Source organism: Phycisphaerales bacterium (genome assembly GCA_020852515.1).
GTDB lineage: Bacteria > Planctomycetota > Phycisphaerae > Phycisphaerales > UBA5793 > UBA5793.
Genome location: JADZAS010000039.1, coordinates 1 through 49,346, shown reverse-complemented (window position 1 = coordinate 49,346; position 49,346 = coordinate 1). Strand labels below are relative to the sequence as shown.

Below are 49,346 nucleotides of genomic sequence, written 5' to 3'. Positions count from 1 at the left end.
GTTCCACGCGTTCCCGAGGTAGTAGTCGAAGAGGGTCTGATCCATCTCGGTCGCCGCTGACCTCTGGATCGTGTCAGCCAAGGATACGATGTGGCGAAGTGCGTCTACGCGCTGCGCGATCCATGCGCTATCGACCCATGTCCCTAGGGTGTCGATCGCTGTCGTCGCAGGTTGATCGGAAAGGGATTTCGTGCGAAGGCAGATCTCAATGACAGAGTCGAAGTCTGACATGTTGTCTCCGGACTCACGGTTTGGGATGTGCATACATCCATTTGCCATTCATCTTGGGTAGACGGTTTGTCGCGAGCGCCCAAGAGAAGCCGTCACGGGAAAGGGGGCCCAACGATCGAATCAGACGAGTCTATCGGTGTAACGTTATCGCCCCCACCCTCCCCACCCGCAATCCCTGGGCCTTTCATCCGTCGGTACCTGGCGGATGGACCAGGTGCTTCTATCTACGGATGACCTTGCCGACTCGTGATCGAGTTGCGCTTTGTCCCAGCGCCCAAGCTGGATGATGCGGTGCAGGAGGCGTGGATGGCGCACTTGGAGATGCGGCCGGCCGCGCCTGCTGCCATTGCGGCCGGCGAATCGTGACGCGCGGACGCTGAGTACGGATCCGTACCGATTCGCTCAAACTCGACCAAGTTTGCGGCGAATCAGCGCTGCTGTCGTGCACATCCACTGTGGACGCACGAGATCGTCGCAGCCTCCCATCGAATCCCCAGGAGATTTTCATGCCCACCAGCCAGCGGAGGGACCGCGCCACGGGCATCTTCGAGTCTGATCGAAGCCGACTTGAGGCGCTCATCGAGAACGCGCGAGGCATCATCGCCTTCGGCCAGACCTCGGTTGACCTGCCGGAGAACCCCGGCGACGTGAACGCCCTCCCGGAGAACATCCGCCGCTAAGGCGCTCCACCCCCCATGGCTGAGACTCCGCTCGACGACGCGATCCGCGACAACGCCGGGGGCCCCAAGCGGGCCTCCGGCGACGCGGGGAGCGTGGAACAGCACTCGCTCACGGACCAGATCGAGGCGGATCGCTACCTGAACTCCAAGGCCGCCGCCAAGAACAAGAACCTCGGAGTCAAGATCACCAAGCTCGTCCCGCCCGGGACGACTGAATGACGCATGCTCAGTTTCCTGCGGACATTTTGGCGCACGGATGCGCCCGCTCGGGCCCAGTCGCACCAGCGGCGATCGATGATCGCCGTTCCCCTCAGCCGACTCGTGCCGCTTTCCGCGATCCGCGGGCGCTACGACGCGGCGGTGACCACGGACGGGAATCGCCGCCACTGGGCCAACGCCGACGGGCTGAGTGCTGACGCCGCCGCCAGTCCGGAAGTGCGGCGTGTCCTGCGCAATCGCGCTCGCTACGAAGTGGCCAACAACTCCTACGCCCGCGGCATTGTCAGTACTCTGGCCAACGATGTGGTCGGCACGGGGCCGCGACTGCAGATGCTGACCAACGATCCGGAGGCGAACACGCGCATCGAGCGGGTCTTCATGGCGTGGTCCAAGGCTGTCGGATTGGCGGCCAAGCTCCGTACCATGCGCTCCGCTCGCGCCGAATCCGGCGAGTCATTTGCCCTGCTCGCGCGGAATACGCGGCTTTCGACCCCGATTCAGCTCGACGTCCGCCTCATCGAAGCCGATCAGGTCGCGACGCCCGATCTGGCGCTGAGCGATTCCAACGCCGTGGACGGAATCGTCTTCGACGAGTTCGGCAATCCCGTCGAGTATCACGTTCTCAAGCAACATCCGGGTGACGTCCGCTGGGGCGCTGGCCTGCAGTACGACCGTGTGCCTGCGGCGTCGATGATCCACTACTTCCGCGCCGATCGGCCGGGCCAGAGTCGCGGCATTCCCGACATCACGCCGGCGATCCCGCTCTTTGCCCAGCTGCGCCGCTTCACACTGGCGGTCCTCGCCGCGGCCGAGACGGCCGCGGAGTTCGCCGGGGTCCTGCAGACCGATGCACCGCCCAACGGTGAGGCGGAAGACATCGAGCCGATGGACACCATCGAGATCGAGAAGCGCATGCTTCTCACGCTGCCCGGCGGCTGGAAAATGGCCCAGATGAAGGCCGAGCAGCCGGCGACGACCTACGGCGAGTTCAAGCGCGAGATCCTCAACGAGATCGTCCGCTGCCTGAACATGCCTTTCAACGTCGCGGCGGGCAACTCCTCCGGGTACAACTACGCCAGCGGGCGACTCGATCACCAGACCTACTTCAAATCCAACCGCATCGAGCAGGCGCACCTCGAGTGCACGGTCCTCGATCGCATCTTCGACGCCTGGCTCGATGAGGCCGTGCTCGTCGAAGACCTGCTGCCCCAGTCGATGCGCATGACCGATGCGCCTCGCAGCCACCAGTGGTTCTGGGATGGCAACGAGCACGTCGATCCCGCCAAGGAAGCCAACGCCCAAGCGACGCGGCTGACCAGTCGCACGACGTCGCTGGCCCGCGAGTACGCCAAGCAGGGACTCGACTGGGAGATGGAATTGCGGCAGATTGCCAAGGAACGGGCGCTGCTGCGCGAACTGGGGATCGAAGATGCGACTGAAGCCGCACCCGTTGGCGTTCCTTCACCAGTCACGGAAGACGATGATGAGCAAGACGAACCAGAAAACGCCTGAGACACTCGCGCTGGGCTGCGAGGTCGTCATCGAAGCCGAGGCAACCGGTGACGGAGCCGCGGCCGAGGCGCGCCTCCCCCGCTTCAGCATGGTGGCCTACACCGGCGGCGCCATACGCACCATGGGCTTCGCGTTTCCCGTCGTGGTGAATCTCGACGGGCTGACGATTCCCACACAGCAGCGGCCCGTGCGTTTCCAGCACTCGGCGCTCGAAGGCGTCGGGCATACGGAGCGCATCGCCATTGAAAACGGCAAGCTGATCGCCGAGGGCGTCGTGTCACGTGATACCCCTGCGGCCCGCGAAATTGTGGCCAGCGGCAAGAAGGGATTTCCCTGGCAGGCGTCGATTGGCGCCTCGGTCGAGGAACTCGAATTCATCAAGCGCGGCGTCTTGGTGCAGGTCAACGCCCGGAAATTCTCCGGCCCGATCTACGTCGCGCACAAGACGGTTCTGAACGAGATCAGCTTTGTCGACCTCGGCGCGGACCAGCGCACCAAGGCGCGTATCGCCGCCGGGCACCAGCACACCAAGGAGCACGCTTCCATGTCCGATGAGAATGCCACCGCCCCCGAGGAGTCGAGCAGCGCCGAGGAAACGCAGAACGCCGGTGATGATTCGACGCAGCGCGGCCGACCCACGCGCCTGAATGCCTCATACCCGGGCAGTGATCCCCTCGCCGAAATTGATCAGATGACGGCGCGGGCCCGCGCCGAGACTGAGCGGCGCATCCGCATCCAGGAAATGACGGCCGAAGTTCTGGCCCAGCGGCCCGAACTTGCCGACGAACTCGGCAAACTCGCCCACGCGGCGCTCGAGGCGGGCTGGAAGCCCGACAAGTACCAGCTCGAAGTGATGCGCCTGGGCCGCTCCTTCGGCGGAATTGGCGGCCCGCGCCGCCATGAAGCCGTGGTGAACGGCCAGATCATTGAGGCGGCGCTGTGCATCGCCGGCGGCCTCGACACCGAGACTCTCGAAGCGGGTTTCACCGAGGAAGTCCTCGGCACCGCGACGCGGACTTATCGCCACGGGCTCGGTCTCGTCGAGACGCTGCTGCTCTTCGCGCAGGCCAACGGGTACCGCGGCTACGGGCGCAGCGACCTCAAGGGCCTGCTCCAATTCGCCTTCGCGGATGTACAGGGCTCGGCGATGAGCACCATCAGTCTGCCGGGCATCCTGAGCAATGTCGCCAACAAGTTCCTGCGCTCGGGCTTCGAAGCCGTCGAGTCCACCTGGCGTGAGATTGCCGCGATTCGGTCGGTGCGCGACTTCAAGCAGGTGTCGAGTTACTCGCTCACCGGCGGGTTCGTCTATGAAGAAATCCCGCCCGGGGGCGAACTCAAGCATGCCACCGCCGGCGAAACGGCGTACACCAACCAGGCCAAGACCTACGGCCGCATGTTCGGCATCGATCGCCGAGACCTTATTAATGATGATCTCGATGCCCTGACCGCCGTACCGCGCCGCCTTGGTCGCGGCGGTGCGCTCAAACTCAACGAGGTATTCTGGAAGGAGTTCCTCGACAACGCGCTCTTCTTCGTCGCCGGCAACAACAACTACGCCGAGGGCGTGGACACGGCGCTGGGAATCGACTCGCTTACCCAGGCCGAGCAGCTCTTCCTCGACCAGACCGACCCCGACGGCCACCCGCTGGCGGTGGCGCCGGTGATCCTGCTCGTGCCCAACGGTCTGTACGTGCCGGCGACGCAGATCATGAACAGCACCGAGCTGCGCGACCCGGCCTCGACGAAGAAAACGCCGGTGGCCAACCCGCATGCGGGCAAGTTCCGCCCGGTTCGTTCGAGTTACCTGAGCAACGCGCAGTACACGGGCAACTCGACCAAGGCGTGGTACCTGCTCGCCGATCCCAACGACATGCCCGTCATCGAGGTCGCGTTCCTCAACGGCCAGCAGATGCCCACCGTGGAGAGCGCGGATGCGGACTTCAACACGCTGGGTATCCAGATGCGCGGCTACCACGACTTCGGCGTCGCCAAGCAGGAGCCGCGCGGGGGAATCCGGATGAAGGGCGAAGCGTAATCACCGGCGCCGATTCCCCCTGACTGTGCATTCATCTGAAAGGACCAGAACGTGCAGGCCGTATTCATTCAGGAAGGCAGCTCAATCGACTACACCCCCGGCACCGATATCGGCGCCGGCGATGTAGTGATCAACGGCGACATGGTCGGAATCGCCAAGCGGGACATCCCCGCCAACACCGCCGGTCCCCTGGCGACCGAGGGTGTGTTCGACATTGCCAAGGCGAACGAAGCACTGAGTTTCGGCGATGATGTCTTCTGGGATGCCGACGGCGACCCCGTCGGTGGAACGGCGGGGTCGGGCGCCGCGACGGCCACGGCCTCGGGGAACACGTTCCTCGGCCGCGTCATCAGGGCCGCGGTAGCGGGGGACCAGACCGTGCGCGTCCTCGTGGTGCGCAACCGGGTGCCCGCGGACCAGATCGCCCTCATCACCATTGAGGACCTCGCCGCCGCGGGTGATATCGCAGCGCGCCCGATCTTCGCGCACCCGGGCGGAGCCGAACTCGTCTCGGCGGGCATCCTCACGCAGGGCGCTCCCGCAGGCGTCGACGATGCGAACACGGTGGTCATCGCGCTCAAGGACGACGCGGGCAACACGATCGTCACGAAGACTTTCGACACCGCCAACCAGCCGCCCTCGAGTGACTTGGGCGACCTGGGGGCGCTCAGCGCCACGCACAAGATCCTCGTCGGCGATGAGCATGTCACCCTGGACGTCACCCAGGGCGGCACGACTTCGGACATGCCCGCGTTCGTGCTGGTGATCAGGTACCGACCCGCCGCGTAACGGCTGACGCGGGTGATGCAGGGGTAGCAGTTGGCGGATCTCCTCGAACAAGGCATGAGCTTTCTGGACCGCAGGCGGCACGAGCACATGACACGAACGATCACGTACCACCGCGGCAATTCGTCTGTTCAACTCCAGGCCACACTGGGGCAGACGAGTTTCGAGCAGAGTGATGAATACGGCATCGTGCAGAAGGTCGAGTCGCGCGACTTCCTCGTACGCACCGGCGATCTCATCCTCGAGGGACAGATGGTGCTGCCCAGCGCAGGAGATCTCATCCGAGACATGGAGGCTGGCAGCGTCTTCGTCTGCGAAGTCAGCGCCCCCGGTCACGAGCCGCCGTTCCGCTACAGCGATCCGTACAGGAAGGCCCTGCGCATCCACACCAAGCACATCGCCACGGAGATCGTCTGACATGGCCGACGCAACCACGAGGAACGGAAGTGTCTGGTCACGGTGGGCCGGCGTGGTACTCACGGCGGTGATCGCCCTCTCGGCGTTCACCGTCCAGTGGGGCGTGGTCACGACCAAGCTCGATCATCTCGAGCGCCGCCTCGATGAACTCATCGTCGAGGCCCGCTCACTGCGAAACGAGTACCAATCGGTCGAGCGGCGGGTGTCCTATCTCGAGGGTCGGCTCAATGGGAGGGAGCACCCATGAGCACGCTCACCGCCCTGGCCGACGCCGTCACCGAATCGCTCAACGGCGCCTCGTTCTCGATGCCCTTCACCGCAGAGCGCCTGCACCAGCCTTCGTTTAACCTGGCGGGACTGGCGACACTGCGCGTGAGCGTGGTCCCCAAGTCCGAGACGATTGCAACGGCCTCGCGGGCGAACTCGTTCTTCGACTGCGCCGTGGACGTAGGAGTCCAGAAGAAGGTCGCGGATGACACCGAGATCGATGTACTGCTCGATCTGGTCGAGGAGATCGCCGACCACCTGCGCCTCAAGCGCCTTGATGAGTACCCCAGCGCCGCCTGGCTGTCCATCGAGCACGATCCCGTGGTGGCGGCCGAGCATCTCGATCAGAATCGCCAGCTCACGAGTGTCCTGACGGTGACTTACCGCGTGAAGCGCTGATCGCGCTGTCGATGGCGACACATGAATTGATCTTTCCGCGCGGATGCGCAGACGCAGGAGCAGATGATGGCCATTCGGCTGGGCATGGAAGCGACGCTGAACTTCAAGGTCGGCGGCCAGGCGGGGGGAGGCGCCTGGACGGAACTGACCAACACCAAGGACGTCACGCTCTCACTCGAAGCGGGCGAAGCGGATGTGACCACCCGCGCCAACAACGGGTGGCGGGCCATCGTCGCCACGCTCAAGGACGCCAGCGTCGAGTTCGAGATGGTGTGGGATACCGGCGATGCGGGCTTCGCCGCCGTGCGCGATGCCTATCTCAACAACGCCGTCCTAGGACTGCAGATTCTCGACGGCGACAGCGGCGAGGGTTTGCAGGCGGACTTCATGATCACCGCCTTCTCGCGCAGCGAGGCGCTCGAAGAAGCGATCACCGTCTCGGTCACCGCCAAGGTGACCTACTCGGCGACACCGCCGAGCTGGCTCACGCCCTGATACGACTGACATGATGCGCGAAACGATCGGAGCAGTACACACATGGACAGCAGATTGACCATCTCGGGCGAGATCGCCGGAGCTCCACTCAATTCGAGCCTTTCTCGCTCGGCCGACGGCGCCATCCGTCACGGGCCGATTACGTTGCCCGCCGCGGAAGCCGGCGATCTCTCAACGCGCACCACCGACACCACGGGCGTGCTCACCGTTGCCGGCACGACACTCCAGATTGGCGACACGATCGACATCTACTGGGACGGCGGTCGCCGCTATGACGTCGATGTCGACAACGTGGTCTCCGATGACGTTACGTTCTCAGGCGGCGCCGGGGACATTCTGCCCGCGGTGAGCACCGCGATCACCGCCGCCAAACAGGTTGCCATCGCCACCGACTTCGACGGCGCCAATCTGGTGGCGGTGGGCGCCCTGTGCACAGCGCTTGGGCACCTGAGCTTCCAGGAAAGCGGGGCGACGGAACTCTCCGTCGATCTGAGCACCCGCGAGGCGTGGTTCTGGCTCAACGGCTCCACCGCCCCGAATCCGCTCGTCTCCACCGTCGTCGACTCGATCAGGGGCTCGCAGTCCGGCTCTGTCGCGGCAGCGACGCTCGATCTGGGTGTGCTTTACGACTCGACGCCGTAACTGAACCCGAGTTCATCTCACTGACACTCCTCGGACCCACTGCGCGCATGAAGACATTCATCGACAACGCCAAACGCTCCTGGAACGTCGAGATCAACGTCGCGGCCATCAAGCGCGTGCGTGACCTGGCCCAGGTCGACCTCCTCGAAATCGTCGAGGGCAAGCTCATCGAGCGGCTGATTCGCGACCCCATCCTCCTGTGCGACGTCGTGTACGCCGTGTGCAAGCCGCAGGCCGACGAGCGCCAGGTGAGCGATGAAGACTTTGGCCGCGCCATGGCCGGCGACGCGATCGAGCACGCCACAGCGGCGCTGCTGGAGGAGCTGGTGTCTTTCTGCCCGAGCCCGAGGGACCGCAGGAACCTCGGGCGGGTGCTGGAAGCGACGAATCGCGTCATGGACCGGGCGCGGGATCTCATCGAACAGCGCCTGCAAAGCGGTCAGCTCGATCGAATGGTGGACCAGGCGCTCGCCAGTGCCACCGCATCATCTGGCAGTGCGCCGGCATCCTCGGAATCGACCCGGGCTCCCTGACCCTCAGAGAGCTGCTCATCATGGCCGAGGCCCGGCGGCGTGAGCAGTGGGGGCGCACCAGCGCCGTCATGGCGCTCATCGCCAATACCCACCGCGACCGCAGAAAGGGCCGGCCATTGCGGCCCACTGACTTCGATCCGTTCGCACGACAGACGCCTTCTGTCAAGGCGGATGTGCGTGTGCTCAAACAAGTGTTCATCGACAACCGTGTTCCAGAGGGGATCCCATGAATCGCAGTTCCGTCATGTATGTCTTCGCGGCCGTCATGTTCTCACTCGTGCTCGCCGCCTGCGCGGGCTTTGATCTTGGCGACGTCGTCAAGGTCAGGACGCCCAACACCATCCAGCAGACGACCGGCCTCTCGTCGCGCATCACGCTCAACGAGGCCGAAGCCGAGTACCGGGCGTGGTTCGAGAACACCCAGCGTACGGGTTCTCAGTGGAAGGCCTCGATCGAACGAGCCGGTGAGATCCGGGGCATGCTCAGTCAGCTGACACTCTCGGCGCTCGACTCGGTGGGTCCGACACTGGCCGGCGTACCGATCGTCGGCCCCGCATTGCCGGCGCTGACGGGCATCGTCGGTCTCTTCATCGGGTCGGGTCGCCTGCGCAAGGAGAAGGAAGCGTCCTTCAACAAGGGTCTCAAGCAGGGCAAGACCCTCGGCGGGGACGCAGCTTCAACGTGATCGACCTGCGCCTCAAGCAGATGTTCTTCGACCGCCCGCGGGTGCAGCGGGCGGTCGATCGGGGCAGGCGGCAGGCGCTCTCGAAGGCCGGCGCCTTCATCCGTCAGCGAGCCCGCAGCTCGATCCGCAAGCGGAAGCGATCGAGCCGGCCGGGTCAACCGCCTTCCAGCCACACCGGACTGCTGCGCCGCTTCATCCTCTTCGGCTATGACCGGCAGCGCGACTCGGTCGTCGTCGGACCCGTGGGATTCCGGCAATCGACGGCGCCCAGTGTCCTCGAGTTCGGCGGTCGCGCATCCGTCGAGTCCAGACGTCGCGAGCGACGGCGAGGCAAACGGGTCGTGCGCATCGCAGCGCGGCCATACATGCGCCCGGCGCTGGAGAAGGAGAAATCGAATCTGCCCGCGGTATGGCGCAACAGTGTGCGCTCCGCGGGCTGAGGCGGTACTTCCATGGCCGAGACGCGAGGCATCCGGGCAGGGCGGGCGTTTGTTGAACTGGGCGTGAGCGACAAACTCACGGCGGGCCTGAAGGCGGCTCAGCGCCGTCTGCAGGCGTTCGGCAGCGGCGTCCGCTCCATCGGTCAGCGTCTCATCACTGCTGCGGCCACCGCCGCGGCGCCCCTGGCGATCAGCGCGCCGGTCTTCGCCAGCTTCGAACAGAGCATGGCGCGAGTGCGGGCGCTCACCAACGCCAGTGAGAAGGACTTTCTGCGCCTCTCGTCGGAGGCCAAGCGCCTCGGCGAAACGACGGTCTTCTCGGCGAGCCAGGCAGCGGATGCCATGGGCTTCTTCGCCCTGGCCGGCTTCAGCGTCGAGCAGATCCTCAGATCCATCGGCCCGACACTCAATCTCGCCGCCGCGGGCCAGCTCGAGATCGCCCAGGCCGCGGACATCGCCGCCAAGATCATGGCCGGCATGGGGATCGAGGCAGACCGTCTCGGCGAAGCGGTGGATGTCCTCACCAAGGCGATGACCACCGCCAACACCGATCTGCTTCAACTCGGCGACGCCATGAAGTTCGTCGGGCCGATCGCCAAGAGCGCCGGCATCGCCTTCGAGGAAATCGTCGCGGCCATTCAACTGCTCTCGAATGCCGGCATCCAGGGTGAGATGGCGGGGACGAGCCTCAGAGGCGCGATCCTGGCGCTCACCAGCCCGAGCCAGGAAGCGGCGGACAAACTCAAGGAACTCGGCGTCCGAGTGCTCGACGCCGAGGGCAACGTGCGGCCGCTGGCCGACATCATTGACGATCTCAATCGTGCGATGGAAGCGATGGGCTCAGGGGAGCGCCTCGAAGTGCTCGGGCGCATCTTCCCCGCGCGCCAGGCGGCGGGCATGGCGGAACTGCTCTCCCAGGGCGCGGACAAACTCCGGGAATACACCCGCGCGCTTGGCGACGCCGGCGGAACGGCCTCGCGCATCGCTGGTGTGCAGCTCAACACGCTCAAGGGACAGGCAACCATTTTCAAGAGTGCCCTCGAAGGCCTGGCAATCGCCGTCGGCGAGTCACTTGTCGGGGCGCTGCGCGCGGTCGCACACTCCATCACGCGCGCCACCGCGGCGATGGCGCAGTGGGTGCGTGAGAACCGCTCTGTGGTCGTCATCGCTGCGGCCTCGATACTGCTGGTGGGCGCGCTCGGCGTGACGTTGGTCGCAGTCGGTGTCGCGGCGCAGGCGGCGGCGTTCGTGCTCGGAGGTCTGAGAACCATCCTGCTCACCGCCAAGGCGGCGCTGCTTGCGGTCGGCGCCGCCGCGGGCGCGATTCTGTCGCCCATCGGCGTTGTGATCACCGCCGTCGCCGCACTGGGTGTCGCCGTTCTGGTTTCGAGCGGCGCCGCCGGTGCGGCGATCGGTTGGCTCGGCAAGCAGTTCGCGCAGTTGCGCGACGGCGTCACTCGAGTCATGCAGGGCATCTCCGATGCTCTCGCTGCGGGTGATGTGGCGCTGGCGGCCAAAATCCTCTGGCTGTCGCTCAAACTCGTGTGGCAGCAGGGTGTGGCGGCGCTCAACTCCGCCTGGCTCACGGCCCGGGACTTCTTCATCACCACCGCCCAGAAGATGTGGTTCGGGGCGCTGGCGGCGGCGCAGACGGGATTCCACGCCCTCGAGGTCGCATGGATCGAGACGACCTCATTCCTGTCAAAGACCTGGACGAAGTTCACAACGGGATTCCAGAAGATCTGGGAATCGGAGACGTCCTTTGTGGCCAAGCGGATGCTCGAGATCCAGGGGCTGTTCGATTCGTCTCTGAACGTCGATGCCGCCAAGCAGCTCGTCGATGAGCAGCTCGAATCCCGACTGTCCGAACTGGAGAGTCAGGCGCAGCAGCAGCTCGACGAACGTGAGCGCAAGCGGCAAGAGCAGCGCCGCCATGCCGCGGAAACCAACGAGGCGACGCTCGCGGAGATCGGCCGGCAGTTCGAGGAAGCGCAGGAATCACTTCGATCCGGCACCGACTCCCGCCTCGCCGAAACCCAGCGGCAACTTGATGAAGCGCGGCAGCGCCTGGAGGAAGCGATCGCCCAGGCCAGGCGCAGCCGCGAGGAGGCGCAGGCGGACGAATCTGGTGGGCCTCGATCGCCGGGGCAGCTTGTCGCGGCGCTCGAAGATCAACTCGCCGGGCTTGGCGAGGCGTTCAGCCGCGGCATCGAGGTGCGGGGTACGTTCAGCGCCGAGGCCGTGCGCGGCCTCGCCGCCGGCGATGACAGCGCTGAAAGAACCGCCCGCGCCACCGAGCAGACGGCACGACACACCAAGCGCCTCGTGGAGGCATCCACGAAGGGATTGGCCTTCGGATGAGCACGGAAGTTCAGGAACGCGGGATCAGTCGAACGACCAGCAGCGGCCGGAGTCCATCGACCGAGCGCCTGTACTGGGTGCGCGGCACGAGCGATGACCTCGAGGCGCTGGCCGCGCTCGAAGCCGAGGTGCCATCCTTCTATGGCGGTCTGCCGCTCTACCAGGTGCGTGTCGAAGAGGCCGGGCCTGATCTCTACGACGGGACTGTCACCTACCAGGTCGATTCATCGACCGACCCGCCCGACACCGGCGAGAGCACCTTCACCTTCGAAACCGGCGGCGGCAGCGAGCACATCACTCAATCCTCGGCCACCATCGCTTCGTACGCCCCGCCCGGCAAGACCGCTCCGGACTTCAAGGGGGCCATCGGCGTTACGGCCGACAGCGTCGAGGGTGTGGACATCGTCGTGCCGGTCTACCAGTTCACCGAGACGCACTACCTCGACGACAGTTCGGTGACGCCTGCTTATAAAGGTACGCTCTTCGCCCTCACCGGCCGTGTGAACGATGCCGCGTTCAAGGGCTTCGCCGCCGGCGAGTGCCTCTTCCTCGGCGTGAGCGGCTCCAAACGCGGCCAGGGCGACTGGGAATTGACTTTCCGCTTCGCCTCGCGACCCAATCGAACAGGCCTGAGCATCGGCGACATCACCGGCATCGACAAAAAGGGTTGGGAGTACCTCTGGGTGAGGTATGCCGAGGCCGAGGACGCGACCGCCGGCGCGCTGGTGAAACGGCCCGTGGCGGTCTACGTCGAGCGTGTGTACGACAGCAGCGACTTCACCGGGCTGGGGATCGGAACATGAGTTCCCTGCGCAAGGTGAAATCCGGCGACCCACTCAAGATCCCCGCCGCGGCCTACAACGCCTTCGTCGATGCCGCCGTCGATCTGCGCCAGCGCCAGCATGAGGAATCCCGCGAGCCCCAGCGCCTGCGGCGGGACAACGACGTGATCCTCGTGCTCAACTCGACCGCTTCAACGGTCAACCGATTCGGCGTCCTCGCGATCACCGATCCGATCATCGCCCCCACTGACGCTCTTGAACTCGAACGTGTCGCGTTCACTGGCGTGGTGCCGGCGGCCGAGCACGCGGGCAAGTTCGCAATCCTGCTTGAGACTGCAGCGCCCGGCGCCATCGTCGGCGCCGCGATGGGCGGAATCGTTCCCGTGAAGATCGGCATGGCCAATCCGAACCACGAGTTCGCGGACGTGTCGCCGGGGTTCACCGACCGATTGCTTAGCGGCAACAGCGGCGCTGCGCAGATCCTCTGGGTCGAGAGTTCGATCAGTACGACGCGCCAGGCCATTGTCCGTTTGCCCGCCGGTGGCGCGGCCGTCTGCCTCGCGAGCGCGAGCGGCCTGGCCTTCGATGCCAACGGCTGTCTCAAGATCGACACCACCGTGAACAGCACCGTGCAACTCACACTCGTCACCGGCGTGACCCACGCGATCGTCGGCAACGTCCTGCGCATCACGGCTCAGCGATCAATCATCACGCTTTCGCGCAACGTGGCCGGCGTGGTCATCGGAGTCGGCGCCACGCCAACTTCCAGCACGACGAGTGACGTCAATCTGGAGAGTTGTCCCTGACTCGTGGTGAGCACCCGAAGGGAATCGAACCATGCCCCTCATCCTTGGACCATCGGGCAACTCGCTCCTGCTCGGCCCGACCGGCCTTCCCGCGTCCAGCACGAAATGCTGCTGCTGCAAGGAAGGCATCGAGTGCCCCCACTGCCTGTGCTGCGAGTGCTGGGTGTGCGGCGACGGCATCAAACACGCGCTGCCCACAGCCGGCTGCCACAACGCCAGCGGCAAGGCATGCCTGACGGTCACGCTCAGCGGCCTGACGTTCGTGACCAACTGCCGCACATTCCGCAACAACAACTGCGTGGCCGCGCCGGGAACGTGGGCTTCGTACAAGTACCTCTCCGCGGCGATGCCCGATCTGGTGCTCCCTTTCAACTGGAACGATGGCGCGCACACACCCATCCGCGATCCCGACCTGCCCTGTGCTGAGATCGTGCCCGGCAACGTCTGCCGCCAGTGGCACATGTGCGTCGTGCTGCCCGACACCGGCATCGACGCCACGCAGTACGTCAACGCCAACTGCACCGGCACGAGCAACACGTTCAGCGTGCTCATCACCAGTGCTGTGCTCGACTACCAGGTCGTCGGCACCACGCGCCGCTTCATCCTCTGGGTCACCGCCTCTCCTGCCGGCACCATCCCGATCCCCATCTTCTTCGGCGCGGCGAGTTTCGATGCCCGCCAGTGCGCCAACTACTCAACCTGGCCGCTGGCCATCCCCAACGACCTGTCCAGCACCGCCTGCCTCTGCGGCGGATCTGGGACGGCGATGCATCCGGCCGCGACGGGCGGCACGGCAACGTTGACGATGGCGTGCGATACGGATTGCAGCAGCTTTGACGGCGGCGCGGGGTTGGCGTCGCTTGAGGTGTCCGGGCCGCGGATCGCGCCGCATAGGCAGGTGGACGCGGCCGCGATTGATCGTGCGGACGCGCACGAAGACCGCCGGCGCCGGTGCCAAGGTTGCCGGAAGCAGGGCTAACGAGCTCAAAGCCATTCAGGGAAGAGATGTCTCGTGCTCCGCTACATGATGCAGGGAAACGTGCACAACGCCAACTACAACCAGTGCCACAATAACGACTGCCCCAAGAGCGAATCCCAGCGTTCGTTCGAACCAGGTGGCGTCACTCCATAGATTGAAGCCGATCGCGACCAAGGCGCCCAACGATAGGAAGGAGAAGCTGTACAACACCAGCACCTGAAGATACCGGAAGCGCTTCTTGTCATACGGTCCTGCCCATGGTTGTCCGAGATCGTGTCGCGCGTATCGGAACAGAATCGACTTCGCCCCCGGCAGCTGCGGCTCGATCGTGCGCGCCAGCCAGGCGATGTACTCATGAATTCGAAAGATTAGCCACAACTGGTAGACCCAGTTGCAGATCAGCAGCGTAGTGATGACCGCGAATAGCCACGCCAGCACCCACAGCGCCTTTCCGAGCACCAGAATCTCTTGTTCCGAGAGGAGCACGTTCTCGTCACCCGAAGCTCGCGTGCGAACGAGGGCGGCGAAGAACGCCACGCCGATCGTGGCGGTGATGCCAAAGAGCGAGAGCACTCGCTGAAGGGCGCCATTCTGAAGGTCAATGCGCTTGTTGATTTCGCCGCGAAGCTCCGCGTACTCGCTTCTGGCGCACGCCATCAGTTCTTTCTGGCTGTCCGTGAGATTGCAGGGCTCGGGTTCGACTTCTTGCCCGGAAGCGCGAAATCGCAGCAGAAACCTAAATGCTTCCTCTCGCAATTCCGCGGGCACTGATTGGACGGCCTTCACCGCATGCTCGACTGCCTGCATCGGGTTGTTCATTACGATCCTCCGAAGATCCCCGTCGAGCCACTTGGGGTTCACTTGGCGGTGTATTGTCCTCGCTCGATCTTTTCGAACAGATCCTTGCGCTTGAGCAGCGTCAGGTTGACCATTGTGTTCAGATTGGCAGCTCCGGAACGGTACCCGGCCTTCCGAGAGTCACTTTGTTCGCAGCTCGAGTGCGAGCCGCCATGGTCTTGCCGAATGAGCGACCGTTCGACTCCAGCGCACGCGCGAGATCGGTTAGCGGCGGTGTATCGCCCAGCACTTCCATCTCCGCTTTGACGTCCTTCAGTTTGCCAACTAGCCGAATCCACTCGGCATGGAGCGCAGCAGCCTTGGCAGTACGCCGTTCCAATTCCTGCTGCAGGCCAGCGGTTGGGATGCGAGCGAGACCAGATGCGGTCATTTCCAAGCCCTCGCCGTTGCGGTTCCGATTGCTCGTTTCCTTCACTTCGCGTAGTTCGGCCCCATTCGTCTATGAGCGGAGATCGCAGACTGCGGATCGGGAGAAGAGTTCACCTCCACTCTCCCGATCGTCAATCAGTGGGGCCAGCTTTGTGGTAGCGGTGCCGATCACGGTGCTTGTGCGGGCTCGATTGTAGAAGTCGCGAAGGATTCGAAGCACCAGCCGGTCAAACACATCAGCATTGTCGAGGAATAGCGACCCGCGCGATGTCGCCAGCGCATCAGAGATCGCGCGATAGCGCTCGAACGACGAGAGGCGCGATGGAATCTTCATCTGCTCCTCGAGAGCCCTGAGCAAACGGCGCGAGCGCATCCCCTTGCTATCGATGAGCAATCCACCAGCATCCTCTGCCGCTTCGCGCATGGCCGCGTTCCGCGCGACGTGGTCCGGCCAGATGACGATCAGGATGGTCGGATACCCGAGCGCCAACTGCACGCGCTCGTCAAACTGAGCACGCGCGGTCGGGAATCTCATGGGATTGAGCAGCAGCGGGCTCGCCGGCTCCGACCGACTTGCCATCTTCAATTGCCCGTGGAATCGCACCCGTGGCTCCCGCTGCTTCGGGTCCTACTGCCCCGCCCATGAATGTTCCCATGCGGTCTGAATCCCTGGCAGCTTTGAAGAGAGATTCGTTGTCGCCAACGTGTACCCCATGTCGCTACGCACGTTGGCGAGAGTGGTCTGATCCTCTGGCGGAGCGCTTTCCCCACAGCGCAGGGCATTCTTGAGCGACAGCCAGGATTCTTCGCCGAGATCCACGGCCAGATAGGGCGTGTAAAGGTGCCAGCCACGATTCGCATTGAGGCGATTGATGACGACAAGCGCCTCGGGTTCGATTTCAGAGCCGACTGATTGGAGGAAGGATGAAACCCGCTGGCTCGCCGCCGCATTGGCTTGGTCAAGCGCACCTCTCGCGTTCGCAAGATCCTGCTGCGTGTATGAATCCTCCCCGCGACGCAATGAGCGCGTGACGATCACCAGGGTGCGGCTCGCTTCGGCCACCCGCTGGTCTTCCACGGAGAGTTCCTCCGCGTATTCCGAGCACCACTGGGAGGCGACCGTGACGAGTGCCGAGACACTCTGTTCGGCGACGCCCGCGGCCGCCAAGGTGGCCGGTTCAATCCCAACGCGAGCGAGCAGGGATTCGACCTCGGCGCTGTCGATCTCGGCGTGAGCCGCGATGGAACTCATCGAAGCCGCAGAGCTACCGCGACGGACAACCACCACCAGGCTGATCGCAGAAACGCAGAGAATGGCCAGCAGCAGGCGAGTATGTCGGGTGATGAAGGCGTAGGTGACTCGAGCCATCGGACGCTCCTTGATTGGGGTGTCGGACGTGAGCGTGGCTAGGCTACTATGGGAAGCCCAGGGCGGCTTGTCAAGAGTGTACCCGATTTTGCCTGAGGGTCTCGCTTGACTTGGCCGCGGGAGCGGGGCTACAAGAATGCTGCAACCTCTCGGTTCGCCTGAGTCCCGCAGTGCAGCGCGCACGAAGATGCGGCCCCGGGGAGGACCGATGAACAGTTCGGACAGCCTCCGTCGAAGGGTGATCGTGCCGGTGAGAACCGCCAGCCCTCAGTTCCGACGCCGTGCCTTCTCGCTGGTCGCTATGGGCGCGATGATGATCGCGCCAGAGTTCCTTTCTCAGGCACGCTGCCAGAACCTGATAGCGGAACCGGCTCGCCTCGACTTGGGAGCGGGACACGTGAGCGAGACGCTGGTTGGTGAGATCCGTCTGCGGAACGTGTCGTCCGAACGAATCAGATTGTACTCCGTTGAGCCGAGTTGCGATTCATGCACCGCAGTCACCTTCACCAACGGTTGGATTGAGGCAGGCGATGCGACCGAGTTGCAAGTTTCACTGCGATGTTCAGCGGACGAGGAAACGACGCTTCTCCAATCGGTGACGGTGAATTGCTCCGACCGCGAGCGCCCGAAATTCAAGGTTGTGCTCGAGGGCCGATTCCACCCTGCGATCGTTGTTCCCACCGACCGCATCGATGTCGGTGTTGTGCCGGCGGACGAGATCGTCTGCGTAGACGCGCCAGTGTACAACTGGCTCCCACGTTCGATCGAAATCGTGAGCATTGGCCGATCCGGCCCGGTCCGTGACGACAGCCTCACAATCCCGGCACACTCAGGCGCCGGACCCGGCCGCGCGATCATCCACGTGGAATTGGAGGCCCAAGCCTCTCCTGGGCCGCGTTCCTGGGAACTTCAGTGGTCCACCGGCCTTACTGCGCAACCGAGAGTCGGCATAGGCATCTCGGCGTATCTGTCACCGAAGAGCCCACTTCGAAGCACGGAATGGCTACCCATTCCCGGCGGAATCGTCGTGCCCCTTCGCTACGACCGAATCGCCGGTCCATCGAGGAGCCCGGCCCCGCTGCCGGCAGCGTCCGACGAGTGCGATACCCCGAATCAAGCGACGCATCCGGCGGCTAGAAGCCGCGATTCCGATCACGTGATCCCAGCCAGTGATTCCAGTCGAGGTGGATGATGAACCAGTTCAATCTTGGATCGTTTCTAGTCGCGCTGACGTGCCTTTTCAGTGCGGACGCGGCTCTGGCTTCTGGGGGCGAGGGTTCGATCCGTGAAACGGTGACCAACACCGCCGCGTCCGCGCGGGCGCTGAGCAGCACGCGCGGCTCGGGGTACGCCCTTTGTGGCACGCCGGCGCCGATGCACCTTGATGAGAGCGCGGACGGGTGCAGCATCAGTCCCACGTACTACGTCGGTTTGCAGTCCTTCGTTCCCGGTGGCCCATGCGGTGAAATTTCCGTAACAGCCGCTCCGATCGATCTCCTCTGGGGTCGCGTCCACGAGAATGTCACGGATCTCCACTTGCCTTCCGCCGGAGCGGACGTCCTAATCCGGCGCCGGTACGCCCCGGACAAGATCACCACGTCTCTGTTCCCGGACACCTCGTTCAACTGGTCGTGGCGAGCTCACCTGGTGTACAGCGGCACGAATCAGACGAACGGCCTCCCCGAGGATATTGACTTTCACCGAACGCCTGACCGAGTGTTCCCTTATAAGAACAATGACCAACAGGCGAACATTGAATGGTATCCTTGGAAGGACACGAGCCGGGACTACCTGAACCACACAACGATCGAATACGATTCTGGCAACGACGAGTACGTCATTACCTGGGAACCCCAGTTGCCTTGGAAGGCTGCGTTTTGGGACCACGACACGACAACGGAGCTTAGGGGATACCTCAAGTGGTACTACGGTCCTGAAGGGCTCGTGACCGTCAACTACGATGGAAGCTACCGTCCGTCGTCAATCACGATCAAGGATCAGGGTGCCACAGAGCAGTACCGGCAGCTCGACCTGAGCTACGTCACGATCTCCAGTACCGATCTTCTCTCACGGGTTGTGGTCCGCGAGGGGAATGGAACTGGCAACATTATCGCGATTGTGGACTACACCTATTTTGATTCCACCTCGCAGAATCCTGACTTTCACGATGACTACGGTACAAATGGCGACCTTGTGCAGGTGAAGGTTCGGAGGCGCGCGACAGGCGATGCCGCCGATGATGATCCAGGCACGGTGACACTCTCGGACGAAGCGATCACGCAGTACCGCTACTACGCCAACACTACCGAGCCAGGAGGTGGCGCCCATACGCTCAAGAGCATCTTCCGACCCGATGCATATGCCAGGCTGAAGGATTGGGCGGATGACAACTCGGTGACGGACATCTTCACGATCGCGGACACCAACGCTGCGCAGTTTGCCTCGTATGAGTTCGAATATGGCGATCCGGATGGAACTGACTTCGGCAACGTGACTGGTGGAGCGATGTTCGTCGTCCAGGAGACCGTGCGCGCCGGCTGTGGCGGCTGCGGGAGCGGCGGTGGCTCACACGACGGCGCCGTCTTCACCTTCGAGTACTACGACCCTGATCACAGCACCAACCCAAATCGGAATTGGCCAAGTGACACTGTTTGGGAGGCGGTGATGACCCGCCCCGACGGCGCCGCCGAAACCTATTACGTTCGCAGTGATGGGCTGACTCGCGAGCACAAGGTTGTCAAGAGCAGCACGACGTTCACAGATCGATCTTTCACGATTGACTCCGAGGGCCGACCGACCGCAATTGCCACTGAGGCAGGCGTCGAATGGCGATACACGTATGACAACACAGCGAATACGAAGAAGTTCTCCCCGACCAAGTACGAGATCAAGGACTTGGCCACCTCCACGACCTACGAGCTCGCCGAAATCACCTATGGCGAATCGGACCGCGAGGACTTGCCGACTGCCGTCGAGTACATCATGGAGGAGGGAACGACGTCGGGTCCGACGATTAACCTCTCCTACACCTTCCACGGCAGCGACAAGACTCGCGTCAAGCAGGTCACTGTCCAGTACCCCGGGGTTGCGGAGAGTCAGAATGGCGAGGGTACGACAGCCAATGATCGCGCCACAACGTACCAGACATACGATGAAAAAGGGCGCCTTGTCTGGAGCAGGGACGCCGAGGGGCGCGTAGACTACTACGTCTACGACGATTCCGATTCCAACGTCCCAGCGAGCCGGCGGACGGGCCTGCTCTGGCAGCATGTCGTGGACATCAATACGAATAGTCCGCCCAGCGGGGTGAGTCTCTCGGGCATCACGATCCCGTATGCCACGACCAGCGGCGCCAATCTGCTCACGACGACGACCCGCGACAGTCAAGGTCGACCGACCAAAGTGGTCGAACCGACGGGACGGATCACACAGTATGTCTACCTCGATGACGAGGTGCGTACGCATGTGCAACTGAACACCAGTACCGGCAAGACGCTTGTGCCGACGCGCGTGGTGGTCAAGAATGATGCCGAGGGCACGACAGAGATCTTCGAGGTTGATGCGGATTACGCCTTCGACCTTGACGTAAATGATCTCCCCACGGGAAACGACACGTTCATCGAAGGCGACAAGGTCTCCAAAGTTGTCAATTACTACAACGATGGCGGAGGCCTGATTAAGCGCCGCATCTACCACGCGATAACTACGACGGGATATGATGAAACGCTCTACGGCTACAACAGTATGGGACTGCTAGCCCGAGTCGTCGATGGCGAACTCACGATCACACGCTATGACCGCGACCCGGCCGGACGGGTGACCCGCCTTTGGGTCGGCACGGACGACTCTCCGACTTCCGGGGAATGGGGCGACGGGCAGACAACCGCCCCTGGCGGCACCGATATGGAGGTGGCACGCCAGAACACGTATGACACGGAAGGCAATCTGACGACCGAGACTTCGTACGCCGATGCCTCGAATACGCGAGTGATCAATCACCTCTACGATTGGAAGGGGCGGCGTACGGCCTCCTATGGCGAGAGTTCTTCAGGTGAGAAGGACTATTACGAAGCCTGGGAATTCAATAATCTGAACCAAGTTACGATGAGGTCCCGTCATAACGGCTATACGGGCACTGGCACTCCGACGCCAGGATCAAACTCCCTTGAGCGGCAGATCGATTATGACGACCTTGGCCGCACCTGGCGCGAGATCACGTACCAGTCCGGATTCTATGACTATTCAATTGATCCCAGCCTCAGCACGCCATCGGCGGATCACATCTACACCTACACCTGGTACGATCGCAACAACCGCCCCATCAAGGTGCAGACCAAAGGCGGGCCCGCGACGAAGTACGCTTACGATTCGACCGGTCGAGCGGTCACGGTCTACACGACGGATGCAGGTGGAGACGCCGCGCCTGGCGCGACCGGTACGCACGGTGACGCGGATGACGTCACCGGGGACATCGTACTCGAGCAGATCGAGTACGTCTACGACGATGGCGACGGCGGGTTGCTCGAAGAAGTTCATTCATGGCAACGGGATCATGATGCCGCGGGAACCGGCGCGCTGGGAACCTCGGTGGCGCGCCCGATGTTCACCCATTACGTCTACGACACGATCGGCCGTCGTACCGCGACCGTCCAGTACGGCGCCGCAGGTTCCGGCGAGACGAACCCGACCTACACGACGAGCCCGACACGCAGTGACACCGTCCTCGTTTCAGAAACCGTCTACGACGGCAGCACCGGCCGGGCGTTCAGACACATCGATCCCGCGTCCATCGAAACCCGCTACTTCTTTGATGACGCGGGCCGCGTGATCTGGGTCGCTGAGAATTACACGAACTTCGATCCAGGCACGCTGACGACCATTGGCGGCGGCACGAACAACGATGAGGATCGAGCCACCAAGTACGCCTACAACGCCAACGGCGACATCGGCGCGTTGACCGCCTACCAGTCGAGTTCCGTGAGCGAAGTCACGACCTACGTGTACGGCGTCACGACGTCCGGCACCGGGCCCTCGAACCTCGTCTCCAATTCGATGCTCCACGCCGTGATCTACCCGGATTCGGACGATGTGGCCGAGCCACTTGGTAACGGTACGGATACGACTTATGACCGTGTGGAGCTGGCCTACAACCGTCAAAATCAACCCATCTGGATCAAGGACCAGCGCGGCGTGATCCGCGAGTTCGAGTACGACGGCCTCGGTCGATTCCTCGCCGACAAGGCGACGACGATTCCCTCGGGGGTCGACGATGCCATCCAGCGGATCGAGCGATCGTATGGTAAGATGGGCTGGACGCACAACATCACGTCCAGAGTAGGCACCGGCGGGGCCGCGACGATCGCGAATCAGGTCAATCTCGCCTACAACGGATTCGGTCAGGTCATCAAGAGTCGCCAGGATCATGCGGCGGCTGCCGACACGGACACGATCGGCGTCGGGTATGCGTATGCCGATGGCGATCTCATGGCGAGGCTCACAACGCTCACCTATCCGCAGACCTCCACGGTCAACTACACGTACGACACCGGCCTGGACAGCAACGTATCGCGCGTGTCGGCCCTCACGGTGAGCAGCGCGGACATCGTCGAATACTCCTACATGGGCTACAACACGCCCGTCATCGTCGATTACTCCGCCGATCCGGCGATCCGATTGGATTACACGCTTGGCAGCGGCTCTGAATCCGAGACGTACAAGTCATGGGACCGCTTCGGGCGTGTCACGCTCCACAACTGGGTCCACACGGTCAGTTCGACGGACCATGACGTCATCAAGATCGCCCACACGTACGATCGCGCCAGCAATCGCACCAGCCGGGACGATCAAATCGCTCTGCCGACGGCGCTGACGCGCGACGAGGTCTATTCGTACGACGATCTTAACCGCGTTCTTCAGAATCTGCGCGGCACGATCTCCGGTGGCAGCATCAGCGACGCCGACGAGACTGAGCAGTGGACGCTCGATCCGCTGGGCAACTGGACGACGTACAAGTTCGACGGCAACGGCGATGAAGACTTCGTTGACGCCGAGGACTTCAACGACTCCCGCAGTTATGCCTCACCGGGCGGTCTCGCCAACGAGATCACCGAGTGGGATCCGTACGCGGCGAACTCCGGCAGCGGGCCGGCAGAGCCCACGTACGACCTGGCCGGCAACATGACCGATGACGATTACCTGCGTGTCTACACCTACGACGCCTGGAACCGCCTCGTCAAGGTCCAGAACCACGATGTCACGCCCGTGACCGTCGGCGAATACGGCTACGACGGCCTCAATCGCCGCATCACACGCACCATCGGCAGCGACGACGCCGTCCACGAGTACTACACCGAGTCCTGGCAGCGCATCGAGTCCCGCCCCGGCGGCGAATCATCGACTCAGGGCGTGAGCCTCTTCGTCTTCGGCATCCGCTACATCGATGACATCGTCATGCGGCAGCGCGACGCCAACGTCTCCGGGCCGCCGGAGGAACGCCGGTACTACCTCACTGACGCGAACTACAACGTCGTGATGCTGGTGAACGAGAGCGGCTACGGCGTCGAAAGAGTCTTCTACACCGCCTATGGCGAACCCGAGTGCTTCCCCTTCGGCGACGCAGACGGTGATTACGACGTCGACACGGCCGACCAGACGCTCATCACGTCGATCAAGAACGGTGGCGCTTCGTACAATATTCTCGCCGATTTGAATCTCGATGGCGCGGTGACGCAGGCGGACCTGAACGCCTTCAGCGCCTACTCGAATGCTGTGGGTGGCCGGGGAGTTTTGACCGCGAGCAACGGCTCCGCGACGACAGCCAATGACGTCGGGTACGCGGGCTATCTTTGGAACGACGAGCGAGTTCAGTGGCATGTGCGCAACCGAGAGTATGATCCGATTCTAGGTAGATGGCTGCAGCGTGAGCCACTGGGGTATGTCGATACGATGAATCTCTACGAATACGTGGGATCATCCTCCATCGCAGAGACTGATCCAGCTGGACTGTCCAAAGGTGGGAGTCGAAACATTTGGCCTTCCAAGCTGCCGACGTTTCTGAAGCAAGGTACCTTTGATGAAGCCATTCGATGGGCGCGGGAACATGGTGTAGAACTAACGTATGATGAGATGAACAAGCTCAAGAAGTTCTTTAGATACCGACCGCGACCGGGGTTCATTTCGCCGGAGGGATTGGTGGCGCCTGCAACCATTGCCCTTGGCGTATTGATTGATCGACTCATTGACTCTTTGGGAGAGTTTCCGCAAGACGACAAGTGTCGAAACGTCGTGAAGGGGGTAGCGGTTGGCAATTGCGACATGATAAAGCGTTTTGGTGCAGATTGTTGCACGAATGTCGCGAAGCAATGGGCACTAATGATGAACTGCGAGACCTTTATGGAGGATCTCTGGCGCCGCTGCAAGAAGGCCGTGGAAGAGTGCCCGCCCCCTGTGGAGGAGCCTCAACCTGCGGAAAACGATCCAGCTCCGCCACCAGTGGGGCCGCAGGACGACCCCGACCTATACTGGTGGGACTATTGGGGAGGTATGCAAATGCCGCCGGAAGGCTGGTCGCCCGGAAACCCGCTACGATCCCCCAGTAAACCGCTGATTCCCGGAGTGGTGCCAAGTAAGTGGTTCCCGTCGCCCCCCGGCCTCGCCCCAGAAGATCCGCGTCTGTGAGGGACAAGGCGATTGAGGACTACAAGTGATCCACGAGACACTATCAAACGAGGAACGAGAGGCCTTTGCCAGGATGCAGCGAGGCATTCTTGCGCTTGAACTCAGAGGACGGAAGCGCGAAGCAGATAGAATTCGAAGAAACCTCATCGCTCGCGCAAAGCGCCGACTCGTTACCGGACAGAGTGCGTGGCTCTGGATGTGCCTAGGGGACGCCTATGTTCAAGCATCTGCCGCTAGAAGCGCGTACTTAAGGGCCTTGTCGATTGATTCGAATCATGCTGAGAGTGTGTATGCACTCGGCGACTTGGAGTGGCGAAGTGGCAACTATGCGAGAGCGGAGGAATTGGTTGATCGATTGATGAAACTCAAAATCGATCCTGAATTGCAGTCACTGGCATTCGAATTGGCGCGATCGGTTTACAAGAGGCAGGGAAGAAAGGATTCATATCGCAGGGCGACTTCCAAGTATGTCGCCGCCGCCAGGCGATGCCGAAAGGCCGGTCCGAAACTTGGTGAGAGCATGCCTGAGCTGTTTGAATCGGATGCTCGGATCATTTGCGAGTGCAAGATTGCGACAAACCGGTCGCCTTAAATTTCCGATGAGAGATCTCGCGACTTGAAGTGAAGGGCCGACACCGAAGCCCGCAAAGTAGTTATCAATGTGCGTGCGTTGGGAAAGAGGCCTTGGTAAGAAGATGTTCTCTCACGGCATCTGGCACGCCTGCCCAGGCCTAGCAGGCCGCTAAGAAACTCGAAGATGGGACTTTGCTGCGGGATCGAAACGCGTTTTGTACTTGCGAACAGGGATGACTTTGAGGCATAAGGAGACTTCCTTAGCGGCCAGCTAATTTAGGCGCTCCAGCAGAGCGGTCGTTTGGGCCGGACCGAACTGAATGGCATACCACGGGAACCGCGCACAGAGAACGAATCGAACGTAGCCTTGGTCAACGCTCGTGGGGGCATGTTGCTCGCACATTATGGGGATCTTGCCCGGCGGCCTGAAATGGGGAGGGGAACTGTGGGTGGATGCCATCTCCGACGAGTCACATACATCGAAACCCGCCGGACGCTTCGGGAACCTGTAATCGGCGTGCGAGGACGCCTGCCGAGAGTCTTCTGGCCATTCACTCCCCGTGCCGCAGTTGCGATGATGGCGTTAGTCGCACTGACCTCCCTCAATTTGGCGCGCGGACAATCGGTCGATTCGCCTCGCCTGCAACTTCAGGGCGACGTCGATCTCGCGCGGCTCGTTGATCTCTGTGCCCAGCGCCTCGATCTGACGGTTGAATACGACGCCTCCGTGCTCAAGGGCAAGGTGACGCTCCGGCTCACCGAATCGCTCACGGACACCGAACTCTGGGATCTCACCAATCGGGTGCTGGGCCTGCGCGGCTTTACGACGGTGTGCCTGCGCGGCGCCGATGGCCGGGAGATGCTCAGCGTCGTGCGCCTCGCCGATGCGGCCGGGCTGGCGGAAGTCGCAGAAGACGGTGGTGGCACCAGCGCGCCGTCCGGTTTCACAGCTGTTGTCGTTCCAGTCGAACATCAGCCGGTCAAGGAAGTCGGCGAGACAATCAAGGCCGTTCTGTCGCGGACCGGAAGCACGGTCGCGCCGCTGGGCAACAGCAATCTGCTGCTCATCGCTGACCTGCGGCCGCGCGTCGAGCAGGCGCTGGAGCTGCTCAAGTCCATAGATGTACCGGGCGCTGCATCTATTGTGGAGCGTATCGAACTCGCTCACCTGCCTGCGACGAGGCTGGCCGCGATGCTCACGTCAATCACCGCCGCGCGTGACCTCGTGGAGGGTCGCACGACCCAGGGACGCGTGCTCGCCGAACCGGGCGATCGCGCCGTGGTGCTCATCGCGCCGCCGGTCGAGGCGGATCAGTGGCGCTCGCTCATCGAGCGGTTCGATCAAGTGCCGCCTGTCGAGACGCGGACCTACAGCCCCCGATATTTTGGGCTGGATGAAGTGGCGACGCTTGTGGAGCAGGTTGTGCGTCCGACTAGCGCGCCCGGCGACCAGTGGCGCCTTGTGCGCGATGAGTTGACGGGCTCAATCATTCTAACTGCGACGCCGCTTCAACATGAAGAGGCGCAATCCCTGATCGATCGGCTTAACGCGCTGCCTGCCGAATCCCGACGTCCGCTACGGACTTTCCAGGTGCGCAACCGGCCCGTCGGCGAGGTAATCGATGTCCTGGAACGCCTGCTCGCAAGCGGTGTGCTCGCCGAAGCCGCTGACGCCACATTAGTGCCCGCGGTTCCGTCAAGGGAGCCTTCATCATCCGATCAAGCACCTCCAGCGCGCCTCGTCCCTGGTTCGCCACAGGGAGAGTCCGCATCGCCTCCGTCTCGTGGAGACGCGCCGCCGACACAGCCAAGCCGCCTGGCAGGCCGAATCTCGTCCGGCGAGGATCGCCCCGCCCTGACGCTCACCGCCGACGAGACGACCAGCACCATCATCGCCATGGGCGAGCCGCGCCTGCTCGACCAAGTGCGTCGGCTCATTGATGAACTGGATGTGCGGCAGCCTCAGGTCATGGTCGAGATCCTCATTGTGAATCTCACGGAGAGTCAAACGCTCGACCTGGGCCTGGAACTCGAAAAGATCGAGGTGAGCGGAGATGTGCGCATTTCGCTGTCATCGCTCTTCGGACTCAGCACGGTCACTGATGGGGTGCGGAGTGTGGGCAATGCGCGGGGCGGCAGCGCCTTGGTGCTCAGTCCGGGGGATTTCAGCGTGGTGGTGCGGGCTCTTGAGACCATCAACGACGGGCGATCCCTCAATGTGCCGCGCGTGCTGGTGAACAACAACCAGGAGGCATCGCTCAATTCCGTCCTCCAGCAGCCGTTCGTGAGCATCAATGCCTTTGACACGATCGCGACGACGTCGTTCGGAGGGACCCAAGATGCGGGCACGGTCGTTACCGTCAAGCCCCAGATCGCCGAGGGCGATCACATGATTATGGAGTATTCGGTGACGCTGAGTTCCTTCGTGGGCGAGTCGGCGGACCCCTCTTTGCCTCCGCCGCGACAGGAGAATCGGCTCCAGAGTGTGGCAACGATTCCGGACGGCTACGTGGTAGCCTTGGGCGGCATCGAGGTGACGAATCAATCAAAGGGCGTCTCGCAGGTGCCCGGGTTGGGGAGCATTCCCATCGTCGGCGAACTCTTCAAGAACCGCTCGCGCACCGAGCACCGCTCGCGTTTCTACATCTTCATCCGGCCCTCGGTGCTTCGCCGCCTGGACTTTGAAGATCTGCGCTACCTGAGCGAAGCTTCGATGGAATCCGGCGGCATCGACGATGGCTGGCCAGTAGTGGAGCCGCGTGTGATTCGTTGAGGGTGGAGGAAGCATGCTGGTCGCTCCCACTGTGGATGCCGAGTTCGTCGAGCGCATCGAGCGCGACTTCGCGCGGCGGCACCTCATCCTGGGGACTGGGCGCCAGGATGATGAACTCGAACTCCTCGTGAGTCAATCGACGAGTCGATTCGCAATCCACAACGTCGGGACGTTCCTCCAAGTACGAGTCCGATCCACGATCGGCGATGCCGAGCAGATCGCACGCCTGATCGATGAGGCGTATTCCCAGCACCGCAAGGCGAGCGGCTGGAGCGGCTCTGCTGCCGGCGTCGATCGAAATGCCCAATCTGACGAGAGTTCAACGGCGGTCGCCCGCTGGCTTGAGCAGGCAGATCGCGACCTGCTCAGCACGCAGGGCAAAGGTCCGGTGATCCAGTTGGTCGATGCGCTGCTTTTCGAGGCACTGGGCAAGGGCGCCAGCGATGTCCACATCCAGCCGCTCTCGGACCGGACCGTGGTGCGCTACCGTGTGGACGGCGTCCTCCATGACGTCCATCAGCTGACTTCCGAAATGACCTCCGGCGTGGTCAGCCGCATCAAGGTGATGGGCCGGATGGATATCGCCCAGAATCGAATTCCCCAGGACGGGCGGGCCACTGTGACCATAGGCGGCAGGCCGGTTGATCTGCGCCTGAGCACCGTTCCCACGAGTTACGGTGAGCGGGCCGTGATGCGACTGCTGGACAGCGCGCAGCAAATGTGTGATTTTGAGTGGCTCGGAATGCGCGATGATGTCGCGCAGGCGTTCCTGGAACGCGCCACACAGAGCAACGGCATCATCCTCGTCACCGGGCCGACGGGCAGCGGCAAGACCACGACGCTCTATTCGACGTTGCGCCGCACTGCTTCTCCTCAGCTGAACATCATGACCATCGAAGACCCAATCGAGTACGAACTCTCAACGGTTGGGCTGGCGGTGAGCCAGATGCAGGTCAACAGCAAGAAGGGCATCACCTTCCCGACGGGCTTGCGGCACATTCTCCGCCAGGACCCCGATGTCATCATGGTCGGAGAGATCCGCGATGCCGAGACGGCGCGGGTGGCGATCCAGTCGAGCCTCACCGGGCATCTCGTGTTCTCGACGCTGCACACCAATGACGCGCCGAGCGCCGTCACGCGGCTGGTGGATCTGGGAGTGGAGCCGTACCTGGTGAGTGCTTCACTCTCGGCCGTGCTCGCCCAGCGCCTGGTTCGCACGACGCATCAGCCATGCCAGGGGGCCGGCTGTGATGAGTGCTTCGGCACGGGACTGAAGGGCCGCACGGGGTTGTTCGAGCTCATGCCCGTCGATGAGCGATTGCGGCAACTGATCTCCGAAGGCGCGGCCCTGGCATCAATCAGAGCCGCTGCACGGGAAGCGGGAATGCGAACACTGGGTGAAGAAGGACAGCGGCTTGTGGATGAAGGCAAAACAGTGCCACTCGAAGTGCACCGCGTGGTGCAGATGTTCTAAAGGCGATGGAACTTTGGCGTTACACGGCGGTGCGAACTGAGGCGGGAGAGGCGCTGGCGCCGCGCCGCGGTGAACTCATGGCCGAGTCGGCTGTGGAAGTCCGGGCCTCGCTGCGCCGAATCGGCTGGCAGGTCGTCGAGTTGCGCCGGGCGCGCAAGCCCATCACGTTGCCGATTCATCTGCGCCAAGCGTTCAACCGGCATCTCAGAAGGCGCCGCCGAGATCAGCGAGCGGAAATCTTCGAGGGCCTGTGCTCATTGCTGGAATCGGGACTTCCGCTCGTCGAATGCCTTGAGGTGATGGGTGAGGAACCGGCGCGGTGGGCGGGGCGCGCCCGGCGAATGATGCTCATCGAGTGGCGCGAAGCGATGCGCAGCGGCGCCAGCCCGGCCCAGGCGATGGGGAATCACCCTTCGTGGTTCGACGGCATCGACTGCGCCATGGTGGAGTCGGGCCAGCATGGCGGAATGCTGCCGAGCGTACTCAAGCACATGGCCGAGCGCGAAGCGCGAGTCGGCCAACTGGGCCACCAGCTCGTTGCCGCACTCACCTATCCGGCCATCATCACCGTGGCCGCCATCGGCGTCGCGGTGTTCTTGAGTATCAAGACACTGCCCGATCTCGCGAACCTGCTCTCGACCGCCAAGATTGAAGTGCCCGCACTCACGCGATGGGTCATGGCCGGCGGCCAGCTGGCCGCCCATTGGGGCGCGGTGCTGCTCCTGGCGATTGTGGTGCTCGCGGCCGGTGGGGTCGTCGCTCTCCGCGCCGCGGTTCAGCGTTCACCTCGGGCGGCCCGATTCGCCGCCGCCTGTACACCGCGCGTCCTTCGCACCTGGTCCGTGGCGCTCTTCGCCCGCAACCTCGCGGATTTGCTCCGCGCAGGCGTGCCAGCCGTTGAGGCGCTGCGCGTTTTGTCGACTACGCTTCCGGTCGCACTCAATCGTGTCATAACGAACGCTGCTGCGGAGATCGAAGCGGGCGGCGATCTCGCTCAAGTCCTCAATGAGCCGCTCTGGTTCTCAGCCCAGTTCAGGCGACTGCTCCACAGCGGCCAGGCGGCGGGTGAACTGGAGGCGACGCTTGAGCGGATGGCGCAGCGTGAGGAGCGCCGCACGGAGCGGCAGATCAACCGGCTAGCGACCCTGCTCGAACCGGCGGCGATTCTGGCGCTGGCCACTCTGGTTGGGGCTGTGGTGCTTGCCGGCGTGCTGCCTCTCACGCGGCTTCAGGAGATGATACGGTGAACAAACACTCGAATCGGTCGAGCCGCGGCATGACACTCGTGGAGATCCTCGCTGTAGTGGTCATCCTCGGACTGATCGCGACGACACTACTGGTCGGCTTCTCTGGCACCTTCGGCAAGGCCAAGCACGAACTGGCCAAGAGTGGTATCGGGTTGCTCGTGGGCAAGGTGGAGACGTATCGAATTGAGAAGAGCGACTGGCCGAGCAACGAACTGGGCCTGGCAGTGCTCAGCGCCCCGCACGCGACCCCGACCGCCTCGTACTACGTGAATGCCGATCAGCTGACCGACCCTTGGGGCCGCCAGTACCTCTACGTGATGCCCGGGCCCGATGGAAATCCCTTTGAGATTCTCTCGTACGGAGCCGATGGGCAGCCGGGCGGTGAGGGCGAGAACGCGGATCTGTCATCCGCGAATCTTCGAGGGAAGGCGGACCAATGAGCGCCGCAGTCGCCAACTCACGATCCCACGGCGGCTTCACGCTCGTCGAAATGCTCGCCGTGGTGATGTTGCTCGGGCTGGTTTCGTCAGTTGCGGTGGTCTCGCTCGCCGGAGCGGACGAGACAGGAGCTTTGCAGTCGGCACGGTGGGGATTTGTGAATCTCGACGCGCAGGCTCGGCTGGCCGCGCGAACCGATGGCGCTGCGGTCGTGATTCGCCTTCTGGATGGCGGTGCGCGTGCAGTTGCCAGCGTGACGCCCGCCTCCGAAGGAGCGTGGTCGGCTTCGTTCGATTGCCCTCGTTCCACGCTCGCTCGATTCTTCGAGAGAGACGGCGGACAGGAACTCGATGGCATCATCATCGACCGTACCGGCCGCAGCGCGGACGTGTCAGTGCAGGTCTTCAGCGCATCAGGTCGCTCGGAGCGGTGGTTCATCCACGGCCTTACGGGCGAAATCAGCAGGGACGGGTTGAACGGAACAGAACCATGAACCGTTTATCCCATCGCGCCATGACATTGATCGAAATCCTCGCCGCAACAGTGCTGCTCGCGATCCTCGGAAGTATGTGCGCTTCGGTGCTGCGCAGTGTGCCGGTGATCCCCACGAAGTCCGCGGCCGGCGCGACACCCATCGACATGCTGGCGCTCGAAGGCGCGGCTGATGAACTTCTTGCCGATCCGAGCCTGGGCGAGCGACTCGTCGCCGATGCAAGTGCTGAACTGCTAACGCCTTGGCCCGATGATCCGGCGCGCCCGTCGATCCAAGTCCGTCGTGTCGTGCATGAATCCGCCGCCGAAAAGCCCGAGCACGCGTGGGTCGCATTCTCGTGCGAAGAGTTCCTCGTCTGGCGCTGCATCGATTTGCCAGAGGAGAACCCGGATCCGTGAAGCGCCGCGGCATGACCATCCTGGAACAGCTCCTCGCCTTGGCGCTGCTCGGCGTTCTGTGTTCACTGCTCACTTCCTGGCTTGTGACAGTGTCGCTGCTGTCGGCGGAGCGCGGGCCGCGGATGCAATGGCGCTCGGCGGCGATGCGCGTTCTCGACGGGATCGGAGAGGAACTGGTTTGCGGGGATTTCGAAGCGGCCGCTCGCAATGGCAAGCCCAAGCCGCGCGTCGAAGTCTTGGAGCCGGCGTGCCTTCGCATCCGCACTCGAAGCACATCAACACAGTTCCCAGGCAGCCCCGGTTCTGGCTTCCACGAGTACCGCTTCGACCGCACGGCTGAGACACTCACAGTCGCCATCACATCGATGGCGCAATCCACGTCACCGGTGGACCGGCAACTGCTCGGCGGCGTCAGCGCTTGGCGGGTCGAACTGGATGAAGAGCATCGGGTCCTGAGCGTGACCATCGTCTCGGGTGGTGGTGACACGTTGAGCAGGAGGTTCACATGGCCGTGATCTCCTTGACGAAGAGTCGTCCTGATCGTCGCGGCGTGGCGCTCCTGCTCGTGCTTGCGATGGTCGTCCTGATCATCCCAGTGGCGGTGGGGTTCACGCAGCGCGCTCTACTCGCCAGTGTGGAGAAGCGGGTTTCGGAGCAGGGGCAGGTTGCCGATTCGATCCGGGCTCAACTGGAGGCGGGTCCGCTTCTGAACTGGCTCTCGACGGAATCAAGCAAAGTAGTTCTCGATCTTGAAGCGACGAGCCCGCGCGTTGATGTGCTCCGTGATCGTTGGCAGTTCGACGATTCCGTTTACGAAGCGCGAGTTACTGCATGGGATCAGTGCGGCATGGCGCCGCTTGCATCGGTCAAAGACGGCTCGGCCCTGCGCACGGCGATCCCCGCCGGCATCCTCGAGCGGATCAACGCGGCCGATGCGCTTCAAGCGGAAGCGGTCGGCTTGGATCAGTTCGGTGTGGGTCCATCCGAATTGGAGCGATCTGCATTTCGAAGCGCGTTTCCGACGCCGGATGAGGATGATGTCCTTTCGGTCGGCGCGTGGATCGCAACGCACTCAGTAGGCGAGAATGGCTCGATCAATGTGAACACGGCCCCGTTGCCGCTCGTCGAGGCGGCGCTGGCGGCGGCGGGTCGAGGTGGGATCGAGATCATCGTGGCGGCTCGCAGCGAAGGGCGGCTCGCTCCACTGCCGCGAGCGCTTGACCGTGACAACTCAAGTACCTCGGTCCAAGCGCCACATCTCGTAGGCTCCAGTTCCGCCTGGGGCGTGCGGATTGACGTACGAGTCGGTTCCGTGCAGCGATCGTGGTGGGCGGTCTATCGTCAAACCTCCGGCAGATGGGAGTGCGTGCAGCGCCTTGTCATCCCCGACTGATCCAATCCGGTCCTGGCGTCGCAGACGTGCGGTGGCGGGTTCCGCCGGCGTTACGGTCGCTGTCATCGCGCTGACATGGGCGCTTGTTCCAGTCGGCACGCCGACTGCTTCGTTTCGTGACTGGACCACTTCACAGGCTGCTCCCGTCGAGACCGCTGGTAGAAACCCCGCCAGACCACCGTTCGACGCCTCCGTGTTTCAAGTTCGACTGTGGAATGCACCGGTGCAACCCGAGTCGGCAACAGCGAGCAAGGAAGAGGATCCTCCTCCTCCGCCCAACCTTGAACTGATCGCGATCATCACTGAGTCGGAGAGACTCGTCGCCGCCCTCTATGAGGTGGGCGCTGACCGACTCCACATGGTTGCGGCCGGCGATCGCGTCGGCCGCTTGGAAATCGAGAAAGTGGACCAGCGCGGTGTGGATTTGCGCGATGGTTCGCGCACCTTCCGTCTGGCACTGACGCCGCCCCCGGCCGAGTCCGGGACTCGCCTCACACTGGGGCGGCACCAGGGGACTCAGCCATGAGTACGCTCGTGAAAGCGCGAGAACACGTCGTCTGGCCGGCGCATCGCTTCTACTGGGCCGTCCTCGACGCATCGGTCGTGCCAAGACGACTCCTGCGTCGCCGGCCCAGCGACGAGGCGCTCGGGTTTCTCTTCGAGTCCGAACTGCCAGTCCCGGTAGACCGCATTCAGGCCGCGTACGTGCCGGTGAAAGGCGATCGATTCATCGCGTGCGGGGTTGAACATGCTCGGATCCTGGAGAACGCCGAACTCCACGATGCGCTGACACTCGGTCCGGAGGCCTTTCCGTCTGATCTCGGCACCGGATTCGATGCCGACGTTGGATCGATCAACTTCCTGATCGGTCGCCATGAGCCGGCGCCTGTGAAGCGGGAGCGCCGGCGGCTGCTTCTCGAATCCGCGACGGCGATCGCAATCATCACCGTCGCCGTTGCGTTCGGGGCGGAGCGCCGCATCGGCGCGTGGCATCGCGCCACCGGGGGAATGGTGTCCGCGCGTGAGTCCGCGTTCAACTATCTCTATCCGCCGCAGAGCACCGCGCCCTCAAGCCAGCCTCCCGCGTTGCGCCTCGTGGCCGAACTCCGCCAGCTCGAGCGCACCAGAGGGGGCGCCTTGCAGTCGGTCGGTTCTGACGATCCGCAGGCCGCGCAGGTGCTCGCGCGCCTGTTCGAGCGGTGGCCCTCGCAGCAGCGGATCATGACGGAGTCGCTCAGCGTGACGACCGATTCGATCACACTGGTGGGCTTGCTGCCCACGGCGCCTGCGGCGCAAGAATTCGTCTCCGCATTCGAGTTGCCGGACCAGTGGGAGGCGCGGCAGCCCCAGATCAGCGCGGTGACCAACGGTGTGCGATTGACGTGGAAATTGGTTCCACGGGCGATTCGCCGTGAAGTGGCGGACGGAGGGGGCTCATGACACGCATGCGCCCGTCCTTGATCTTGGCTCTTCTCATCGCAGCCGCTCTGTGCGTGATCGCGGTGCAACTGCATCGGGTCAAAGGGGCTCGGCTGCAGCACGAGTCGGCGGCCGGCATTCTGGATCAACTGCACCGTGACGCAGAGCGGGTTTTTGAGCTTCGGGCAAAGCGCAACCTCGTCGCCTGGCGTGAGCGACCTACGACAGACGTTTTGGCGCTGGTGAACGCGGCCCTCGTCGATGCCGGGATACCCGCCGACCGCCTCAAGGGCATTGGCGAGGGCGTGGATTCCGCGGTGACCAGCTCTCAAGGAAGCGAACCGGCGCTGAGGCGACAGTCACTGGCCATCAGCCTCGAACGACTCACGCCGGCCCAGATCGGCCAGTTCCTCGAGCGATGGGAGTCGGTGCAGGATCAGTGGTCTTCGGGCCGGCTGGAACTGACCCATCGACGCGATCAGAACGAGTCGGAGTTGTACGATCTGCGGCTCCACATCAGTGCAGTCTATCTGGCGCGGACGTAGCGGAAGTGGGAGTGAAGAGCACATGAAGCTGAAACTTCTGGTCATACTCGTTTGCGCGATGGCCGTCGCGCTCGTTTTGACATCGGCGGGATGTGCTGGCAGCCGCTCCGTCGGCCCGTACAGCCAGCCGAAGGAAGTGGCTCGCAATCCGCTTGAGGCTCAGCGGCTGACTCGACAGGCGGCGGAACTGATGGAGAGCGACCCGGCGCGCGCTGAGACGTTGCTGCGCGAAGCGCTGACGTTCGACCTCTATCACGGACCAGCCCACAACAATCTGGGAGTGCTTCATCTCAATCGCGGCGAACTCTACGAAGCGGCCAACGAGTTCGAATGGGCTCGGAAACTCATGCCTGGCCACCCCGATCCGCGGCTCAACCTGGCACTCGCACTCGAGCGGGCCGGCCGGGTGGACGAAGCGCTCGCGGCGTGCGACTCGGCGTTGCAGGTCTATCCGGGCCACATCGCGACGACCGAGGCGCTGGCGCGGCTTCAACTGCGGTATCGACACACCGATGATCGGACCCACGGACTCCTTGAAGAGATTGCCATGCGCGGTGAAACCGAGCAGTGGAGGGAGTGGGCGCGGCGCCAGTTGTCTCTGGGTGGAGAGTGAGTCCAAGCGACATGATCCGCGCCGGCGGGGGGCCGCATCCCCGAAAAGGTTGAGACTTTGAGACACCCGGTCGAGAAAGCCGACGGATCGTGCCGCAGGTCACTCCGAGGCAGTCTCATGGCTAGGAAGCGGTGAGACCGCAGACTCTCGCTCCTCGCATTGGCTGTACCCGAACGCGTTCCGTATACTGACTGACACACGGCCTTTTGATTCAACTCCCCACCGTGCAATCGAGCCGCATGGCAACCTTGAAAGTCAACGCCGACAAGCCGCACCTCTGGAAAGCCGACATCGCGGCGTCGGTGGACCAATTCAACCAGTGGTTCATGCGGTTCGCGCCTGAAGCGTTTCGCGAGACGCGCGTAGAGACGACTGAGCACGTCAAAGCGGCTCTCCTTGCCATGCGGGATCTCCGGGCGCTGGATGCCGCGACTCTCAAGGTGAATCCGAAGGCACTCCCGACGCTGCGCATGTGCACCGCTCCGCCACTGGCCGTCGATCGACTCGTCGGGCTGGCGAGCGCGAGCAAATCGCTCATCGGGAGCATGGAGGAGGGCCGGCTCGCCAAACGCATGCGGGCGGAGTTGCTCGACGAGAATCTGAATCGAGTCTGCAAGATTCTCACCAAGCTGCTTGATCGTGACGTCTTCCCATGGCTCGCCGCCGGAACAGAACCGACTGATCAGGAGCGCGAGCGCGCGTCAACGATCGTCGCCGACCGGCTGTGCAGCGCCGTGGCCAATCCAATTGTCCGCAACGCTCAGGAACAGCGGCAACTTGCCCTTATTGCCAGTTGGCTTGATGAACGTGGATACCGAAGGCAGCCGCATCCCATCGGCAAGCCGCTCGCAGAAATGGCGGCCGGGACTTACTCGTTCCGCATGAACGTGATTGTCGGGGAGTCCAAGAAGATCAACATCCCGATCGATGCGGTGGTCCAACCCACGCGGCCGCAGCCCGGCCGGCTGCCGGTTTTGATCGAAGCAAAGTCGGCGGGCGACTTTACAAATACGAACAAGCGGCGTAAAGAGGAAGCGACGAAGATCCGCCAACTCCAGGCGAGCTACGGCGGCGATGTGGTTTTTGTGCTGTTCCTGTGCGGCTACTTCGGCTCCGACTATCTCGGATACGAAGCGGCCGAAGGGATCGACTGGGTGTGGGAACATCGGATTGAAGACCTGGCAAGGTTGGGACTGTGAGACGAATGCTGGTGAATCCGAACGAATCCGCGGAGGCGAGGCGGCAGTCCATACAGGCGGAACTCGACGCCTCGAAGTCGCCGAGCGAACGGAATCGTCTGGGACAATTCGCCACGCCCAACGGGCTCGCGCTGGATATCGCGCGCTACGTCGGCACCCTTCGCGGCCTCCGCAAGGGAGGTATCCGCTTTGCGGATCCCGCGATCGGGTCAGGCAGCTTCTTCTCGGCGGCTCTTCAGGTCTACGGACCCAATCGCCTCCACAGCGCTGTGGGAATTGAGCTTGATCCCGTCTTCGCGGACGCGGCACGCAAACTGTGGTCCGGCGCGGGGTTGGAGGTGTTGAAGGGGGATTTCACTCGCCTTGTGAGCCGCCGCTCTTGTCCTCCGGCGCCCAATCTGGTTCTGGCCAATCCGCCATACGTCCGCCATCACCACATCGATCGTGATTCCAAAGAGCGTCTTCAACGTCTCGCATGCGAAATGACGGGCGTCGAGGTGAATGGCCTGGCGGGGCTGTACGTTTATTTCCTGCTCATCGCGACGGCTTGGATGGAGGATGGCGGGTACGCCGCTTGGCTGATTCCCTCCGAGTTCATGGACGTCAACTACGGCATGGCGCTCAAGCGCTACCTCACCGATCTCGTGACGCTCATCCGTGTACATCGCTTCGATCCGAACGACGTTCAATTTGGCGATGCACTCGTATCGTCGGCGGTGCTGGTCTTCCGCAAGGCTCCGCCGTCTCCGCTTCACAAGCCGGAATTCACGTTCGGTGGCACGCTTGAACATCCGCACGCGAGCGACCGACTTTCGCTCGAGCGGTTGCGGGCATCGCGCAAGTGGACGATCTACCCGCACCATGCCACGAACGACCGGCACACGATCAGCGAGCCCATGGGTCCGACGCTGGGCGACTTTTTCCGCATCCGGCGCGGCATCGCCACCGGCGACAACAAGTTCTTCATCCTCGAGCGTGCTGAAGCAAGGCGCCGCCGGCTTCCCGCCAAGTACCTGCGCCCAGTCCTGCCCAGCCCTCGCTTGCTCAAGGCGACGGTCATCGACGGCGGCAGCGATGGGTACCCGCTCATCGAGCGCCAGCTCTGCGTCCTCGATTGCGATCTTCCCGAGCATGATGTGAAGCAGCGCCATCCGGCACTGTGGGAGTACCTGCAGACGGCTGACGACCTCGGCGTCAGGGACGGGTACCTTGTTCGCAAACGCAGCCCCTGGTACAGACAGGAACAGCGCGAGCCCTGCCCGTTCCTGTGCACGTACATGGGCCGGGGCTCGGCGGAGAAGCAGCCCTTTCGATTCATCCACAACCGCTCTGCGGCGATCGGGACGAACCTTTATCTGATGCTCTATCCGATCAACTCCCTCGCGACCATGCTCCGCGAGTACCCGTCACGCGCCGTCCATGTCCACGAACTGCTTGGCCAAGTCACGGGCTACGAACTTCGGGGTGAAGGCCGCGTCTATGGCGGCGGCCTGCACAAGATCGAGCCGAGCGAGTTGGGAAGGATTTCGGCGGTGCCGTTCGTGCAGCGCTGGCCTGAGCTGGTGGTGAGGGCGCCGCTGGGTGAGACGGCGAGCCTGTTTTCGGCGCAGCGCATCGTCGGCCTCAGCCCTCGATGACGGACTACATGTAGAAGCTGTAGCGAGCCTGGATTCGGGCGTCGTGCGGGGCATATCGCAGTATGTCGCCGACCGATCGCGAAGCCGCCAGCGTGATCGGGTGAGTATTCACGAACTGAGTGCTGTTCCAGTTCATCTTCGTGAGGCCCAGAATCTCCGTGAGAAGAGTCGGAACGCCAGTGGATGTCTGATCAATCTGTACGAGCAGCGGCCTCGGGGTATAGAGCCCCGGATACGATTTGTAGAAATCCACGCTCCCAAAGGTGTAAAACAGAACGTGCCCCTCGTCGAGCCTAATCCCAGTCCCTCGTAGTGGTGGATAGCTGCCGGACTTGCGAAAAAACCGCGTCATGGTCCGCCGGAGCGACAGGAGATCAACGACTTCGATACGATGATCCGCAGCTGCGGAGTTGATGCCGCTCTGCTCCGCCGCATCAAACCACGAACTCTTGTGCAAAACGATGCGAGCGGGCATCGTCTTGTGCTCTTGGCGAAAGCGTTCGATAGCCTCCGAAAGCAAGGAAGCCGATTGTTCCTCGGACAGGTGCGGCGTGCGGTCGTCCTTCCGGATCTGAGCTGGAGCGCCTCGGATGACAACTCCTTCGCCCCGCTCGTTGAACACTTGTGCAACACTGGTCTGAACGGACTCATCTTCCCCCTCTTGACGATCGTGGTAGAAGCTGACGCCAACGTAGCAGGTAAGCAGTTCGCTCGGATCGCGGATCAACCGCCAAGGCACGCCGCCGGCCTTGTAGTACAAGGCGCAAAAGAAGTTCCATGCGCGAGTCGCCTCGTCCTGAATCAAAAGGCTGGGCGCGCCATCCAGGGTGTAGCGCTGAACATCTCCGCCGAATGTGCCCGGTCGGCTGAGCTGCACAGGTTTGGGAAGTCGAAGGCATTCCGCTTTGAAATAGTCGTGCCAGACCAGTCCATGACCATGCGCCGATCGGCTGGAGCGCGGACCGCGATGCACCGGACCACTGACATCGATACGCTTGAGCAATGGCGCGGGAAGAAGGCAGATCACGACATCCGGCTGCCCCTTCTCGATGAGACTCGCCGCCTCTCTCACGTAGCGCTCAACGGATGCCTTGGTAAACTCGGTGGCATCCGCGATCTGGCAGAGAGATTCAGTGTCGCGCGCAGGAATCGACCTGGACCAACTGTCGTGAACGAGAAAATCGGGCAAGCAACCGCCATCGCCGAAGCCGGGAAACCTCGGAAACAACGTCTTCAGCCGGGTCTGCTTTGCGGGGATTCCGCTCCTGCAGCTGTCGATCCATGCGCGAAAGTTATCAATGCCTTCACCATCACCGACGATGCCGACTCGGCACGTCCGAGTGCCGCCAGAGATTCGAGCGTCCAGGGGGCCGTGGTGCATGAGCCCGAAGCGGATGTCAATGTGCCGCCCCCCACCAAACTCGAGTTCGGGTTCGTGGATGAATGTCGTCTTCATAGCTCAAACAGCGACCCATCCGGGGTTTCTTCATGCGACGACTTCGATGCCAGCTCGTCGCCGGTGGACCACTCCGCATCGTCGATCGACACGGAAACGGTGGCCTGGGCGAGTTCGCCGAATCCGAGAAATGGATATGGGGACTGGAACAGCGGTGCATCATCGTGCCTGAGCAGTTCCGAAAACATGATCACTAGGCCCCGCACGGCCGCACTACCCTCGATCGCCTTGATCTTGGCCTGATACTCCTCGCGATAGGGATGGGGCTCGCGCCCATCCGTGGTAAATACATATCTGGGAGTGATTTGCAGGTACCACTGACCGCCAAACCTGCGAAACTCGCCCTCGAACCCACAATGGCGGTAGTATGCGGTTTCATCCGCGGCCTTCTTCTTTGCATAGCGGCGAAAGACCTCCCGGCTGGTCTCGTTTATCAGGCTGCGATAGGTAACTTCGCGTGGTTTGAGGTTACGGGTCGGCTTAAAGTAGTAGCAATGTTGCTCATTGCTCCAGCGGAGGCCGAGATGGCCGCAGCGAGTGCGAAGACACTGGTTGAGCAGGCGAACAAACCCATATTGTACTTCCAGCGAATCAGCATCGCGCCATTCGGCGATCTCAATCGACTCAACGGTGCCCACATCGCACACGGCGCTCCAGGGTGGTTGACGGAGGTTGTGCGGCGTGTAGAGGCGCCCATCCTTCAGAAACCACTCTCTGGGCGGGTATTCTTGGTGCTCATTGAGCGCTTCGTGGAACTCTGTTGGCAGTCGGAATTCGGTCTCGGCCATCCAGAGTTCCGTGGGGAGCCGCGTTACCTGCAGCAGATTGGAGATCAGATCTTCGTCGCGGACCTGCGGAGAGAAATAGATGCCGTCGTCGACGGTCTGCGCTAACTCTCGCAGCGGGATCGCGGCACGTTGGTCCAACCGATCTCGCCCCTTCTGGAACACGATCTGGCGAGTCTGGCGGCGGCTCAAATCCTTGAAGTAGTCCGTGATGGAGATCCACCAAGCCTCGTCCTCAGGAATCTTGACAATGACCAGAATGACCGGGGCGTTCCCCTGCATCCAGTAGTCAAGGTCATCTTGGCTGCAGGTAAACCGAAACGAGTCACTGGAATCGGCATCAAGTTCGCTTCGAGTCTTCACCTGAACGCGCAGGATGAGGTTCTTCGCCTGCTGGGTTTCGGGATCGCTGATTTCGATTTCCCCATCGATTCCGGTGTCCAGGGCGGCATTCCCTCCTATCCACTTGTACCCCATTCTCAGCACAAGGCGTTCAACGACGCTGACGCCGTACTGACCCTTGATCGCGGACCTTCTGAGGAACTTTGGCATCGGCACAGCCATCCGTGGTACGCGGCCGAAGTTGCTGGCACTCCGGGAACCAGTGCCATTCTACCCGAGCCGCAGGCGCCAGCCCGTTCCCGCCGGTTGCCGTGAAACTTGAGGGTTGGCGCTGCCTGTCAAACGGTGGGACGTCTGCCGACCGGGCTACCGCGCCGGGTTGACATGACCCAAGTTGGCCACTCGGAGTCTGAGAAGCGCCAGCCGCTATGAGAGCTGTTGGATCATGGGGCCTCCACCGCCGGCCCCGCTCCCTGGCGGGGCCGCTTTGGTTAGCGGGTGGGTCCGCCAGACTCGCCATAGGCCCCCTGGCGAGCGGAAAAGTGGACTGCTCCGATCGGACGCTCTCCGCCGGCTTCAAACCGAGAGCGCCGTGGCAGGGGCGACCGCTGTCGCCAGGTGGCGGGAAAGAAGCTTTCTAACTCTCCGGTTCACTGCGCCGCAGGTTGACAGGACCGTTCGGGTCGGCCGCCGAAGGGACGCGAGGTCCATCCAGATCCGGTCTCATCGGCCCGGCGATCTCGGCGCTGGATGCCCGCTCTCGATCTCGGCATGGCGGTGCCCCCAAAATCGCGCACAACTCTCCTGCGGGCGTTACCAAAAGACCATACCATAACACCATGCCGGAGACCACGACCTCAAGTTCCCTCCAACCCGATGGAATTCATGACTCAGATAGGCCATTGGCACCAGATCGGCTTCTTCGTCGGAATCCGTTGAACCCGGAGCCTCCCCCCGCGATTGCGCCTCCGGCACGCCTCCCGTCCTACTCCGGCCAGCAACTCCCCATCAACCCTTCGAGAGCGCGGCTTGCGAAAGGCGTCATCCACGACCGCATCCTGCGCACACGCCACTTCACGCCAGTGGCACACGCAGGTGCGGACCGTATCGATTGCGCCTATCTCGTCACAACCGGCGACGCGCCATACGTGGTCCGACAGATCGGCCGCCTCATGGATTGCGCACAGCGAGTCGTTGTACTGCATACTGCTTCGTGTCCGGCAGCTCGAGATGCCCGGTTCCCGGCGGTCGAGTTCATCCCGTTCCGTGGGCCGCTTCACGAGAGCTTCCTGCAACGGCGCTCCTCATCCAATCCAACTCTCCGATGGAATCGCCAGTTCGACATTCCGTCAAAGCGCAGCCACGCCATAACCCATGCAATGGCCCACGGGTACAGCACAATCTTCCTGGTCGATGACGATGTTCTCTTTCGAAGGTCATTTGTACCGACTGCACTGGCCCTCCTGCGGAAAGGCTCTGATATCGTGTGCTCCTATTCGCTTTACCACCCCGATATCTCCACGCTGGACCGCCTGCGCAGTGTTGCGTCAGGCTCGCCGCCTGAGGTCACCATTGGCGGCAACGCAGTCGTGCTAAACGTCGGGCCACGGCTGGGCTTATTTCCATATGTCTACAACGAAGACTGGCTGTTCCTCTGGTCGTCCATGCACTACGGCGCTGCCACGATCACTCCGATTCAGACCGTGCTTCAGCGCGCTCCTCGACCGGGAAGAGAGTCCCTCGTTCGGATGGAGCAGTTTGGCGAGTTGGTTGTCTTCATGCTTTTCTACGAGAACGAGGCCCGGGCTGATCTGTCCAGGCTCCGCGATGAATCATTTATAACATATTCCATCCAGGCGTATCGCCGCACCGTCACGGAACTTCTGCAATGCAGTCGAAGCTCCGCCCTTGTCCTCGATGCACTCGCTGCCATTGAGGATATAACTGTCGCTGACGTGCGCACGTTCGCAGAAGCACTCGAGAGTGAGATCGAACAGCACTATGTCAATAACACGCCACACTGAACACGGCACGCTCCCCGCGCTCGACGGCCGCCAGATACCGTATCTGTTCGACCGGACCTCGCGTCCGATCAGCAGAGGTGTATTCCTCTTGCTTCACGGCCTAGGTGTCGACAAGAACGAGTATCATGACTTCTACCGTACCATGTCAGCGATGCTCAGCCACGCTGGGTACGACGTACTTCGAATCGATTTCCCGGCGCATGGTGACAGTACGGCTGAATCAAGTTGCTTCACGCTGATTAACTGCATTGCAGATGCGATTACCGCCGGTCACTTTGCTATCCAGCACTCAGGGCAACCGGCGCTCAGCGTGTTCGGCACTAGCTTTGGCGCCGGTCCCGCGGTCGTGACGGCCAGTTTTTTCCAGGATGCTCTGAAGAGCGTGACCCTTCTGGCCCCAGCAATCAGCTATCCAGATCTTTACATCACACCGATACATCCGCAGAGGCTAGAGACATATGCCGGCTTTTATCAAGGGGCGCTCCTGAACGGCGCCAGTATTCGGATCGATGAGCGTGTCGCTCTAAGCTGGCGCAATGCTCTCGAGTTCGCCCTGATGAATCTTGACCACGACTTGGCGACGATAGCATCGCGAACAGCAGTGATCCACGGCGCGTCTGATTCGATGGTCCCGCATGAACTATCTCGGGATTTGGTGTCACGCTTCCCAGGGCTGCATCTCACGATTGTTCCCGGGATGGACCACGGATTCATGGATCAGGACGACGAGGATGGTAGTGGCGACCAAAGCAAAAGGAACTTAAGGCTGATCTACGAGACGGCGATCCGATGAACGGCACCCGGTCAAAGTACGTTGATCCGTCAGCGGTCATTGGCTATGCCCCGAGATTCCTGCAGGGGGCCAGACCCTGGGCATTGGAAAGCATCGGTCCGGAGGGAGCCGTACACCTGCCGGAGGCTGTGTATGTAGGTCCATTCGCTGCGATCGGCGCTGGCGCACTGATCGGGAATGGTTGCGTAATTGACGCGTACTGCAGGGTCGAGCCGCTCGCCAAGCTGGGCGAAGACTCTGTGGTTCTCTATCGCGGCACGGTTGGGGTCAGCGCGGTCGTTGGCAAACGCTGTATCATCGGCGGCTCCGTATCTGAGAACACGATCGTCGAGGATGACTGCACGTCGTTGGGGAAACTGATCCACTCGCACTGGGATTCCATGTCGCCTTGGGACGATCGTGATGACCCGGAAGCAAGCCCGATCGTGCGGCGCCGATCGTTCGTTGGTCATGACGCCCTGGTAATTGGCGGCATTGAGATTGGGCCTTCATCCTATGTGTGTGCAGGTGCAACGGTCACTCGATCTGTCCCGCAGCAGCATATTGTGTATGGCGTAAACAAGATCGTCCATTTCTCGCAGTGGCGTGGCAAGCTGGCGCAGAATCCAATATTCCGGTAGACGCATGAAGTATATTCTGTCCTCTTTCGGGCTCAATAACCCGTACATCGTCGGTGAGGTGCCGGATCACGCGGTCTACCCGATCGGTCTGGAGGGCGACGACTATATTGACTTGGATTATTCTCTGTTGCTGGCGGGGACAGGCTTCCTGTTCGACCAGGGATCCCTCGAATACATGGAGCATGAACAGCGCCGCCTCCGTTTTCTCGTCCCTTTGGTGCAGAGCATACGCCGATTGAAGGAGGAGGGCTTCCTCGATCTATTTGATGGCAAGGCAATCGTTGAACAAAGCGCAGAGCAGATTCGAAGCAAGACCGAGACTTTGTGTGACGACGTAATTGGTTGGCTCAGCCCGGTGCGATCTCAATGGCAGGTACTGAAGGCCGATCGGGAGACATTTCTGAAGAAGTTCGGCACGGCCGAAAAACGGCAACTGAATGAGCAGCACTTTTCAGTGGCGAACGCGGTTGTGAGAATCGACGGAAAACTCAACCCGGTGCTCCTGCGGGAAGTCAACGGGCTGATCAACTCGCGGCGCCGGCAGTTCACTGGCAAGGAAGCCGAGTATGTCAAAGAAGTACTCCGGCCGCTCGTTTGCCATGCGGTGATACAGGACCTTATGAGGTTCAAGACTGGAGGGGCGATCCTTGATTGGGATGACAGCAGGCCGTATTACGAGCGCCTTTACGCGGCGCGATGGGAGAAGGGCGATGACCACCTGCTCGCCTATCACGCGAGGAGCCTGTTTACCCTGGCACTGCCTGAACTGCGCCCGCGAAATGTAGAGGCCGTCATCAAGTTCATACGCAACAACCGCAACGTGGCCGATCTACGAGCGGACATTGCCGATATCTTGGCGAGAGGAGAGAAGTTCGACGCTGCTCTGGGAAAGCGTATCGTCAACGAGGCTCTGAAGTCGGAACTCGCGGTTAAGCGGAAGATGAAGAAGTACCGCCTCCTCGGGGCCGTCTTGAGCGTATTCATGCCTGGTGGCTCGCTGCTGACTGAGGCGGCCGTCGAAGGGGCTACCACCATCGGGGAGGATGCGATCGAGGGTGCGTTCGGACGGCCGCATCGTTGGTTCTATTCTCTTGGCGAGTGAATGCATGGATGGTCGCGTGGCTTCAGTCCGCAATCGTGATCACGGAGCTGAGGCATTATCGCCAGTGCCCTCGGTTGCCGGTAACAGGTGGCCGTACTCCAGGTTAGACGGTGATCGGGCGGCGCCAGTCGGATCGCTCGGCGCCCGCGGCACCTGGACAGAACGTGGGCCGACGGGCGAGCACCCGGCTCCGCGCTTGACGGCCCGGAAGATGCCGGCCGTGATCTTCCGCTCCACAAATTCGGTGAGGCCTCGGCTGATCGGCTCGCTTGTGAACGCACTCCTCCCCCTGTGTCGTGGCTGGGGCAAAGTCACCGTCAACTGTAATTCAGCAGAATAGCCGGAACAAATCCGGTCCCGCGCCATCTCTCTTGGCAGAGGGTTGACAGACCCGTCCGAAAGCCTAACATGCGCAGTGTGGCTGTCGCCGCAGGGAAGGGCGCAGGCAACGAATAGGAGGAGGGTTCGGGATGGAAGCGACAGGAACAGCTCTCGCAGAACTGCAGGCACCTGCGATCACGCCGGCGTTCAACCGCATCCGCTCGATCCAGATCGTCGGCGGGTACCTCGATGGCGAACGGCTGGAACTCTCGACGGGTCTCAACTGCCTGATCGGGGCCAGAGGCACGGGCAAGACGACCGTGATCGAGTTTGTTCGTTTCGCGCTTGACGCGTTGCCTGACCCGCAGTCCGATCCCGCTGACCGGAAGCGCATCGAATCGCTCATCCAGCAGAATCTCAATGGCGGCCGCGTGGAACTGGAGATCGAGACCAGGAACGGCCTGTCCTACCGAATCAGCCGCGCCGCCGGTGAGGACCCGCTGGTTCTCACCGCCGATGGCTCACCGACGAACATACAGCTCAGGGCCGGCGGCCTCTTCAAGGCCGATGTGTACAGCCAGAACGAAGTGGAGCGCATCGCAGACCAGTCCCTTTCGCAGCTGGAACTCATAGATGACTTCGCCCCGGATGAGATCCGCCAGGTTTCTGTGGACATCGTGCGCGTTGAACAGGCGCTCGCGGCCAACGCCGGCTCGATCCATCCGGTTCGCCAGCAGATCGAATCACTCACGGGCGAACTGGGCTCCCTTCCCGAGGTCGGAGAGAAGCTCAAAGGCTATGCGGAGAACGCCGGGGGTGCTGACGAACCGGTGAACAAGGCGCACACGCTCAAGGCGCTGCGCGACCGCGAGACGCGGGCGTTCGAGGGCACGGCGCAGGCCGTGGATGAGTACCGCACCCAAGTCCAAAGAATGGCTGGCCGCATGGTCTCGCGGACCCGTGCCCTGTTTCCAAACGACCTGATCACGGGACCCAATGGCAAGCATATTGAGCGCGTCCGGCAGGAGATCATTGGCGCTGGCGCCGAGATCGACATCCTCCTCGACGAAGCGATGCGCCGACTTGATCGCGCCCGCGGGGCGTTCGAGGATAGCGGCCGCGATCTCGCAGCAGCGCACAACCGACAGGAGATCGAGTTCCGAAAGGTCATCGAACAGCACCAGGCGGCACAGACACAGGCCGCCGAACGCAGCAGGTTGGAGCGACTCCGCAATGCGCTTCTGGCCAAGCAGCGTCGACGAGATGAACTGAGGGAGCGACTTGCAGCGCTACTCAGCGAGCGTGAGGCGCTGACCCGGCAGCTCTCCGATCTACGCGATCGTCGGTTTCAGATCCGTCAGTCGATCGTCGATCGGATCAATGAGGCGCTGGCGCCCTCGATTCGGGTGGGCATCGTCCAGTCAGGCAACCCTCAGCCCTACCTCGATCGCCTCGTGGAGATTCTCCGCGGTGTGAGAATCAGGCACTACGTCGTGGCACAGCGGCTCGTGAGCGCGTTCTGGCCGGCCGATCTTGTTTCCGTGATCCAGAACCGCGATACCCGGCGGCTCATTGATGAAGCGGAACTGAACGCCGAGCAGGCGGAGCGCGTGATTTCGGCGCTGGTCGATTCGCCGGCGCTGCTCGAACTGGAGGCTGTCGAACTCATCGATCAGCCCCGGGTGGAACTCAGGGATGGCGATTCCTACAAGGATTCCGCGGCACTGTCCACAGGCCAGAAGTGCACCACGATCCTGCCCATCCTGCTGCTCGACAGCGACAATCCGCTTCTCGTCGATCAGCCCGAAGACAATCTCGACAATCGATTCATTTACGAGTGCGTCGTCGAGAAGGTCCGCGACATCAAGTCGCGTCGTCAACTGGTTTTCGTCACGCACAATCCGAACATACCCGTGCTCGCGGATGCTGAGAAGATCTTCGTGTTCGAGTCGGACGGCGCCCGAGCGCGCATTGAGAAGTGCGGCAGCGTCGATAATTGCAAAGAGGAGATCGTGACGCTGCTGGAAGGGGGCGAGGAGGCGTTCAAGGAGCGCCGGCGTCGCTACAACTACTGAATCATGAATCCCTCCACCTCAATCTCCGACCCTGCGGTCGCACTGTCGATGCTTCGGGTGAACCCGGAGGCGCTGGCGTGGCCGGACCGCCTGGATCTGGCAAGATCGCTCTCCGATCATCTTCGTTCGGAAAGCCCCGATTCGCGGGTCGAACCACTGGCGGAGATTCTCGCCGGCGACCCTAAGCCGGAAGTCCGGCAGGCGGTGGCAAGGTTGCTCCATCTCTTCGAAGATGGCACGCTGGCGCGGCTGGCAGTACTGCTTGAGGACGATTCCAACGCATTTGTCCGCAAGGCCGCTGAGCGAAGCCTGGCTCGTCGACTTCGCGGTCAGCGTGATGCCGAGCGTGCGCGACGGAGTGTGCGACAGGTGCAGACTGAATACGACGCGATCGCCCGCATGCACGGCGAAATGGCTGCGGAGCGGGCTCAGGCGATGGCGGAACGCTTCGCGGACGTCGTCGTGGGGACAACCGCCCACAACCTTGGAGGCGTGATCACGTCGCTCAAACTGAAGAGCGAAGCCCTGAGTCGGGATCTGCAGGCCGCACAGCCCGATCTGGTCAGAGTGGAGGCCACGGCCCACGCGATCGCCGAGCGGATCGCGTTCCTCGAACGCCTGGTGAGGGACATGAGTGAGTATTCCAGGCCACTCTCGAATGAGCGGCGCCGCGAGCGCCTGTCGGGGATCGTCGAGGAAGCCCATCGCCTGGCCGTCGATGCCTTGCGCGTGGACCGGGAGGCGCTCGCATCGATCGCATGCTCAATCGCGGTGCCGGAGGCGATCACCGTCGAAGTGGTGCGCTACCAGATCCTGATGGCGCTGACGAACCTCCTCAAGAATGCCTACGAGTCGCTGGCGGATCGAGTCGGATCATCGCAAACGCGACAGATCACGGTCATCGCCGTGGCGCGGGACGACGAAATCGTCATCAAGGTTGCCGACACAGGCGCCGGGCTCGATGCGCGGGATCTCGCCGATCTGCGTGAGTTCGTGCCGGGCCGCACGAGCAGAAAGAACCGGGGAACGGGCTATGGCCTTCCCATTGCCCGCCGATACGTGGCAGCGCATGGTGGCGCGC

46 protein-coding genes are annotated in these 49,346 nt (G+C 62.5%); 40 read left to right on the top strand and 6 right to left on the bottom strand.

What is annotated here, in order from left to right; translation table 11 throughout:
- Nucleotides 1-737: 737 nt before the first annotated feature.
- The 18 genes from IT430_20800 to IT430_20715 all read left to right on the top strand — a co-directional run bounded on the left by IT430_20800 (nt 738) and on the right by IT430_20715 (nt 14,272).
- A complete protein-coding gene (locus tag IT430_20800) occupies nt 738-911 on the top strand; it encodes a hypothetical protein (protein ID MCC6910382.1) in 174 nt (57 codons plus the stop codon).
- A gap of 15 nt (nt 912-926) precedes the next feature.
- The gene (locus IT430_20795; protein ID MCC6910381.1) at nt 927-1,130 is read left to right on the top strand and encodes a hypothetical protein; all 204 of its coding nucleotides are present in this window, start codon (nt 927-929) and stop codon (nt 1,128-1,130) included.
- Nucleotides 1,131-1,205: 75 nt separating this feature from the next.
- The gene (locus IT430_20790; GenBank protein ID MCC6910380.1) at nt 1,206-2,642 is read left to right on the top strand and encodes a phage portal protein; all 1,437 of its coding nucleotides are present in this window, start codon (nt 1,206-1,208) and stop codon (nt 2,640-2,642) included.
- Nucleotides 2,614-4,680 (top strand): hypothetical protein, encoded by a 2,067-nt coding sequence (locus IT430_20785; GenBank protein MCC6910379.1) that lies wholly within the window; start codon nt 2,614-2,616, stop codon nt 4,678-4,680. Before IT430_20790 ends, IT430_20785 begins: the two co-directional genes overlap by 29 nt.
- Before the next feature lie 51 nt (nt 4,681-4,731).
- Nucleotides 4,732-5,469, top strand: coding sequence for a DUF2190 family protein (locus IT430_20780; protein ID MCC6910378.1), 738 nt, complete (start codon nt 4,732-4,734; stop codon nt 5,467-5,469).
- A gap of 87 nt (nt 5,470-5,556) precedes the next feature.
- The gene (locus tag IT430_20775; protein MCC6910377.1) at nt 5,557-5,883 is read left to right on the top strand and encodes a hypothetical protein; all 327 of its coding nucleotides are present in this window, start codon (nt 5,557-5,559) and stop codon (nt 5,881-5,883) included.
- Nucleotide 5,884: 1 nt separating this feature from the next.
- Nucleotides 5,885-6,130, top strand: coding sequence for a hypothetical protein (locus IT430_20770; protein MCC6910376.1), 246 nt, complete (start codon nt 5,885-5,887; stop codon nt 6,128-6,130).
- A complete protein-coding gene (locus tag IT430_20765) occupies nt 6,127-6,549 on the top strand; it encodes a hypothetical protein (protein ID MCC6910375.1) in 423 nt (140 codons plus the stop codon). The genes IT430_20770 and IT430_20765 overlap by 4 nt, the downstream gene beginning before the upstream one ends.
- A 66-nt stretch (nt 6,550-6,615) precedes the next feature.
- Complete coding sequence (locus tag IT430_20760) at nt 6,616-7,044, top strand: hypothetical protein (protein ID MCC6910374.1); 429 nt, start codon at nt 6,616-6,618, stop codon at nt 7,042-7,044.
- A gap of 42 nt (nt 7,045-7,086) precedes the next feature.
- Nucleotides 7,087-7,686: a hypothetical protein gene (locus tag IT430_20755; protein MCC6910373.1), complete on the top strand. Its 600-nt coding sequence runs from the start codon at nt 7,087-7,089 to the stop codon at nt 7,684-7,686.
- Between the two features lie 47 nt (nt 7,687-7,733).
- Complete coding sequence (locus IT430_20750) at nt 7,734-8,219, top strand: hypothetical protein (GenBank protein MCC6910372.1); 486 nt, start codon at nt 7,734-7,736, stop codon at nt 8,217-8,219.
- A gap of 20 nt (nt 8,220-8,239) precedes the next feature.
- Complete coding sequence (locus IT430_20745; GenBank protein MCC6910371.1) at nt 8,240-8,449, top strand: hypothetical protein; 210 nt, start codon at nt 8,240-8,242, stop codon at nt 8,447-8,449.
- The gene (locus IT430_20740) at nt 8,446-8,904 is read left to right on the top strand and encodes a hypothetical protein (protein ID MCC6910370.1); all 459 of its coding nucleotides are present in this window, start codon (nt 8,446-8,448) and stop codon (nt 8,902-8,904) included. The genes IT430_20745 and IT430_20740 overlap by 4 nt, the downstream gene beginning before the upstream one ends.
- Nucleotides 8,901-9,344 (top strand): hypothetical protein, encoded by a 444-nt coding sequence (locus IT430_20735; GenBank protein MCC6910369.1) that lies wholly within the window; start codon nt 8,901-8,903, stop codon nt 9,342-9,344. The genes IT430_20740 and IT430_20735 overlap by 4 nt, the downstream gene beginning before the upstream one ends.
- Nucleotides 9,345-9,356: 12 nt before the next feature.
- Entirely contained in the window at nt 9,357-11,705 is a 2,349-nt protein-coding gene (locus IT430_20730; GenBank protein ID MCC6910368.1) for a phage tail tape measure protein, read from the top strand.
- The gene (locus tag IT430_20725; protein MCC6910367.1) at nt 11,702-12,508 is read left to right on the top strand and encodes a hypothetical protein; all 807 of its coding nucleotides are present in this window, start codon (nt 11,702-11,704) and stop codon (nt 12,506-12,508) included. Before IT430_20730 ends, IT430_20725 begins: the two co-directional genes overlap by 4 nt.
- Nucleotides 12,505-13,293, top strand: coding sequence for a hypothetical protein (locus IT430_20720; GenBank protein MCC6910366.1), 789 nt, complete (start codon nt 12,505-12,507; stop codon nt 13,291-13,293). Before IT430_20725 ends, IT430_20720 begins: the two co-directional genes overlap by 4 nt.
- 31 nt (nt 13,294-13,324) lie before the next feature.
- Nucleotides 13,325-14,272: a hypothetical protein gene (locus IT430_20715; GenBank protein MCC6910365.1), complete on the top strand. Its 948-nt coding sequence runs from the start codon at nt 13,325-13,327 to the stop codon at nt 14,270-14,272.
- A gap of 15 nt (nt 14,273-14,287) precedes the next feature.
- On the opposite strand, the gene IT430_20710 is transcribed toward IT430_20715, so the two are convergent.
- From IT430_20710 to IT430_20695, 4 genes are all read right to left on the bottom strand, one after another.
- Nucleotides 14,288-15,091: a hypothetical protein gene (locus IT430_20710; protein ID MCC6910364.1), complete on the bottom strand. Its 804-nt coding sequence runs from the start codon at nt 15,089-15,091 to the stop codon at nt 14,288-14,290.
- A gap of 118 nt (nt 15,092-15,209) precedes the next feature.
- Nucleotides 15,210-15,545, bottom strand: a complete 336-nt coding sequence (locus tag IT430_20705; protein ID MCC6910363.1) for a hypothetical protein — start codon at nt 15,543-15,545, stop codon at nt 15,210-15,212.
- A gap of 24 nt (nt 15,546-15,569) precedes the next feature.
- A complete protein-coding gene (locus tag IT430_20700) occupies nt 15,570-16,079 on the bottom strand; it encodes a hypothetical protein (protein MCC6910362.1) in 510 nt (169 codons plus the stop codon).
- A 48-nt stretch (nt 16,080-16,127) separates the two neighbouring features.
- Entirely contained in the window at nt 16,128-16,868 is a 741-nt protein-coding gene (locus tag IT430_20695; GenBank protein ID MCC6910361.1) for a hypothetical protein, read from the bottom strand.
- Between the two features lie 208 nt (nt 16,869-17,076).
- On the opposite strand from IT430_20695, the gene IT430_20690 reads away from it, so the two are divergent.
- From IT430_20690 to IT430_20615, 16 genes are all read left to right on the top strand, one after another.
- Nucleotides 17,077-18,060 (top strand): DUF1573 domain-containing protein, encoded by a 984-nt coding sequence (locus IT430_20690; GenBank protein ID MCC6910360.1) that lies wholly within the window; start codon nt 17,077-17,079, stop codon nt 18,058-18,060.
- Nucleotides 18,060-24,545, top strand: a complete 6,486-nt coding sequence (locus tag IT430_20685; GenBank protein ID MCC6910359.1) for a hypothetical protein — start codon at nt 18,060-18,062, stop codon at nt 24,543-24,545. The genes IT430_20690 and IT430_20685 overlap by 1 nt, the downstream gene beginning before the upstream one ends.
- 25 nt (nt 24,546-24,570) lie before the next feature.
- A complete protein-coding gene (locus tag IT430_20680) occupies nt 24,571-25,137 on the top strand; it encodes a tetratricopeptide repeat protein (GenBank protein ID MCC6910358.1) in 567 nt (188 codons plus the stop codon).
- Between the two features lie 555 nt (nt 25,138-25,692).
- Complete coding sequence (locus IT430_20675; protein ID MCC6910357.1) at nt 25,693-27,891, top strand: hypothetical protein; 2,199 nt, start codon at nt 25,693-25,695, stop codon at nt 27,889-27,891.
- 13 nt (nt 27,892-27,904) lie between these two features.
- Complete coding sequence (gene tadA / locus IT430_20670; GenBank protein ID MCC6910356.1) at nt 27,905-29,365, top strand: Flp pilus assembly complex ATPase component TadA; 1,461 nt, start codon at nt 27,905-27,907, stop codon at nt 29,363-29,365.
- 5 nt (nt 29,366-29,370) lie between these two features.
- Nucleotides 29,371-30,612, top strand: a complete 1,242-nt coding sequence (locus tag IT430_20665; protein ID MCC6910355.1) for a type II secretion system F family protein — start codon at nt 29,371-29,373, stop codon at nt 30,610-30,612.
- 29 nt (nt 30,613-30,641) lie between these two features.
- Nucleotides 30,642-31,052: a type II secretion system major pseudopilin GspG gene (gspG, locus tag IT430_20660; protein MCC6910354.1), complete on the top strand. Its 411-nt coding sequence runs from the start codon at nt 30,642-30,644 to the stop codon at nt 31,050-31,052.
- Nucleotides 31,049-31,543: a prepilin-type N-terminal cleavage/methylation domain-containing protein gene (locus IT430_20655; GenBank protein MCC6910353.1), complete on the top strand. Its 495-nt coding sequence runs from the start codon at nt 31,049-31,051 to the stop codon at nt 31,541-31,543. The genes gspG and IT430_20655 overlap by 4 nt, the downstream gene beginning before the upstream one ends.
- The gene (locus IT430_20650; protein ID MCC6910352.1) at nt 31,540-31,941 is read left to right on the top strand and encodes a type II secretion system protein; all 402 of its coding nucleotides are present in this window, start codon (nt 31,540-31,542) and stop codon (nt 31,939-31,941) included. The genes IT430_20655 and IT430_20650 overlap by 4 nt, the downstream gene beginning before the upstream one ends.
- Before the next feature lie 11 nt (nt 31,942-31,952).
- Nucleotides 31,953-32,456: a hypothetical protein gene (locus tag IT430_20645; GenBank protein ID MCC6910351.1), complete on the top strand. Its 504-nt coding sequence runs from the start codon at nt 31,953-31,955 to the stop codon at nt 32,454-32,456.
- On the top strand, nt 32,447-33,334 hold the full coding sequence (locus IT430_20640; protein MCC6910350.1) for a general secretion pathway protein GspK: 888 nt from the start codon (nt 32,447-32,449) through the stop codon (nt 33,332-33,334). The genes IT430_20645 and IT430_20640 overlap by 10 nt, the downstream gene beginning before the upstream one ends.
- Nucleotides 33,335-33,868: 534 nt before the next feature.
- Nucleotides 33,869-34,774 (top strand): hypothetical protein, encoded by a 906-nt coding sequence (locus tag IT430_20635; protein MCC6910349.1) that lies wholly within the window; start codon nt 33,869-33,871, stop codon nt 34,772-34,774.
- On the top strand, nt 34,771-35,298 hold the full coding sequence (locus IT430_20630; protein ID MCC6910348.1) for a hypothetical protein: 528 nt from the start codon (nt 34,771-34,773) through the stop codon (nt 35,296-35,298). Before IT430_20635 ends, IT430_20630 begins: the two co-directional genes overlap by 4 nt.
- Nucleotides 35,299-35,320: 22 nt before the next feature.
- The gene (locus IT430_20625; GenBank protein ID MCC6910347.1) at nt 35,321-35,911 is read left to right on the top strand and encodes a tetratricopeptide repeat protein; all 591 of its coding nucleotides are present in this window, start codon (nt 35,321-35,323) and stop codon (nt 35,909-35,911) included.
- Nucleotides 35,912-36,150: 239 nt separating this feature from the next.
- A complete protein-coding gene (locus tag IT430_20620) occupies nt 36,151-37,110 on the top strand; it encodes a XamI family restriction endonuclease (GenBank protein MCC6910346.1) in 960 nt (319 codons plus the stop codon).
- Nucleotides 37,107-38,747, top strand: coding sequence for a hypothetical protein (locus IT430_20615; protein MCC6910345.1), 1,641 nt, complete (start codon nt 37,107-37,109; stop codon nt 38,745-38,747). Before IT430_20620 ends, IT430_20615 begins: the two co-directional genes overlap by 4 nt.
- A gap of 4 nt (nt 38,748-38,751) precedes the next feature.
- On the opposite strand, the gene IT430_20610 is transcribed toward IT430_20615, so the two are convergent.
- Both IT430_20610 and IT430_20605 read right to left on the bottom strand, forming a co-directional pair.
- Nucleotides 38,752-40,203: a hypothetical protein gene (locus IT430_20610; protein MCC6910344.1), complete on the bottom strand. Its 1,452-nt coding sequence runs from the start codon at nt 40,201-40,203 to the stop codon at nt 38,752-38,754.
- Nucleotides 40,200-41,540 carry a DUF4365 domain-containing protein gene (locus tag IT430_20605; protein MCC6910343.1) on the bottom strand — a complete coding sequence of 447 codons (1,341 nt, stop codon included), beginning with the start codon at nt 41,538-41,540 and terminating at the stop codon, nt 40,200-40,202. The genes IT430_20610 and IT430_20605 overlap by 4 nt, the downstream gene beginning before the upstream one ends.
- A gap of 1,274 nt (nt 41,541-42,814) precedes the next feature.
- Between IT430_20605 and IT430_20600 the strand changes: the two genes are divergently transcribed.
- From IT430_20600 to IT430_20575, 6 genes are all read left to right on the top strand, one after another.
- Nucleotides 42,815-43,354, top strand: a complete 540-nt coding sequence (locus IT430_20600) for a hypothetical protein (GenBank protein ID MCC6910342.1) — start codon at nt 42,815-42,817, stop codon at nt 43,352-43,354.
- Entirely contained in the window at nt 43,332-44,147 is an 816-nt protein-coding gene (locus IT430_20595) for an alpha/beta fold hydrolase (GenBank protein ID MCC6910341.1), read from the top strand. Before IT430_20600 ends, IT430_20595 begins: the two co-directional genes overlap by 23 nt.
- A complete protein-coding gene (locus IT430_20590; protein ID MCC6910340.1) occupies nt 44,144-44,767 on the top strand; it encodes a hypothetical protein in 624 nt (207 codons plus the stop codon). The genes IT430_20595 and IT430_20590 overlap by 4 nt, the downstream gene beginning before the upstream one ends.
- Before the next feature lie 4 nt (nt 44,768-44,771).
- Nucleotides 44,772-45,869 carry a hypothetical protein gene (locus IT430_20585; GenBank protein ID MCC6910339.1) on the top strand — a complete coding sequence of 366 codons (1,098 nt, stop codon included), beginning with the start codon at nt 44,772-44,774 and terminating at the stop codon, nt 45,867-45,869.
- 470 nt (nt 45,870-46,339) lie between these two features.
- A complete protein-coding gene (locus IT430_20580) occupies nt 46,340-48,265 on the top strand; it encodes a hypothetical protein (protein ID MCC6910338.1) in 1,926 nt (641 codons plus the stop codon).
- A 3-nt stretch (nt 48,266-48,268) separates the two neighbouring features.
- A partial coding sequence (locus IT430_20575) for a HAMP domain-containing histidine kinase (protein MCC6910337.1) occupies nt 48,269-49,346 on the top strand: 1,078 nt, incomplete at its 3' end.

Bases quoted from the DNA above. Each gene is read 5' to 3' on its own strand.
- IT430_20610 (MCC6910344.1), bottom strand. From the start codon at position 40,203: ATGAAGACGACATTCATCCACGAACCCGAACTCGAGTTTGGTGGGGGG.
- IT430_20795 (MCC6910381.1), top strand. From the start codon at position 927: ATGGCTGAGACTCCGCTCGACGACGCGATCCGCGACAACGCCGGGGGC.
- IT430_20595 (MCC6910341.1), top strand. From the start codon at position 43,332: ATGTCAATAACACGCCACACTGAACACGGCACGCTCCCCGCGCTCGAC.
- IT430_20725 (MCC6910367.1), top strand. From the start codon at position 11,702: ATGAGCACGGAAGTTCAGGAACGCGGGATCAGTCGAACGACCAGCAGC.
- IT430_20790 (MCC6910380.1), top strand. From the start codon at position 1,206: ATGATCGCCGTTCCCCTCAGCCGACTCGTGCCGCTTTCCGCGATCCGC.
- IT430_20655 (MCC6910353.1), top strand. From the start codon at position 31,049: ATGAGCGCCGCAGTCGCCAACTCACGATCCCACGGCGGCTTCACGCTC.
- IT430_20755 (MCC6910373.1), top strand. From the start codon at position 7,087: ATGGACAGCAGATTGACCATCTCGGGCGAGATCGCCGGAGCTCCACTC.
- IT430_20645 (MCC6910351.1), top strand. From the start codon at position 31,953: ATGACCATCCTGGAACAGCTCCTCGCCTTGGCGCTGCTCGGCGTTCTG.
- IT430_20625 (MCC6910347.1), top strand. From the start codon at position 35,321: ATGAAGCTGAAACTTCTGGTCATACTCGTTTGCGCGATGGCCGTCGCG.
- tadA (MCC6910356.1), top strand. From the start codon at position 27,905: ATGCTGGTCGCTCCCACTGTGGATGCCGAGTTCGTCGAGCGCATCGAG.
- IT430_20740 (MCC6910370.1), top strand. From the start codon at position 8,446: ATGAATCGCAGTTCCGTCATGTATGTCTTCGCGGCCGTCATGTTCTCA.
- IT430_20750 (MCC6910372.1), top strand. From the start codon at position 7,734: ATGAAGACATTCATCGACAACGCCAAACGCTCCTGGAACGTCGAGATC.
- IT430_20710 (MCC6910364.1), bottom strand. From the start codon at position 15,091: ATGAACAACCCGATGCAGGCAGTCGAGCATGCGGTGAAGGCCGTCCAA.
- IT430_20605 (MCC6910343.1), bottom strand. From the start codon at position 41,540: ATGCCAAAGTTCCTCAGAAGGTCCGCGATCAAGGGTCAGTACGGCGTC.
- IT430_20700 (MCC6910362.1), bottom strand. From the start codon at position 16,079: ATGGCAAGTCGGTCGGAGCCGGCGAGCCCGCTGCTGCTCAATCCCATG.
- IT430_20640 (MCC6910350.1), top strand. From the start codon at position 32,447: ATGGCCGTGATCTCCTTGACGAAGAGTCGTCCTGATCGTCGCGGCGTG.
- IT430_20590 (MCC6910340.1), top strand. From the start codon at position 44,144: ATGAACGGCACCCGGTCAAAGTACGTTGATCCGTCAGCGGTCATTGGC.
- IT430_20585 (MCC6910339.1), top strand. From the start codon at position 44,772: ATGAAGTATATTCTGTCCTCTTTCGGGCTCAATAACCCGTACATCGTC.
- IT430_20695 (MCC6910361.1), bottom strand. From the start codon at position 16,868: ATGGCTCGAGTCACCTACGCCTTCATCACCCGACATACTCGCCTGCTG.
- IT430_20715 (MCC6910365.1), top strand. From the start codon at position 13,325: ATGCCCCTCATCCTTGGACCATCGGGCAACTCGCTCCTGCTCGGCCCG.
- IT430_20730 (MCC6910368.1), top strand. From the start codon at position 9,357: ATGGCCGAGACGCGAGGCATCCGGGCAGGGCGGGCGTTTGTTGAACTG.
- gspG (MCC6910354.1), top strand. From the start codon at position 30,642: ATGACACTCGTGGAGATCCTCGCTGTAGTGGTCATCCTCGGACTGATC.
- IT430_20630 (MCC6910348.1), top strand. From the start codon at position 34,771: ATGACACGCATGCGCCCGTCCTTGATCTTGGCTCTTCTCATCGCAGCC.
- IT430_20800 (MCC6910382.1), top strand. From the start codon at position 738: ATGCCCACCAGCCAGCGGAGGGACCGCGCCACGGGCATCTTCGAGTCT.
- IT430_20685 (MCC6910359.1), top strand. From the start codon at position 18,060: ATGAACCAGTTCAATCTTGGATCGTTTCTAGTCGCGCTGACGTGCCTT.
- IT430_20770 (MCC6910376.1), top strand. From the start codon at position 5,885: ATGGCCGACGCAACCACGAGGAACGGAAGTGTCTGGTCACGGTGGGCC.
- IT430_20785 (MCC6910379.1), top strand. From the start codon at position 2,614: ATGAGCAAGACGAACCAGAAAACGCCTGAGACACTCGCGCTGGGCTGC.
- IT430_20775 (MCC6910377.1), top strand. From the start codon at position 5,557: ATGACACGAACGATCACGTACCACCGCGGCAATTCGTCTGTTCAACTC.
- IT430_20665 (MCC6910355.1), top strand. From the start codon at position 29,371: ATGGAACTTTGGCGTTACACGGCGGTGCGAACTGAGGCGGGAGAGGCG.
- IT430_20720 (MCC6910366.1), top strand. From the start codon at position 12,505: ATGAGTTCCCTGCGCAAGGTGAAATCCGGCGACCCACTCAAGATCCCC.
- IT430_20745 (MCC6910371.1), top strand. From the start codon at position 8,240: ATGGCCGAGGCCCGGCGGCGTGAGCAGTGGGGGCGCACCAGCGCCGTC.
- IT430_20765 (MCC6910375.1), top strand. From the start codon at position 6,127: ATGAGCACGCTCACCGCCCTGGCCGACGCCGTCACCGAATCGCTCAAC.
- IT430_20675 (MCC6910357.1), top strand. From the start codon at position 25,693: ATGATGGCGTTAGTCGCACTGACCTCCCTCAATTTGGCGCGCGGACAA.
- IT430_20620 (MCC6910346.1), top strand. From the start codon at position 36,151: ATGGCAACCTTGAAAGTCAACGCCGACAAGCCGCACCTCTGGAAAGCC.
- IT430_20690 (MCC6910360.1), top strand. From the start codon at position 17,077: ATGAACAGTTCGGACAGCCTCCGTCGAAGGGTGATCGTGCCGGTGAGA.
- IT430_20650 (MCC6910352.1), top strand. From the start codon at position 31,540: ATGAACCGTTTATCCCATCGCGCCATGACATTGATCGAAATCCTCGCC.
- IT430_20580 (MCC6910338.1), top strand. From the start codon at position 46,340: ATGGAAGCGACAGGAACAGCTCTCGCAGAACTGCAGGCACCTGCGATC.
- IT430_20760 (MCC6910374.1), top strand. From the start codon at position 6,616: ATGGCCATTCGGCTGGGCATGGAAGCGACGCTGAACTTCAAGGTCGGC.